At 59.6% G+C, this 56,495-nt stretch carries 53 protein-coding genes and 2 pseudogenes; 35 read left to right on the top strand and 20 right to left on the bottom strand.

All coding sequences use genetic code 11. From position 1 onward, the window contains the following. Window positions 1-135 precede the first annotated feature (135 nt). Complete coding sequence (locus tag PY649_RS00275; protein WP_285866076.1) at window positions 136-1,125, top strand: glutathione S-transferase family protein; 990 nt, start codon at window positions 136-138, stop codon at window positions 1,123-1,125. Window positions 1,126-1,136: 11 nt separating this feature from the next. On the opposite strand, the gene PY649_RS00270 is transcribed toward PY649_RS00275, so the two are convergent. After that, window positions 1,137-1,628, bottom strand: coding sequence for an NUDIX domain-containing protein (locus tag PY649_RS00270; protein ID WP_285866075.1), 492 nt, complete (start codon window positions 1,626-1,628; stop codon window positions 1,137-1,139). Window positions 1,629-1,708: 80 nt separating this feature from the next. On the opposite strand from PY649_RS00270, the gene PY649_RS00265 reads away from it, so the two are divergent. From PY649_RS00265 to PY649_RS00245, 5 genes are all read left to right on the top strand, one after another. Next, entirely contained in the window at window positions 1,709-2,617 is a 909-nt protein-coding gene (locus PY649_RS00265) for a metallophosphoesterase family protein (protein WP_285866551.1), read from the top strand. 111 nt (window positions 2,618-2,728) lie between these two features. Continuing rightward, complete coding sequence (locus tag PY649_RS00260) at window positions 2,729-3,277, top strand: hypothetical protein (RefSeq protein WP_432761313.1); 549 nt, start codon at window positions 2,729-2,731, stop codon at window positions 3,275-3,277. A 211-nt stretch (window positions 3,278-3,488) separates the two neighbouring features. Beyond that, window positions 3,489-4,004: an RNA polymerase sigma factor gene (locus PY649_RS00255; RefSeq protein WP_285866073.1), complete on the top strand. Its 516-nt coding sequence runs from the start codon at window positions 3,489-3,491 to the stop codon at window positions 4,002-4,004. A 21-nt stretch (window positions 4,005-4,025) separates the two neighbouring features. Further along, a complete protein-coding gene (locus PY649_RS00250) occupies window positions 4,026-4,856 on the top strand; it encodes an anti-sigma factor family protein (protein WP_285866072.1) in 831 nt (276 codons plus the stop codon). 205 nt (window positions 4,857-5,061) lie between these two features. Then, on the top strand, window positions 5,062-5,265 hold the full coding sequence (locus tag PY649_RS00245; protein WP_285866071.1) for a hypothetical protein: 204 nt from the start codon (window positions 5,062-5,064) through the stop codon (window positions 5,263-5,265). A 47-nt stretch (window positions 5,266-5,312) separates the two neighbouring features. Here the strand turns inward: PY649_RS00245 and PY649_RS00240 are convergent, their stop codons facing one another. Next, window positions 5,313-5,717, bottom strand: coding sequence for a hypothetical protein (locus PY649_RS00240; RefSeq protein ID WP_285866070.1), 405 nt, complete (start codon window positions 5,715-5,717; stop codon window positions 5,313-5,315). A gap of 357 nt (window positions 5,718-6,074) precedes the next feature. Here PY649_RS00240 and PY649_RS00235 point away from each other — a divergent pair, with 357 nt between their 5' ends. Both PY649_RS00235 and rpe read left to right on the top strand, forming a co-directional pair. After that, complete coding sequence (locus PY649_RS00235; protein ID WP_285866069.1) at window positions 6,075-7,955, top strand: ABC transporter ATP-binding protein; 1,881 nt, start codon at window positions 6,075-6,077, stop codon at window positions 7,953-7,955. Window positions 7,956-8,075: 120 nt separating this feature from the next. Then, complete coding sequence (gene rpe / locus PY649_RS00230; protein ID WP_285866068.1) at window positions 8,076-8,741, top strand: ribulose-phosphate 3-epimerase; 666 nt, start codon at window positions 8,076-8,078, stop codon at window positions 8,739-8,741. 167 nt (window positions 8,742-8,908) lie between these two features. Here the strand turns inward: rpe and leuA are convergent, their stop codons facing one another. Together leuA and PY649_RS00220 are read right to left on the bottom strand one after the other, a co-directional pair. Beyond that, window positions 8,909-10,621 (bottom strand): 2-isopropylmalate synthase, encoded by a 1,713-nt coding sequence (leuA, locus tag PY649_RS00225; protein ID WP_285866067.1) that lies wholly within the window; start codon window positions 10,619-10,621, stop codon window positions 8,909-8,911. 328 nt (window positions 10,622-10,949) lie between these two features. Then, entirely contained in the window at window positions 10,950-12,134 is a 1,185-nt protein-coding gene (locus tag PY649_RS00220; protein WP_285866066.1) for a benzoate/H(+) symporter BenE family transporter, read from the bottom strand. Between the two features lie 265 nt (window positions 12,135-12,399). Here PY649_RS00220 and PY649_RS00215 point away from each other — a divergent pair, with 265 nt between their 5' ends. Further along, a complete protein-coding gene (locus tag PY649_RS00215; protein ID WP_285866065.1) occupies window positions 12,400-12,783 on the top strand; it encodes a YciI family protein in 384 nt (127 codons plus the stop codon). A gap of 97 nt (window positions 12,784-12,880) precedes the next feature. On the opposite strand, the gene PY649_RS00210 is transcribed toward PY649_RS00215, so the two are convergent. Next, window positions 12,881-13,468, bottom strand: a complete 588-nt coding sequence (locus PY649_RS00210) for an ATP-dependent Clp protease proteolytic subunit (protein ID WP_285866064.1) — start codon at window positions 13,466-13,468, stop codon at window positions 12,881-12,883. 231 nt (window positions 13,469-13,699) lie between these two features. Between PY649_RS00210 and PY649_RS00205 the strand changes: the two genes are divergently transcribed. Continuing rightward, the gene (locus PY649_RS00205; RefSeq protein ID WP_285866063.1) at window positions 13,700-14,488 is read left to right on the top strand and encodes a DUF2076 domain-containing protein; all 789 of its coding nucleotides are present in this window, start codon (window positions 13,700-13,702) and stop codon (window positions 14,486-14,488) included. A 59-nt stretch (window positions 14,489-14,547) separates the two neighbouring features. Here PY649_RS00205 and queF read toward each other — a convergent pair whose 3' ends face one another. Further along, window positions 14,548-15,012 carry a preQ(1) synthase gene (gene queF / locus PY649_RS00200; RefSeq protein WP_285866062.1) on the bottom strand — a complete coding sequence of 155 codons (465 nt, stop codon included), beginning with the start codon at window positions 15,010-15,012 and terminating at the stop codon, window positions 14,548-14,550. A 1-nt stretch (window position 15,013) separates the two neighbouring features. Continuing rightward, on the bottom strand, window positions 15,014-15,928 hold the full coding sequence (locus PY649_RS00195; RefSeq protein WP_285866061.1) for a cation diffusion facilitator family transporter: 915 nt from the start codon (window positions 15,926-15,928) through the stop codon (window positions 15,014-15,016). 411 nt (window positions 15,929-16,339) lie between these two features. On the opposite strand from PY649_RS00195, the gene bluB reads away from it, so the two are divergent. Next, window positions 16,340-17,089 (top strand): 5,6-dimethylbenzimidazole synthase, encoded by a 750-nt coding sequence (gene bluB, locus PY649_RS00190; protein ID WP_285866060.1) that lies wholly within the window; start codon window positions 16,340-16,342, stop codon window positions 17,087-17,089. 57 nt (window positions 17,090-17,146) lie between these two features. Here the strand turns inward: bluB and PY649_RS00185 are convergent, their stop codons facing one another. From PY649_RS00185 to PY649_RS00175, 3 genes are all read right to left on the bottom strand, one after another. Further along, complete coding sequence (locus PY649_RS00185; RefSeq protein ID WP_285866059.1) at window positions 17,147-19,336, bottom strand: anthranilate synthase; 2,190 nt, start codon at window positions 19,334-19,336, stop codon at window positions 17,147-17,149. Between the two features lie 252 nt (window positions 19,337-19,588). After that, window positions 19,589-21,112, bottom strand: a complete 1,524-nt coding sequence (locus PY649_RS00180) for an ABC-F family ATP-binding cassette domain-containing protein (protein WP_285866058.1) — start codon at window positions 21,110-21,112, stop codon at window positions 19,589-19,591. Between the two features lie 440 nt (window positions 21,113-21,552). After that, window positions 21,553-23,775: a TonB-dependent hemoglobin/transferrin/lactoferrin family receptor gene (locus tag PY649_RS00175; RefSeq protein ID WP_285866057.1), complete on the bottom strand. Its 2,223-nt coding sequence runs from the start codon at window positions 23,773-23,775 to the stop codon at window positions 21,553-21,555. A 279-nt stretch (window positions 23,776-24,054) separates the two neighbouring features. Between PY649_RS00175 and PY649_RS00170 the strand changes: the two genes are divergently transcribed. The 6 genes from PY649_RS00170 (at window position 24,055) to PY649_RS00145 (ending at window position 28,901) form a co-directional block, all read left to right on the top strand. After that, window positions 24,055-24,858, top strand: a complete 804-nt coding sequence (locus tag PY649_RS00170) for an extensin-like domain-containing protein (RefSeq protein WP_285866056.1) — start codon at window positions 24,055-24,057, stop codon at window positions 24,856-24,858. A 173-nt stretch (window positions 24,859-25,031) separates the two neighbouring features. After that, window positions 25,032-26,600, top strand: coding sequence for an amino acid adenylation domain-containing protein (locus PY649_RS00165; RefSeq protein ID WP_285866055.1), 1,569 nt, complete (start codon window positions 25,032-25,034; stop codon window positions 26,598-26,600). Beyond that, entirely contained in the window at window positions 26,597-28,099 is a 1,503-nt protein-coding gene (locus PY649_RS00160) for a hypothetical protein (protein ID WP_285866054.1), read from the top strand. The genes PY649_RS00165 and PY649_RS00160 overlap by 4 nt, the downstream gene beginning before the upstream one ends. Further along, on the top strand, window positions 28,096-28,347 hold the full coding sequence (locus tag PY649_RS00155; protein ID WP_285866053.1) for an acyl carrier protein: 252 nt from the start codon (window positions 28,096-28,098) through the stop codon (window positions 28,345-28,347). The genes PY649_RS00160 and PY649_RS00155 overlap by 4 nt, the downstream gene beginning before the upstream one ends. Before the next feature lie 115 nt (window positions 28,348-28,462). Beyond that, window positions 28,463-28,708, top strand: coding sequence for a CopG family ribbon-helix-helix protein (locus PY649_RS00150; RefSeq protein WP_432761305.1), 246 nt, complete (start codon window positions 28,463-28,465; stop codon window positions 28,706-28,708). Next, window positions 28,635-28,901 (top strand): type II toxin-antitoxin system RelE/ParE family toxin, encoded by a 267-nt coding sequence (locus PY649_RS00145; protein WP_285866052.1) that lies wholly within the window; start codon window positions 28,635-28,637, stop codon window positions 28,899-28,901. The genes PY649_RS00150 and PY649_RS00145 overlap by 74 nt, the downstream gene beginning before the upstream one ends. A 36-nt stretch (window positions 28,902-28,937) precedes the next feature. On the opposite strand, the gene PY649_RS00140 is transcribed toward PY649_RS00145, so the two are convergent. Next, complete coding sequence (locus tag PY649_RS00140; protein WP_285866051.1) at window positions 28,938-30,617, bottom strand: formate--tetrahydrofolate ligase; 1,680 nt, start codon at window positions 30,615-30,617, stop codon at window positions 28,938-28,940. A 176-nt stretch (window positions 30,618-30,793) separates the two neighbouring features. Here PY649_RS00140 and PY649_RS00135 point away from each other — a divergent pair, with 176 nt between their 5' ends. Beyond that, a complete protein-coding gene (locus tag PY649_RS00135) occupies window positions 30,794-31,306 on the top strand; it encodes a TIGR00645 family protein (RefSeq protein ID WP_285866050.1) in 513 nt (170 codons plus the stop codon). Between the two features lie 15 nt (window positions 31,307-31,321). Here PY649_RS00135 and PY649_RS00130 read toward each other — a convergent pair whose 3' ends face one another. Next, complete coding sequence (locus PY649_RS00130; RefSeq protein ID WP_285866049.1) at window positions 31,322-32,299, bottom strand: COG3904 family protein; 978 nt, start codon at window positions 32,297-32,299, stop codon at window positions 31,322-31,324. An 86-nt stretch (window positions 32,300-32,385) separates the two neighbouring features. Further along, window positions 32,386-32,704: pseudogene (locus PY649_RS00125) on the bottom strand (aldehyde dehydrogenase family protein); the annotation flags it as partial. Here PY649_RS00125 and PY649_RS00120 point away from each other — a divergent pair. Together PY649_RS00120 and PY649_RS00115 are read left to right on the top strand one after the other, a co-directional pair. Next, window positions 32,693-32,776, top strand: a pseudogene (locus PY649_RS00120) (ArsR family transcriptional regulator); the annotation flags it as partial. The pseudogenes PY649_RS00125 and PY649_RS00120 overlap by 12 nt on opposite strands. 156 nt (window positions 32,777-32,932) lie before the next feature. Next, the gene (locus tag PY649_RS00115) at window positions 32,933-33,664 is read left to right on the top strand and encodes a helix-turn-helix transcriptional regulator (protein ID WP_285866048.1); all 732 of its coding nucleotides are present in this window, start codon (window positions 32,933-32,935) and stop codon (window positions 33,662-33,664) included. Window positions 33,665-33,762: 98 nt separating this feature from the next. Here the strand turns inward: PY649_RS00115 and PY649_RS00110 are convergent, their stop codons facing one another. The 4 genes from PY649_RS00110 to PY649_RS00095 form a co-directional block, all read right to left on the bottom strand. Further along, window positions 33,763-34,902, bottom strand: coding sequence for a DUF2333 family protein (locus tag PY649_RS00110; protein ID WP_285866047.1), 1,140 nt, complete (start codon window positions 34,900-34,902; stop codon window positions 33,763-33,765). Between the two features lie 195 nt (window positions 34,903-35,097). After that, complete coding sequence (locus tag PY649_RS00105) at window positions 35,098-36,120, bottom strand: hypothetical protein (protein ID WP_285866046.1); 1,023 nt, start codon at window positions 36,118-36,120, stop codon at window positions 35,098-35,100. Window positions 36,121-36,201: 81 nt separating this feature from the next. Continuing rightward, entirely contained in the window at window positions 36,202-36,588 is a 387-nt protein-coding gene (locus PY649_RS00100) for a c-type cytochrome (protein WP_285866045.1), read from the bottom strand. 91 nt (window positions 36,589-36,679) lie between these two features. After that, window positions 36,680-37,261 carry a thymidine kinase gene (locus PY649_RS00095; protein WP_285866044.1) on the bottom strand — a complete coding sequence of 194 codons (582 nt, stop codon included), beginning with the start codon at window positions 37,259-37,261 and terminating at the stop codon, window positions 36,680-36,682. A 232-nt stretch (window positions 37,262-37,493) separates the two neighbouring features. On the opposite strand from PY649_RS00095, the gene PY649_RS00090 reads away from it, so the two are divergent. From PY649_RS00090 to choV, 3 genes are all read left to right on the top strand, one after another. Beyond that, on the top strand, window positions 37,494-38,450 hold the full coding sequence (locus tag PY649_RS00090; RefSeq protein WP_285866043.1) for a choline ABC transporter substrate-binding protein: 957 nt from the start codon (window positions 37,494-37,496) through the stop codon (window positions 38,448-38,450). Window positions 38,451-38,622: 172 nt separating this feature from the next. Next, the gene (gene choW, locus PY649_RS00085; RefSeq protein ID WP_285866549.1) at window positions 38,623-39,480 is read left to right on the top strand and encodes a choline ABC transporter permease subunit; all 858 of its coding nucleotides are present in this window, start codon (window positions 38,623-38,625) and stop codon (window positions 39,478-39,480) included. Next, window positions 39,477-40,526 (top strand): choline ABC transporter ATP-binding protein, encoded by a 1,050-nt coding sequence (gene choV / locus PY649_RS00080; protein WP_285866042.1) that lies wholly within the window; start codon window positions 39,477-39,479, stop codon window positions 40,524-40,526. The genes choW and choV overlap by 4 nt, the downstream gene beginning before the upstream one ends. 51 nt (window positions 40,527-40,577) lie before the next feature. Here choV and PY649_RS00075 read toward each other — a convergent pair whose 3' ends face one another. Further along, window positions 40,578-40,970, bottom strand: coding sequence for a GFA family protein (locus PY649_RS00075; protein WP_285866041.1), 393 nt, complete (start codon window positions 40,968-40,970; stop codon window positions 40,578-40,580). A 160-nt stretch (window positions 40,971-41,130) separates the two neighbouring features. Here PY649_RS00075 and PY649_RS00070 point away from each other — a divergent pair, with 160 nt between their 5' ends. Together PY649_RS00070 and PY649_RS00065 are read left to right on the top strand one after the other, a co-directional pair. Continuing rightward, entirely contained in the window at window positions 41,131-41,880 is a 750-nt protein-coding gene (locus PY649_RS00070) for a HugZ family pyridoxamine 5'-phosphate oxidase (RefSeq protein ID WP_285866040.1), read from the top strand. Window positions 41,881-41,993: 113 nt separating this feature from the next. Then, window positions 41,994-42,311 (top strand): ArsR/SmtB family transcription factor, encoded by a 318-nt coding sequence (locus PY649_RS00065; protein WP_028751732.1) that lies wholly within the window; start codon window positions 41,994-41,996, stop codon window positions 42,309-42,311. A 66-nt stretch (window positions 42,312-42,377) separates the two neighbouring features. On the opposite strand, the gene PY649_RS00060 is transcribed toward PY649_RS00065, so the two are convergent. Continuing rightward, window positions 42,378-42,560 carry a hypothetical protein gene (locus tag PY649_RS00060; protein WP_285866039.1) on the bottom strand — a complete coding sequence of 61 codons (183 nt, stop codon included), beginning with the start codon at window positions 42,558-42,560 and terminating at the stop codon, window positions 42,378-42,380. A gap of 122 nt (window positions 42,561-42,682) precedes the next feature. Between PY649_RS00060 and aptA the strand changes: the two genes are divergently transcribed. Both aptA and ade read left to right on the top strand, forming a co-directional pair. Next, window positions 42,683-44,011 (top strand): omega-aminotransferase AptA, encoded by a 1,329-nt coding sequence (aptA, locus tag PY649_RS00055; protein WP_285866038.1) that lies wholly within the window; start codon window positions 42,683-42,685, stop codon window positions 44,009-44,011. Window positions 44,012-44,104: 93 nt separating this feature from the next. Further along, a complete protein-coding gene (gene ade / locus PY649_RS00050; protein WP_285866037.1) occupies window positions 44,105-45,802 on the top strand; it encodes an adenine deaminase in 1,698 nt (565 codons plus the stop codon). Here the strand turns inward: ade and bglA are convergent, their stop codons facing one another. After that, window positions 45,803-47,449 carry a beta-galactosidase BglA gene (bglA, locus tag PY649_RS00045; protein ID WP_285866036.1) on the bottom strand — a complete coding sequence of 549 codons (1,647 nt, stop codon included), beginning with the start codon at window positions 47,447-47,449 and terminating at the stop codon, window positions 45,803-45,805. A 296-nt stretch (window positions 47,450-47,745) separates the two neighbouring features. Here bglA and PY649_RS00040 point away from each other — a divergent pair, with 296 nt between their 5' ends. The 8 genes from PY649_RS00040 to PY649_RS00005 all read left to right on the top strand — a co-directional run bounded on the left by PY649_RS00040 (window position 47,746) and on the right by PY649_RS00005 (window position 56,274). Next, window positions 47,746-49,326: a peptide ABC transporter substrate-binding protein gene (locus PY649_RS00040; protein ID WP_285866035.1), complete on the top strand. Its 1,581-nt coding sequence runs from the start codon at window positions 47,746-47,748 to the stop codon at window positions 49,324-49,326. Between the two features lie 49 nt (window positions 49,327-49,375). Further along, window positions 49,376-50,299: an ABC transporter permease subunit gene (locus PY649_RS00035; RefSeq protein ID WP_285866034.1), complete on the top strand. Its 924-nt coding sequence runs from the start codon at window positions 49,376-49,378 to the stop codon at window positions 50,297-50,299. Next, the gene (locus tag PY649_RS00030; protein WP_285866032.1) at window positions 50,296-51,213 is read left to right on the top strand and encodes an ABC transporter permease subunit; all 918 of its coding nucleotides are present in this window, start codon (window positions 50,296-50,298) and stop codon (window positions 51,211-51,213) included. The genes PY649_RS00035 and PY649_RS00030 overlap by 4 nt, the downstream gene beginning before the upstream one ends. Before the next feature lies 1 nt (window position 51,214). Next, the gene (locus tag PY649_RS00025) at window positions 51,215-52,210 is read left to right on the top strand and encodes an ABC transporter ATP-binding protein (protein WP_285866031.1); all 996 of its coding nucleotides are present in this window, start codon (window positions 51,215-51,217) and stop codon (window positions 52,208-52,210) included. Further along, complete coding sequence (locus tag PY649_RS00020; protein ID WP_285866030.1) at window positions 52,203-53,189, top strand: ABC transporter ATP-binding protein; 987 nt, start codon at window positions 52,203-52,205, stop codon at window positions 53,187-53,189. Before PY649_RS00025 ends, PY649_RS00020 begins: the two co-directional genes overlap by 8 nt. 93 nt (window positions 53,190-53,282) lie before the next feature. Then, complete coding sequence (locus tag PY649_RS00015) at window positions 53,283-54,200, top strand: sugar kinase (protein ID WP_285866548.1); 918 nt, start codon at window positions 53,283-53,285, stop codon at window positions 54,198-54,200. Between the two features lie 123 nt (window positions 54,201-54,323). Then, a complete protein-coding gene (locus PY649_RS00010) occupies window positions 54,324-55,430 on the top strand; it encodes a glycosyltransferase family 4 protein (RefSeq protein ID WP_285866029.1) in 1,107 nt (368 codons plus the stop codon). A gap of 403 nt (window positions 55,431-55,833) precedes the next feature. Continuing rightward, window positions 55,834-56,274, top strand: a complete 441-nt coding sequence (locus PY649_RS00005) for a MarR family winged helix-turn-helix transcriptional regulator (RefSeq protein ID WP_285866028.1) — start codon at window positions 55,834-55,836, stop codon at window positions 56,272-56,274. Window positions 56,275-56,495: the final 221 nt, after the last annotated feature.

Genomic DNA, 56,495 nt, shown 5'->3' with positions numbered 1-56,495 from the left:
TCGCGCTTTTCGCCAGGCGGTCATTCGGTTCAAGGATCTGGGACACACTGTCCATCGTTTGACGTATCGAAATTCGACAGACATATCGTATTTTCAAGTCAAAGTTTATCGATGGGATTTCCGAAAGGATAGGCAATGGGTATGTTGGTTGACGGCGTCTGGCATGACATTTGGTATGACACCAAGGAAACCAAGGGCCATTTCAAGCGCGCGGCTTCGCAGTTTCGCAACTGGATCACCGCGGACGGCGCTCCCGGCCCGAGCGGTACGGGCGGTTTCAAGGCCGAGGCAGACCGTTATCATCTTTATGTCTCGCTGGCTTGCCCCTGGGCGCACCGCACCTTGATCTTCCGCAAGCTGAAGAAGCTTGAGAACCTGATCTCCGTTTCCATCGTCGATCCGCTGATGCTGGAAAATGGCTGGGAGTTCAAAGGCAAGGATAGGGGCACCGTCGACCATCTCTTCGGCGCAAAGGCGCTGTGGGAAGTCTACGTCAAGGCAGATCCGCATTATTCCGGCCGCGTCACCGTTCCTGTCCTTTGGGATAAGCAGACCGGCACTGTCGTCAACAACGAATCCGCCGAAATCATCCGCATGTTCAACAGCGCCTTTGATGGCCTCACGGGCTCGAAGTGCGATTTTTATCCCATGGACTTGCGTGGCGAAATCGATACTCTGAACGAGGTCGTCTACGATACGGTCAACAACGGCGTCTACAAATCCGGCTTCGCCACCACGCAGGAAGCCTACGAGCAAAATGTCCGCCGCGTGTTCGAAACCCTCGACACACTCGACAGTCGCCTGGAAAGAAGCCGCTACCTCTTTGGCGACCGGCTGACCGAGGCTGACTGGCGGCTATTCACTACCCTCGTCCGCTTCGACGCGGTCTATGTCGGCCATTTCAAATGCAACATCCGTCGCATCGAGGATTATCGCAACCTAGCCGGATATCTGCGGGATCTTTATCAAGTCTCGGGCATCGCCGAGACGACCAACCTCACGCATGTCAAGGCCCACTATTATCGCAGCCATAAGACGATCAACCCCACCGGCATCGTCCCCGTCGGTCCCGACCTCGATTTCGATCGACCGCATGCGCGGCAGCGACTGGCAAAGGCAGCTTGAGGCGACAAGCTCTACCAGTAATTCGAGGGCGGCGCGTCGCCCTCCAACTCCTTCAGCCGCCGATAGGTCGCGTGGGTCGTTCCGGGCGGCAAGGCATCGGTCGGAAAGAAACCACTTTCGACGATCTCGATATCTGGTCGGCGCGGTGCAGTCTGCTCGACCGCAACACGGTAGAAGACGACGTGATCGCGCTTGCTGATCCGATTGTTGAAATAAACATGGAAGAGCTGCGGCCGGCCCGATATCACCAGATTGCCCTCCTCCCGCAATTCCTTCGTAAGTGCCTGCTCCACCGTCTCATGGCGCTCGACGCCGCCACCCGGCATATGCCAGCCGGCGATATAGGAATGCCGCACCAGGAAAATCCGCCCCTGACTGTCGAAACAGGCCGCGCGCACACCCATGGTCATGCTGCGGGTGAGCACAAAATAGCTGTGTAGCATTCGGCCAAACAGTTTGGCCCGCCAACCGCGGCTTTCGTCGGAAGCAGTGCTGTCGTTCATGCCGCGGCTCCGCCGTTGCGATCAGCCATCGAAAAACCGATGTATTTGTTTTGACAATAGTTTGAGCTATGTCTCATCTCATGTTCAAGCTCGCGCATATTTCCGACGTTCACCTGGGCCCCCTGCCACGGCTTTCGATCAGAGAATTGGCCTCCAAACGCATTACCGGATTTGTGAACTGGCACCGGAACCGGCGCAAGCATCTTTTTGGCGGCACGCTCGACCTTCTGCTCGAAGATATCAAATCAAAACAGGCCGACCATCTTGCCGTGACCGGCGACCTCGTCAATCTCGCCAGCGGCATCGAGATCCGCACCGCCGCAGAATGGCTGAGGACGCTCGGCGATCCTGCCTTCACCTCCGTCGTACCCGGCAATCACGACGCTTATGTGCCCGGCTCCTACGAAAAGGCCATGCGCGCCTGGTATCCCTATGTCCAGGGCGACCATGCGCCGGCGGAGTGGGAGGAGGACCGGCGCATTTTCCCCTATTTGCGCATTCGCGACAAAGTCGCGCTGATCGGCTGCTCCACGGCGGTGGCGACGCCGCCCTTCGCGGCCAGCGGCTTCTACTCGGCAAGGCAGGCGCGCGAGACCGTGAATATGTTGCGTGCCGCTGGCGAGGCCGGCCTCTTCCGCGTGGTCATGATCCACCACCCGCCAATCCGGGGCGCCACCAGCTTCTATAAGCGCATGATCGGTATCCGCCGCTTCGCTGCCGTCATCTCGACTGGCGGTGCCGAACTGGTCCTGCACGGCCATACTCATCTCAATACACTGCATTGGCTGCGGGGGCAGACCGGTCCGGTGCCGGTCGTGGGCATTGCGTCGGCCTCGCAGGGTCCTGGCGGGCTGAAACCGCCTGCCGCCTACAATCTCTTTACCATCGCGGGGCGTCCCGGCGCTTGGGAACTCAACGCCGAGCGCTTCAGCCTCAATGCACGGGGCGACGACATACAGGATCAAAGCGTCGATATCCTGGCGTTATAATCTGTGGCATTTTGTGAATGCCTTCCCGTCGTTTCGGTAGCGTTTTCGAATATCCGGAGCTACAATTCCTCCACGTGATTTCTGGAGGACATCATGGGTTTTGACGCAGCGATGAAGCGTTCTGCCGTGACGGCGCTTGCCGTCGGATTTCTGTTTGGCGCCAGCCTGCCGGCCTTCGCCGCCGGCTCCGAGAGCGACGAGACAGCCCCGCCGCCGAAGACCAAAACCACAACCAAATGCACGGACGGCAAGGTCTGGGACAAGGACAAGAAAGAATGCGTGAAACCGCAGAAAAGTGGTTTCAACGACGATCAGCTTTTCCAGGCGGCGCGCGAGTTCGCCTATGCCGGCCAATATGACAACGCCATCACCGTCCTGAAGCTCGCCAAGAACCAGGATGATCCCCGCATTCTCAACTATCTCGGTTATTCCAACCGCAAGGCCGGACGCATGCGGCTCGGCATGACCTATTATCGCGAGGCCCTGCAGCGCGACGAGAACTACATCCTCGCACGCTCCTATATGGGCCAAGCGCTGCTTGAACAGGGCGATATCCAGGCGGCGCGCGTGCAGCTTGTCGAAATCCGCGACCGCGGCGGCGAAAACACCTGGGCCTATCGCTCGCTGCTGCAATCGCTGAATGGTCAAATCAGGTATTGAAGGAGGCGCCGACACCCCATTCCTCAAGATCGTGTGAGAAGTGGAGACGATGCGCACCACCGATTTTTGAAGGCTTGCGAAACGACACCAAAATGGTTCATACCAACACAGGACAATCCTTCGGCGCAGTTAGCTTTTTGCGAGAAAAAAGCCATCTTTTGCCGGAAGATGCCTGCAGATCGACAACCCCCAACGTCTCCTTGGAAAGACAATGCCCACGCCGGTAGCAGCCATCGACATCAGACGCGATCTGGTCGGCCTTCTTCCGAAGCTCCGGCGTTTCGCTGTAACGCTGACCGGCGATCTGGCTGAGGCGGACGAGCTCGTGCAGAGCGTCTGCCAGCGCGGCATTGCGAAATTTCACCTCTGGAACAATGACGGCCGGCTGGAAAGCTGGCTCTACACTATGGCCCGCCATCAATGGATCGATGAGGCCCGGCGCCACCGGCTGCGGCCCGTCACCAAGGGCAGCGCGCTCGAACAAGGCGAACCGGCAACACCGGGCGCGCATACGAATCCGGTCGAAGCAAACGAAGCGCACCAAATGGTCACATCTTTGCCCGAAGGACTTGCCAGTGTCTTCCTGCTCGTCGATGTCGAAGGGCACAGTTACAAGCAGACGGCCGATATTCTTGGCATCCCCTTGTCGACGGTGACGTCGCGGCTTTCCAGCGCTCGCCTTCGCCTTGCCACTCAAGGTCACAGCCGCTCGCCGCGAAGGTTTTAAGCATTGCAGGATATGAAGAAAATGCCGCTTGAAGCTCGTTTGTCCGCCTTTATGGACGGCGAGACAAGTCGCGAGGAGAAAGAGGAGCTGGAGCGGCTTATCGCCTCCGATCCGGAAGCCCGCCGGATTTTCAATGAGCTGAAGCACGGCTCCGATGTTGGCCGCAAGGCTTTCGACGAGGTGCTGAAGGAGCCGGTGCCACTGGCGCTGGTGCGCTCCATCAAAAGCGCGCAGGCGCCCAAGGCGCGCGAACCTGCCCCGCGCCTTTCACCGCCATCCCTTAAGCTTGCCCCGACCGGCCGCCAGGCACTTGCCGCCGCTCTTATCCTGTTCGTTGTCGGCGGTGGCATAGGCTATCTCTTCGGCATCCAGCCATCAAGCACACCGGTTGCCGCCCCCGCCTCACCGACTGTCGCGCCGGCGCCGAACCGCACATGGCTGGACGACATCGCCGCCTATCACCGCATCTATTCGCATCAACCGCACCATATCGTCGAAGTGCAGGCGACCGAGATTGACGAAATCAACAAATGGCTGACAGGCACTGTCGGCGTAAAATTCAATCTGCCGGATCTCGCCGCCGACGGTTTGGTCTTCCAAGGCGCGCGCATGTTCATCGCCGACAGCAAGCCGACCGGCCAGTTGATCTACAAGGACCTCGACGGCGATGTCATCGCCATCTGCTTCATGAAGGATGAAAGCGTCGCCGCCGACGGCAATTTTGACGAGACCATCAAGGACGACGTCAGCGTCGTATCCTGGCACCGCAACGGCACCGCCTATGCCGTCGTCGGCCCTTCTTCCGATGCGATGCTGGATGAGATCGCCAATCGGGTATCGACAGAAATTTGAGTTTGGCCGTTCGTTCATTTGAACATGCAAAGGTCGCTCTAGCCTTTTGAATCCAGAGCATCTTGTCCCGTTTCAGGTGATTCCACCTGAAAGCCGGATCTGGTCAAAGTCCCTGCTTGCGACTTCCGTTGAGCCGGGGATACTATTATCTCCAAATCGTACCCTGAGGCATCTTCCGACGGGACGCATTCCCTGGAGATCGACCATGTCCGACATTCTGCTGACCATCCCGGAGATTGACCAGCGCATCGCGGCAATAAGAGAAAATCTTCGCGAGTTGATCGAGCAAGCCGCCGCTTATTCGGGCGCGGCGGACGAGGAGCTGGCGTCTGAGCGCATCGCCGAACAGGAAGAGGAACTCGAACGTCTGTTGAAGCGGCGCGAGGAGCTTTCCCAGCAGAAATCGTGACCACAAGGACGGCGGTTGCTGATGCCCCGTCGTCCCTTGTCGCTGGATCAGCGAGAGGGCGCCGGCGAAACCGTCGTCGCGGCTTGCTCACTTGAAAAGATGATAAAGGCAAACAACAGAACGCCGATGAAGATCACGATCGACGCTGCTGCAACGATCGGCTCCATTGCCATATTGCCGAGAAGCATGAGATATAATGCCGGCACCAAAACTGCGACGCCGGCCGTGTAGATGTAATATTGAATCATCGCCAGCCGCCTTTGCGCCTTTTGCGGGTTCAGCGCATGGTAACCGCCAAAGAGCGCCATAGTTACCCAGCCGAGAAGATTGGCATGCGCATGGGCGCCGATGACACTGTGATCCTCGGTGATTGCCATTTTCAGGCCTATTCCAATTCCGATGATCAGAAAGATGATTGCTGTCTTGAAATACAGATTGGCAAGGCGTGGCATGATTCCCCCCATATTTTTGGCGATGATTTTTCAGAATATCATGCCGATCAGCCACTTTGGAATTCAGCTTAATGGTCAGTACTGAGGGATTGGCTTCCCAACTTTTGCCCCTGCCCCAAAACAGATCGCATGACCGAGGCTGACCATCACGCACACCGCCTTCGTCTTTAAAGATTGTCGGCCATTTCTGATGACATTAGTGCCATCATACGCTATAGAACCGGCCAAGCGACTTTAGAGGAGAGCGTTTGATGAGAGCTCACGGCACAGGAAACCACCGCTGAAAAGCAGTGCCGTGACGGGCTGCTTTATCGGCCCATCCATCAAATTGATATCTCTCGCCCCTGGAGGGCACTCATGTTTCGTCGCTTTGAAAAGCTCGTCGATCCATTCCAACATTATGACGATCTGAGCCCGCCGCCGGATACTTGGCGGTATCTCAAAAGCAACCTGCATCCGTTCCGCTTCGTCATGGCAATGAGCCTTGCACTGACCGTCGTCGGCGCTGCTATCGAAATCTGGCTCATCGGCTACACGAGCCAGCTCGTCGACATTCTAGCAGCCACGCGGCCAGACCAACTTTGGGCATCTCACGGCGCCGAATTGCTGGCCGCAGCAGCCCTTGTGCTGATAGGGCGGCCGCTTGCCGGCTATCTCAGGGAAAGCCTCGACGACATCGCGTTTCGACCGAACGCCGAGACACTGTTCCGCTGGCGGGCCCATCGCCATGTCCTGCGGCAATCCGTGGGCTGGTTCCGCCAGGACTTCTCCGGGCGTATCGCCAGCCAGGTGCGCGACATCGGCAATTCCGCGACCGGGGCGGCCTATGCAGTGCTGCACACTCTATCCTTCGTCACCATCTATGTCGCCGGTTCACTCTGGCTCATGGCATCGATTGATCTGCGTCTCATCTGGCCGCTGCTCGTCTGGGTCTGCTGCTATCTGGGTCTGATGGCGTTTGTCATCCCTCGGCTTCGCCGGGCATCCGAAGAATTTCAGGGCGCCTATGCCTCGCTGACGGGCATGCTGGTCGACACCTATGCCAATATCGACATCATCAAGCTCTTTGCCAATGCGGCAGAAGAAGACCGCGAAGGGCGGGAGCGCTTCGCGGCTGCCCGCAGGACATTCGTACGCGTGCAGAAGCTCGAAGTCATGGTCAATTCCAGCATGCTGTTCCTGGGCAGTTTTCTGATCGTAGGCCTGGTCGGCTATGCCGTGATACTCTGGCAAGCCGGCGGCGCGCCGCTCGGTCTGATCGCCGCCTCGCTCGCCCTGAGCTTCCGCATCACCGGCATGGCCGAATGGATGCTCGACGCCGTATCGTCGCTGTTCGGCCATCTCGGTGCGCTGCGGCAATCGCTGCTGACCGTGGCACAGTCACTCGCCCTTACGGACGAACCTGACGCCCGCCAGCTCGTCGTCAGTAGCGGCGCCATCACCTTCAAGTCCGTGGTGCATCATTACGGCAAGGGTAACGGCGGTTTGGGCGGCGTTTCGCTGCAGATTGCAGCGGGCGAAAAAGTTGGCCTTGTCGGCCGTTCCGGCACCGGCAAGTCGACGCTTGTCAATCTGCTGCTGCGATTCTTCGATCCGGAAGCGGGCTCCATCGAAATCGACGGACAGGATATCCGCAGGATCGCCCAGGAGAGCCTGCGACGGCAGATCGGCATGGTAACCCAGGATGCCGCCCTGCTCCATCGCTCGGTTCGCGACAACATCTCCCATGGCAACTCACGCCTTTCCGAAGGCGCGATCGCGGCGGCGGCGGACAAGGCGGCCGCAAGCGGATTTATCGCCACTCTCCGGGATCACGAAGGTCGCATCGGCTACGACGCCCATGTCGGCGAACGTGGGGTCCAGCTATCAGGCGGACAAAGGCAACGCATCGCGCTTGCCCGCGCTATCCTGAAGGATGCACCGATCCTCGTGCTTGACGAGGCTACGTCGGCGCTCGACTCGGAGGTCGAGGCCGCTATCCAGGATACGCTCTATGGTGTCATGGAGGGCAAAACGGTCATCGCGATCGCCCATCGCCTGTCGACCATCGCACACATGGATCGCATCGTCGTTCTTGACGAAGGACGGATCGTCGAGGACGGCACGCACGTCGAGTTGCTTGCGCAAAACGGCATCTATGCCGCTTTATGGGCACGCCAATCCGGCGGCTTCATCGGCGGCGACGATCCGGCATCTGGTGAATTAGAACAATCCCAAGAAAAGGTGCGGAAACGCTAGCAGATGCCGCCGCAAGGTGGCGATATTCATGGCAACTTTGCACCAGTACCCGTCGTTGCAGTTTTTCACGGAGCCCCTATGGTAACCACACCGCCCAATTTCTAAGCCATGGAATGCCTTATGAAAATCCCTGCCCGTATCGCTCCCTCGATACTCGCCTGTAACCTAGCCAGACTTTCTGAAGAATGCCACGCCGCCATAGACGCGGGAGGCGATTTCATTCACTTCGATGTCATGGACAACGCCTTTGTACCCAATCTGACGTTCGGCGCGCCCGTGCTGAAATCTCTGAGAGACGATGGTTTCTCAGGGTTCGTGGATGTGCATCTGATGACAACCGACGTAGATCGTCTGGTTGGAGACTGTGTAGCAGCTGGCGCGAACAGCATTACTATCCATTTCGAGGCAACGCACCATGTCCAAAGGGCACTTACTAAGATACGGGCGTCGGGATGCGAAGTTGGTCTGGCGGTCAACATTGCCACGCCACTGGACGCCATCGAATTCGTGTTGGATGACATCGACATGCTGCTTGTCATGACGATAAACCCTGGCTTCGGAGGGCAGTCGCTCATCCCCGCCGCTTTGCCAAAGATCGAGAGAGCGAAGCGGCTAATCGATAACCGAGGCCTCGATGTCCGCATCCAGGTTGATGGCGGTGTCAAGGTTTCAAACATTCGCGCAATTGCAGATGCGGGGGCTGATACGTTCGTTGTGGGCAGCGATTTTTTCTCCGCCCAGAGCTATAAAGAAAGGTGCGGTGAGTTCCGCGCGGAGCTCGCTTAATGCTAAAACATTAGGTCTGCGTTGGGCCGACGGCCGCCATTGGGGCACTACTACATACTACGCAGCGATTCAGCGTTTCCGCGGAAAGTTGAACCGCTCCAAAAACGAAAAATCCCCTCGATCGCATCGAAGGGATTTTGTCTTCGCGGGACCGTAACGGCTGAAATTCAGCCCTTCTTCGCCTGGATATCGAGCACGCGGTTCGCCGCCGAGACGATCGCTTCGAGAGAGGCGGCAACGATGTTGGTGTTGATCCCGGCACCGAAAAGCTTGCCGCCGGGATAGGAGGTCTCGACATAGGAGATTGCCGAGGCGTTGGAGCCATGCTGCAGCGAATGCTCGGAATAATCTTCGACCGACATCGGAATGCCGAGATAGATCGAGAGCGCATTGATGAAGCCGTCGATCGGGCCGTTGCCACGCCCTTCGATACGCTTCACCTCGCCATTATCGGTGATCTCTGCGGCCACGACCCGTTGCCCCTTATACTGGGGATCGGCAAAGGTGTGGTGGTCGACAAAGCGGATGCGAGCGCCGGTCTGGGTCACGTAACGCTCGATGAAATGCTCGTAGATCCGCCGCGACGGCAGTTCCTTGCCTTCTTCATCGGTGATGCGCTGGATCTCCTCGCGATACTCCACCTGGAGATTGCGCGGCAGGTTGAGCCCGTAATCCTGCTGCATGATATAGGCGATCCCGCCCTTGCCCGACTGCGAGTTGATGCGGATGATCGCCTCGTAGGTGCGGCCGACATCCTGCGGATCGATCGGCAGATACGGCACTTCCCAGACCGGATGATTGGCGACCTTCGCCGCTTTCATGCCCTTGTTGATCGCATCTTGATGCGAGCCGGAGAAGGCTGTGTAGACCAGTTCGCCGACGTAAGGATGGCGTTCGCCGATCGCCATCTGGTTGGAATATTCGAAGACTTCCTTCATCCGCTCGATGTTCGAGCAATCGAGCTCGGGATCGATGCCTTGGGTGAACATGTTCAGCGCCATGGTGACGACATCGACATTGCCGGTGCGCTCGCCGTTGCCGAACAACGTGCCTTCGACGCGGTCGGCGCCGGCCATCAGGGCCAGTTCGGCAGCGGCGATACCGGTGCCACGGTCATTGTGCGGATGCAATGAGATGATCAGGTTTTCCCTGTTGTCGAGGTTCCGGCACATCCATTCGATCTGGTCGGCATAAATGTTCGGCGTCGCCATTTCGACTGTCGACGGCAGGTTGATGATCAACTTGTTGTCCGGCGTCGGCTTCACCACTTCGATAACGGCGTTGCAGATTTCCAGCGCCACGTCCAGCTCGGTGCCGGTAAAGCTCTCCGGCGAATATTCGAAGCGATAGCCGCCGCCCGCCTTGGCCGCCATGTCGGTGATCATCTTGGCCGCGTCGACGGCGATCTCCTTGATGCCCTGCACATCCTTGGCGAACACCACGCGGCGCTGCAATTCACTGGTGGAATTGTAGAAATGCACGATCGGCTTGTTGGCGCCATCGAGTGCCTCGAAGGTGCGGGTGATCAGCTCCGGCCGGCACTGTACCAGCACCTGCAGCGACACATCGGCCGGCACATTGCCATGCTCGATACACCACCGGGCAAAATCGAAATCGGTCTGCGACGCGGAGGGGAAGCCGATCTCGATTTCCTTGAAACCCATGTCCAGCAACAGTTGGAACATACGCTCCTTGCGGTCGTGGCCCATCGGATCGACCAGAGCCTGATTGCCGTCACGCAAGTCGACGGAGCACCAGATCGGCGCCTTGGTGATGGTCTTCGAAGGCCAGGTTCGGTCGGGGATGTTGATCTGTGGGTAAGCCCGGTATTTCACCGAAGCTTCGGGCATGCCTTTGGGGGAATGGCTGTTCGCGTCCATGTTTCGTCTCTTCCTTTCCCGTCATTTGTCCCGCGTCTTAACCGATCGTGCGCGGCTTGGCGATGACAAATACGGACCCGCTAGGGGTATCCTGTCGATTTTGGGGATATGTCGCGAGGAGCGATGGCCGGGCGGGCTCTACGGCCGCCGAGCGCTCCTCAAAGGACCCGGCAACCGCGCGTAAGGCCGAGAAGAAGAAGCGAAGTAAGGGCGCGCGTATTGTCACGCAGGGCAACGCGCCCACGTGCAATCTGTTCGGAAATCTTTGCGCCAGTCGCCTTCATAGTGGCGCTTATAGCCGCGCGACAGAGAAGAAGCAACCCCTTGCTCATGCCTTCAGCCGTTGCACCCCATATGACAACGCCATCATCAACCCGCCGGCAATAAGGCCCCAGAATGCGCCGGAAATACCGGCGAAGGAAACGCCCGATGCCGTGACGAGGAAGGTGATCGCGGCTGCCTCGCGCGATTCTGCCTTTTGAAAAGCGTTCAAGGCCGAGTTGGAGAGTGCGCCGACCAGCGCAAGTCCGGCGACGGCTTCGATCAGGATCGGCGGCGCCAGGGCGACGAAAGCGGTGACTGCTCCGGCGAGCAGCCCAAGGATGACGTAAACGACACCGGCAATGATTGCCGCCCAATAGCGCCGCTTCGGATCGGAATGTGCATCCTGCCCCGCGCACATGGCGGCGGTGATCGCAGCAAGGTTGACCGCGTGGCCGCCGAACGGCGCACTCATCAATGAAAACAGCCCCGTGACGGCAAAGAGCGGGCCTGGTCTCGGATCGTAGTCATGCACCTTCAGCACCGCGATGCCCGGAATATTCTGCGACGCCATGGTGACGATGAATAGCGGCAGCGCGATGGAGACGAGGCCGGCAACGGTGAAGACCGGGTTGACCAGTTCGACCCTCGGCAGCAGCGAATGCCCGAGCGACGCCAGCGCTCCATCGGGCACCTTCACGCCGAGCGCCAGCACCAGCACAAAGGCGGCAAGCGCGGCCGGCACGGCCCAGAGCCGTTTGAACGCTCCGACCACGATCCAGGCGATGACGATGGGCAGGCCAAGTAACGGATTGAAGCCGATCGCCTTGACCGGCGCGAAACAAAGTCCAAGCAACACGCCGGCGAGCATCGCATTGGCAAGTGGCGCCGGGATCGCTGCAACCGCGCGTCCAAGCGGCCGGAACAGGCCGGCAATCACAATCAGCGCCGCACAGACGAGAAACGCGCCGACCGCCACCGGAAATCCACCCTCGACGGCGCCCGCACTGGCAAGCAATGCCGCCCCCGGCGTCGACCAGGCGATACTGACGGGCAGCTTCGTCGCGGTGCTGAGCACGATGGCGCAAAGCCCCATCGAAACCGACAGGACCGTCAGCGCGGATGCGGCCTGCGCATCCGTCGCACCGACCGCCTGCAGACCGTGCAGCACGACGGCAAAGGAACTGGCAAAGCCGACAAAGGCGGTGAGGCAGCCCATAAACAGGCTTTGAACGGAAAAATCTTTGAGCATGACGGCGGCTGGAAACTCGTGGGAGCGGCGGAACGCGCATGGAGCATCACAAGCGGCGGTCGTGCAAGTGCAGTTTCACGAAAGAACCGAGCCGTACTCTGATTGATTGTGGAAAGGATTGGACGGGGTTGCACAAAAGCCAACAAACATGTGTCATGTGCGTCCAATAGTTTTCTGAATTTCAGCCCATAGGCCTGGGCTCCTGGGTATGCCGAATGAAGCTCGGCCGGCTAAAACTGATAGATATATAAGGAAGGAACGTTCTATGTATTACGCCATCCTGGCCTATCACGAAGAGGAAGTGGTCGAATCCTGGACGAAAGAAGAGGATGCGGCATTGATGACTGAGCTTCTTGAGATCAATGACCGCCTTGTTCGGGAGAAGTCTTTGGGACCAGCCGCTCGGCTCGGCTCCACGCAACGCGCCGTGACGCTGCGAGGAAAGGGTGACGGCATGATCATCGACGGCCCCTTTGCTGAAACCAAGGAGCAGTTGCTGGGCTTCTATGTCGTGGATTTTCCAACGCTCGAAGGAGCGGTTGCGGCAGCGCGCGACCTCCGTCGCGCCAATCCGACGGCAGTCTACGAAATCAGGCCGATTTCGCTGTATGTCCCCGGCGCGCCTCTGACACCCCGCGACGAGGATTAAGAAGTCGCCCTGCAGCAGCAAGCTACCAAAATGCAAAAGCGCCCTCGCCCGCCTTTCCGGCAAACGAGGGCGCTTCGACTTATTAAACGCCGCTAAATCAGATTTCGGCCTGCGACCTTACGATCCGCGAGACTAGGCCGTAGGCCTTGGCTTCCTCGGCCGACAGCCAGTAGTCGCGGTCGGTATCCTTGGCGATGCGCTCGACCGGCTGGCCGGTGGCTTCCGAGAAAATCTTGTTCAGGCGCTCGTTCATCTTGATGATCTCGCGCGCCTGAATTTCGATGTCGGAGGCCATGCCGCGCGTGCCGCCGGACGGTTGGTGCAGCAGGAAGCGGGTGTTGGGCAAGCAGATGCGGCGCTCTTTCGGAGCGGCGACATAGATCAACGCGCCCGCGGACGCGACCCAGCCGGAGCCGATCATCCAGACCTTCGGCTTGATGAACTTGATCATGTCGTGAATGGAATCGCCGGATTCGACGTGGCCACCGGGCGAATTCACATAGATGCGAATGTCTTCATCGCTGGCCGCCGCGAGTGCCACGAGCTGCGAGCAGACCTTCTGCGCCAGTTCCTGCGTAATGCCGCCATAGATGAAGATCGAACGCGATTTGAAAAGATTCGCCTCCGCGTCCTTGCCCAAGGGCAGCTCTTTCGTCTTCTCTTCCTGTTCGTCTTCGTCGTTCATTCGCAAGTCTCCAGCAGATGTGTCTTACCGCACATAGTGCGACTCAATGCGTAAAACAATGCCGGAAAAAGGCAAGGCGCCAATAGCTCGGCATTGCATGGCGTTATGGTTGCGGATTACCGAAATGTAAGAGGAGGAGGCTTTGAAAAGCCGAAATTCCGTCTTACCTCAGTTAGGCGCGGTGCGAATCGCGCCCGGAATTTGCAGCAACAGATAGCCAAGGAGGCCATCATGTCGCCTGAAGAACGTCAAATGCTTGCGTCCCTCTTCGATCGCGTCCGCGCTACGGGCAGCACCCAGCGCGATACCGATGCCGAAGCCTTCATCACCCAGTCGGTTCGCGAGCAGCCCTACGCGCCCTATTTCCTCGCCCAAGCCGTGCTCATACAGGAACAAGGCATGAAGGCTGCGGCCGACCGCATCCAGCAGCTCGAAGCCCGCGTGCGCGAATTGGAACAGCAAGGCGCCGGCAATCAGCCGCAAGCCCAGAGCGGCGGCTTCCTCGGCGGTCTCGGCTCGCTCTTCGGCGGCCAGCAACAGCCGCAGCGTGGCCCGGCACCTCAAGCTGGCAACCCGCAGCAGCAGGGCCGTCTCTATGACGATTACGCCCGCAACGCCCCGCCGCAGCAAGGCCCGTGGGGCGGCCAGCAACAGCCGACGGGCCCCTGGAGCCAGCAGGCCGCGGCTCCCTCGGCGGGCGGCAGCTTTCTGCGGGGCGCCCTCGGCACGGCAGCCGGCGTTGCCGGCGGCGTAATGCTGGCAGAATCGCTCTCTAGTCTGTTCAGTCCCCATCTCGGCGGCACCGGCGGCGGTGGCCTTGGCGGCCTCTTCGGCGGTTCGGCCAACGCTGCCGAACAGCCTGTTCAGGAAACCATCATCAACAACAATTATTTCGGCAACGACGACAACAACGATCAGAACGATAATGATCAGGGCAATGTCGACTATGCCTCGGACGATCAGGACGACGACTACGATGATTCGTCCGACAATGGCGGCGACGACAGCTCGTTCGCCTAATACGGATCTTATCTGATTGCGAACAGCCGCCTCCCCGTGGGATGGCGGCTTTTTCAATTTTAGCCACGCCCGCGATAGGGCTGTACGCCCTGATCCGGCAGCCAAACGCCCTCGGGCGGCTTGCCCGTCTGCCAAAAGACATCGATCGGGATGCCGCCACGGGGATACCAGTAGGCGCCGATCCTGAGCCATTTCGGCTCCAGCAGTTCGACCAACCGCTTGGCGATGTAGATTGAGCAATCCTCATGGAAGGCGCCGTGGTTGCGGAAGGAATGCAGGAAGAGTTTCAGCGACTTCGATTCCACCAGCCATTCGTTCGGAACATAATCGATCACGATGTGGGCAAAGTCCGGCTGCCCGGTCATCGGGCAAAGCGAGGTGAACTCCGGCGCCGTGAAGCGCACGACATAATCCGTGCCGGCATGGCCGGACGGCACTTTTTCCAGAATGGCGGCCTCGGGGTTCGCCGCCGTTTCTGTCTGGCTGCCGAGCATCGACAGGCCGGAAACATCGGTTTTAGGCATCTTAATTCTCCTTGATCACCTTGACGCGGATGCCATGGGCCTTCTCGCCCTCGGGCTCCACGTGAATGGTTATTTCCGCGCCGGCATGGATCGCCCGTATGGCGTCTTCAAGGCGATCGCAGATGCGATGCGCCTCGCGAACCGCCATCGCCGCGGGCACGACGAGATGGAAATCGACGAAGGTGACGGCGCCCGCCCGGCGCGTCTTCAGATCGTGCACGCCGAGCGAACCCTCCGCATGCGTCGCGATCGCCTGCTTGATCACCACTTCCTCTTCCGGCAGGACGGCTTTGTCCATCAGCCCGTCGATGGAATTGGAGGTCACCTTCCAGCCTTGATAGAGGATGTTGATGGCGACGAGAATGGCAAGTACCGGGTCGAAGATCGGAAAGCCGGTGCCGATCGCCAGCAACAGGCCGATGAGCACGCCGACCGAGGTATAGACATCGGACATGATGTGCTGCCCATCCGCCGTCAGCGCCGGCGAGCGGTGTTCGCGCCCAGCGCGGATCAGCGTCAGCGCCCATAGGGCATTGAGGATGCCGGCAGCAAAGTTGATGGCGAGACCGAGAACGGGCGCCTGCATCGGCTGCGGATTGCTCAGGTGTCCTACCGCTTCCTGCACGATCATCAGCGCCGCAACGATGATCATCGCACCTTCGGTGACAGCCGAGAGATATTCAGCCTTATGGTGGCCGAAGGGATGATCGTGATCCGCCGGCTTCTGCGCATAGCGGATGGCGAAGAAGGCGATGAAGGCGGCCACGACATTGACGAGGGATTCGAGACCGTCCGACAACAGCGCGACCGAGCCTGTCACCCACCAGGCGAGCATCTTCAGCCCCATGACGCCGAGCGATATCGGAATGCCCCAAAGGGCCAGTCGCCTTATAGTCGGATTGCCCTGTCCGTTCATGCGTTTCTCCAATGCGGATGCGGCCACGCTTATGCGAGTGAATTGCAAAAACTGCGCCGTTCAAATGCAAAACCGCCCACGCGAAAATCGCGCAGGCGGCTCATTGGGGCTCATATGATGCAGAACGCGCCGTTTGTCAAAGGACGACCTGGATCTCGCGCATCACAATTTATCCGAAATATAGCCGTTAAACAAAGCAGAGAGACTGCCGGTGCAGCCTCGCGCAAAGATCGACATTGGCCTGGATAGATATTCGATGACGGTTGCGGACGAATCCCATGTTTGCCTGTGAAAATCATAACGGCACCTTCCCGCGCAACCGCGCACTAAGCTATACATCAACCCGCAACGGCCAGCGAACGGCATGCCGCCAATGAAACGTCGCCGCTCCCTCTAAATCCATGGTGGAACATGCCCTCACTTGATGATCCCGCTCATTCGCACAACGCCCCTTCGGTCGCCGACATATCGCCCAATGAGCCGGACCATCTGATAGCGGCATGTGCGTTTTCGGAAACGGAGCGCGCCGCGGTCTACCGTGCCATCGAAACGCGCCGCGACGTGCGCGATCAGTTCCGCTCCGATCCACTCCCCGAAGATCTTGTCAGGCGGCTGCTTGAGGCTGCCCATCACGCGCCGTCCGTGGGCTTCATGCAGCCATGGAACTTTATCCTCGTCAGGCAGGCCGAGACGCGGGACCGGGTATGGCAGGCGTTCAACCAGGCGAACGAAGAAGCCGCCCTGATGTTCGACGGAGGACGACGCGCGCAATATCAGCGGCTAAAGCTCGAAGGCATCCGCAAGGCGCCGCTCAGCATCTGCATTACCTGCGATACGCAGCGCGGCGGGCCTGTCGTGCTTGGGCGGACGCACAATCCCGCGACGGACGTCTATTCGACGGTCTGCGCCGTTCAAAATCTCTGGCTCGCAGCCCGCGCAGAGGGTGTCGGCGTCGGCTGGGTGAGCATTTTTCACGAGGATGCCATCAAGGCGATCCTGAACATACCGGAGCACGTCAAAATCGTCGCATGGCTATGCGTCGGTTATGTTGACGAACTCTATGACATGCCCGAACTTGCGGTGAAGGGATGGCGGGACCGCCTGCCGCTCGACGAACTGATTTTCCAGGAAGGCTGGCAGACGGACGGCAAGGAACGCTAGATCCCGCCAATTTGGCGACCCAGCGTTCCATGGATATCCATCAGCGAAGCGGCGCTGTCACGCAGCCTTGGTTTTCACCTTGCGCGCCAGATGCGCCACGACATTCTCGATCATCCGCATGCCAGCGTCGCCGCCAAGCGTCATGATCGATTCCGGGTGGAACTGAACGGCTGCGATAGGTTCCTTGACGTGCTCGATCCCCATGATCGTGCCGTCCTCGCTTTCCGCCGTGATCATGAAATCGCGCGGCAGGGTCGAGGGATCGGCGAAGATCGAGTGATAGCGGCCGACCGTGACTTCGCGGCCGAGGCCGGAGAAGACCAAGCCGGGCTCCAGCACGCGGATGCGCGAGGGCTTGCCGTGCATCGGCAGCGCCAGGTGACGAAGCTCGCCGCCATAGGCTTCGGCCAACGCCTGCAGACCGAGGCAGACGCCGAAGATCGGGAGGTCGCGAGCCCTCGCCTTCTTGATCGTCGCCTTGCAGTCGAAATCCTTGGGATTGCCAGGTCCGGGCGAAAGCACCACCAGATCCGGGTCTAGCCTATCGAAAACCTCTTCCGGTACGGGCGTGCGCACGGTCGAGACCGTCGCACCCGTCTGGCGGAAATAATTCGCCAGCGTATGCACGAAGCTGTCTTCATGGTCGACCAGCAGGATTTTTACGCCCTTGCCGACGGAGGCAACATCACGCTGCTGCTTGCCGGAATTCGCAGCCTTGGCATCACGGATAGCGGACAACATGGCGGAGGCCTTCAGTTCGGTTTCGGCTTCTTCATCCTCTGGGACCGAGTCGTTCAACAATGTAGCACCGGCCCGCACCTCGGCAATGCCGTCCTTGATACGCACGGTGCGTAGCGTCAGTCCGGTGTTCATGTCGCCGTTGAAGCCGACCATGCCGATCGCCCCGCCATACCAGGCGCGCGGGCTCTTCTCGTTGCTCTCGATGAAGCGCATCGCCCATAGCTTCGGCGCGCCGGTGACGGTGACGGCCCATGCATGGCTCAGGAAGCCGTCAAAGGCGTCCATGTCGTCGCGCAGGCGGCCCTCGATATGGTCGACTGTATGGATCAACCGCGAATACATTTCGATTTGCCGGCGGCCGATGACCTTCACCGAGCCCGGCTCGCAGACGCGGCTCTTGTCGTTACGGTCGACATCGGAACACATAGTCAGCTCCGACTCGTCCTTCTTGGAATTCAGCAATTTCAGGATCTGCTCGCTGTCGGCGATCGGATCGTCACCGCGCTTGATCGTTCCCGAAATCGGGCAGGTTTCGATGCGGCGGCCGGAAACGCGGACGAACATCTCCGGCGAAGCGCCGACCAGATATTCCTGGTTGCCGAGATTGATGAAGAAGGAATAGGGCGACGGATTGATCGCCTTCAGCCGCTTGGAAATATCGGACGGCCTGCTCTCGCAGCGCTCCATGAATTTTTGCCCGGGCACGACTTCGAAGAGGTCGCCCTTGCGGAAACTCTCTTTGGCCTTGACCACCAGTTCGGCATATTCGCCGGGGCGATGATCGCTTTTTGGCGGAATGGCATCGGTGTGGCGGAAGGGTTCGGCGGCGATATCGCCGGACTTGCCTTCGGTCGAGACGCCGCCCTTGGCGAAATCGTAACGATCGATCCAGGCCTTGGCGGAGTAGTTGTCGACCACCAGGATTTCATCCGGCAGATAAAGCACCATGTCGCGCTGATCAGCGGGACGCTCGAGCTTGAGATTGATGGCGTCGAACTGAAAGGCGAGATCGTAGCCGAAGGCACCATAGAAGCCGATGCTGGCATCGGCCTGCGAATAGAAGAGATCGGTCACGGCGCGCAAAACGGTGAACACGGTCGGCGTCTTCGATCGCTCTTCTTCGGTAAAGACCCGATCCGGCGTCTTCACCGTCAGGTCGAGCCGGCGGGCTGTCGATGCGGCAAGCGCCAAATCCGACACTGTCTTCAGTTTTTCGGTGATGAAGCCGAGAATAACCTCTCCGCGCTCGTTATAGGCTTCGATCCAGACATTACGCCCGAAGCAGGACAGACCAAGCGGCGGATCGACGATGGCGGTATCCCAGCGGGTATAGCGGCCGGGATATTCGTAGTTCGACGAAAACACCGCGCCGCGGCGCTCGTCGAGCTTGTCGATATAGGACGAAACCGCATCCGCATAAGGCGTCGGCCTGCGTTGTCGGGTCACGGTGATCCCGCCCCTCGTCTCGTAGATTTCCGCACCATCATCCCGAAGGATCGTTACCATTGTTCCTCACTCCGTTGTCGGGCCCGGATGACAGGCGGCCTTTATAACAAAAAAGCCGCCTCGAAATCTCGGGCGGCTCACTCGTCGTCTTTGAACACGATTGGTCGAGGCCGCCTCAGCGTGCCCACCACCAAACAGCAATGTTGTTCAAGGACATGTTCATGGAGCGAATTGTTAGCGTGAGATGCGGTGATGCGCAAGCCGCAATCTCGGGGGACGGGCAGAAACGACGTTCGCCTCTGCCCTCGCCTTTTAACTGTGCCGCCCAGCCGCCGCAAAAAACGCCTCCGGCCCGTCCACTTCGATCAGCCGCTTCTTCCCGATCAGCCAGAAGCGATTGCCGATGGCGCGGACGAAGCTGCGGTCGTGGGATACAAGCAAACAACTTGCCTCCCGCGCCAGGAGCTCCCCTTCCAGCGCCTCCTGCCCATCGATATCCAGATGATTGGTCGGCTCGTCCAGCAGGTAGAAGTTGGGGTTGGTCAATCGCAGCACCAGCATGGACAATCGCGCCTTCTGGCCTCCCGAAAGCTTGCCGATAGCGCGGCCCTGCATATCGATGCCCATGCCGGCGCCAGCAAGCAGCGTGCGCGCCCGTTGTTCGCCGAGTTCGAACAGCCGCGTGATGACGCCGCGAGGGGTATCGTCATGGCCGAGATGGGAGAGCGCCTGGTCGCTATAGCCGAGCGCCAGCGACGGTGTCGCCCTGATCGCCGCCACGTTCGCCTGATCGACAATGGCGTTGCGGATCATCTCGACCAGCCGGGTCTTGCCTGCACCGTTCTGGCCGAGCAGCACGATGCGGTCGCCCTGGCAGATCCAGCGCTTGCCGGTCTTGAACAGCAGCGCGCCATCCGGCGTCTCGACGGAAGCGTCCTCCAGCGTCACCAATATCTTGGCCTGAATGCCGCGAACGGCGAGCTTGATCGCGCCCGATGAACGCTCCTGGTAGCTCGGCCGGGCCGTATCCTCCAGCTTCTCGGCTCGAGCCTTGAGCTGCTTCGTCTTGACCGTCAACAAGTCGCTGCCGGAATTGATGCCGAGATTGTTGAGCTTGGCGGCCTGTTTGCGCAGTTGCTGCGCCGTCTTCATATCCTTCTGGTAGCGCCGCTCATCCGAAGCATCCGCCTCGTCCAGCGCCGCCCGCGCCCGGCTGTACGGCAGGGAATAGCTTTGCGATTGCTCCTGCCGCAGGAACAGTGTGCGGTTGGTGACGGCATCGAGAAAGGCGCGATCATGGCTGGATATCAGAACCGGCACATCGCGCGGCAGAGCGTTCAACCAATCTTCGAGCAGCGCAATCTTGGCGAGATCGAGATGGTTGGTCGGCTCGTCCAGCAACAGCATGTCGGGCTCTGTCACCCAGACACGCGCAAGCATGGCAAGTCGCTGCCAGCCGCCGCTGAGCTCAGCAAGCGCCCTCTCCCGCAGCGCCTGCGGCACGTCGAGCGAATCCAGCGTGACGTCCACCCGCCACCCCTCACTTTCGGCCTGTTCCGCCGGCAGAGCGCGCAGAACCGCATCGTAAAAGGATACATCCGCCAGATCGGCGGGCACATCCTGTTCGACGTAGCCGACCCGCAGCCCGCGCGAGCGGGTAATGTCTCCCATTGTCGGTTCCAGCCTGCCGGCGATGCAATTTAGAAGAGTGGATTTCCCACGACCATTTGCGGCAACGATGCCGATGCGATCGCCTGCGGCAACGGTGAAATTGAGATTGGAAATAAGCGGCACACCCAGGGTGATGCCGAAATTGCGGAGATTGATCAGAGTCATGGTCTTCTTCCGGTCTGACTCAAGCAAACACCGGCATCGATCGAAAGCGCCTTATCGCCACACGATGCGGATGTTACCGGCCGTATATCCGGCCGTTGCTCGGTAAATTGTCATGATGCAGCCGCGCGAACACAAAGGTTCGGCGCTGCATTACCCACAGGGGCAGACCAGAAAGACGGTGAGTGAGTGACAGCCTCTGATCAGCCCTGCAAACGCATTTGCAGGGCTTGGTTCGGGCCGAACTGGCGATTGCGCCAGACAAACGTGATCATCTTCGGCCCTCCTTTCTCATTAGGTTGCACCGCGTTGATAGCATTGAACGCTGAAGGAGACAATGTTTCGGGAAATGCGGGCTTACCTCGCTCTTGGCGCGATAGGACCACAAAGAAAAAAGGGCGATGCCGAAGCACCGCCCAGTTTGCTGCATGCAATAAGATTGCTCAGAATTTCTGCGTCAGCGTCAGTTTGAAGGTCCGGCCCGGCTCTGAATAGAATTCGTGCGGCTGGGTCAGACTGGTCGAGGCAACGTTGAGTGCGTCGTAATAGGTCTTGTTGAAGATGTTGTAGACCCCTGCCCGCAGCGACAAGCCTTTCACCTGCTCCGGCTCCCACCATGCCGTCAGATCGAAGATGCCGTAGCCCGGCGTGCGGAAGCTGTCGCCATCCTTCTTCGGCTCGCTCGTCGCGGTGATGAAGGTCAGATCCGTACCCCAGATTTCAGTGGCATAGCCGACCGTGAAGGCAGCCTTTGCCGGGGCGACGGAGTCGAGCCATTCGCCGGTGTCGGAGTCCTTGCCGTTGGCATAAGCGAGCGCGCCCTTGACGTGGATGCCGTTGTCGAACGTCTTGTGGGCATTAACCTCGAGGCCGAAGATGCGGACGTTGGCGCGATTGAAGTATTCCGTGATTCCGAGCGGATAAGTACCTGTCGGATCAACGGAATTCTCGCTGTCGATGAAGTTTTTGTATTTGTTGTAGAAGGCGCCGATATGACCGCCGAAATCGTCGTCGCCGAGGTTCGCGCCGATTTCCACGCCGTTGCTGGTTTCCGGCTTCAGGTCGGGATTGCCATAGCTGACATAGCCGCCGGGCACGCCGTAGTTCAGATAAAGTTCGCTGACATTAGGTGCGCGGAAGCCCATCGCCCATTGTGCATAGAACTCGACATTCTGCTGCGGCTCATAGGAGGCACGCAGCTTCGGCGAAAAGCGCGTGTCGGACTGGCCGGACGGCAGGCCGGTATAGTTGGCGCTGTCGCGATAGGCATCAGTATTCTTTGGCGAATAATCGTACCAGTCGAAGCGCAGCCCGGGCGTCAAGGCGAAGCCGCTGGAGCCGATCTCGATCTTGTCGTCGATGAAGGCGCCGACACGCTTGCCATCGACATCAGGCATATCAGACTGGTTGGTGTGCAGGAAGGCGCAAGTAGCGGCCCAGCGGGGAAGATTGCAGCTATCGCCGCCGGCCGAATATTGATGCGTCTTGGTAAAGGCGACGTCGAGGCCGAAGGTGACGTTGTGATGCAGGTTGCCGCTGTCGAAGGACTTCGACGCATTGCCGTTGAAGCCGATACTGCGATCCTCGACCTCGTTGCGGCGCCAATAGTCGCCGATGACCGAGGTATAGCGATAGCCCTCGGCGCCGTTTTCGCGCAGGAGGTTCTGCCAATAGAAGACCGCATTGGCGTTGTCGATCGGCGAGTCGGCGCTGTCGGCTTCGTATTTATAGTCGAGCGACAGGCGGTCGCGTTCGATACCATCGGTCTCATCGTAGTGGCCGGGGCGGAAATTGCCCGTCGGGCTCTGCTTGCTGCGCCAATCGGTATCCGTATCCTTGCTGAAATGCTCCGCCGTGACGCCGAAGGTGCCGACATCGGTGTATTGGCGGATCTTGAAGAGGCCGTTGCGCTGGTTGTAGTCGGCCGGATCGGCTTCGGTGCGCTTGGTGGAATAGCCGCCGACGTCGCCGTTGTTTTGCAGCTCATGTCCGTGCGTATATCCCGCTTCGAAAAGGACAGCGGTATTCTCGATGCGCTTGGCGACGGCGGCCGAGCCGCCGATGCTGCGGTCGTCGCCATTATAGCCGAGCTTGAAGACCCCGCCCCAGGTCGCATTGGGTCCGATCAGGTCTTCCGGCTCCAGCGTGCGCAGCACGAAGGCGCCGCCCAAAGCACCGGAGCCGGCCCGGCTGGAATCGGAGCCGCGCACGATATCGACTGTCGAAAGCGTGTTGAAGTCGAAGCTGTTGACGCCGCCGTCCGCATCGCGAGCGCCGTCGAGTATGAACGGGATCTGGATGCCGTCGATGGTCGTCAGCACGCGGTCGTCTTCGAGACCACGAATATTGACGCTGCCGCTGGTCCGGTCGAAGCCAACGCCGACTTCAGTGCTGCGGCCAAGGTCTTCGATGCGGGTGATCTGATTGTCGTCGATCTCCTTGGCCGTTGTCTCGGTGGTCGTCGGCGAGTCGGCAAGAATATCCTTCGATGCTTTTCCGCTGACGACGATCGGCTTCAGCTCCGTTACGCGGTCGCTTTTCGGCGCCGCTTTGTCTGCGGTCGCATCATTCTGATTTGCCGTCTGCGCGTAAGACGCCGTGCCAACCCCAAGGGCCAGAAACGCGGTGCACGCCAAGAGAACCGAGCGGGATCGCCGGACAACCATAACCATTCCTTTCGAATTGCTTCACCGGGCTGGCTGGTTGGTGCCTTCTGACGCACGCAAGGGGCTGGCTGGGTTCATTTCGTTGAACGAAGCGGAGCAATTTCCGCCTTCTTTCTGCCGCATAAAAAACATGACTATTATTGTCAATATATCCAGTCGATATAAACATGAATAAAATTATCATGTTTAAAGGCAGACCGATAAAGTTGCTGAATTGCAACGAAATCGCTGCATCGAGCGTTCTCCCGGCGTTGCCATTAGAAGTGGGTGAAATACTTGATGCTTTTCCGGATCATCTCCGTCACGACCGCTGTCGCCATGCTGACGGCAGCCTCCCTCCCTAAGACCGGCCCGATGCCACAACCCAAGCCAGATAGCGAGCAGACCCAGCCGGCCGCCGAACCGCCGATACCGACACCAAAACCAACAGCTCCGGAAGGGCAGCCAAAGGTTCCGGAGACCGAACCGCCTGTCGGGGAAATGCAGGGGCCGCCCAAGCCGCCGCTGACCATCGCAGCGGAATCGGACGAGGAGCATCAGGCCTGCATTGGTAAGCTGAGCGCCATGGGTGCGGTGTTCAAGGATATTCCCCGCATCGATGACGGCAATGGCTGCGGCATCGATAAACCGATTGCCCTCTCCGAACCATTGCCGGGCATCAAGATGAATCCTGAAGGCACGGTACGATGCGAGACCGCGCTGGCGCTTGCCCATTGGATGAAGGAAAGCGTTATCCCCGCTGCCGAAACGGCACTGAAGGAGAACGGTCAGATCACCGCGATCAACCAGGCTTCAACCTATGTCTGCCGCCTCCGCAACAACGCCACCACCGGCAAGATCTCGGAACATGCCCGCGGCAATGCCATCGACGTCGCCAGCTTCACCTTCGAAAACGGCAAGACTGTCGGCATCGAACCCCGCCGTGAAGACCCGACGCTAACGGGCGCATTCCAGCGCACGGCCAGCGCCTCCGCCTGTCTCTATTTCACAACTGTACTGGACCCGGAGAGCGACGCCGCGCACGAGACGCATTTCCATTTGGACGTGCTGAAACGGCACGGCGAGTTCAGATATTGCCACTGAACCGCAGGCTTTGGCGTCCTCATTTGAACCACTGACTCACAATTGCGTGAGCGTTAATTCTCTGCCCCTCCCATGGTAACCATGATGGCTGAAAAGCGTTGCATCGCAGGGCTTTTCGCGAAAACTGCGCGCATTGCGAATGTGGAGGTCCCCAGCGAGGGGCCGCGATTGCTATGACCGAAAATATTGCCTTGCCGCTTTACCGGCACAGTCTCGAAAGACCTGATGCTCTGGCGCTCTCCGTCAATGGAAGCGAGTTCAGCTATCGTGAACTTGCGGCCTTGTCAGGCCGCATCGCTGGCTGTCTGCAAACGGTGGCAAGAACTCGGCGAATCGGGGTTCTCGCATCTCGCAGCCTTGCCGCCTGCGCTGGAATTCTCGGCACCGCATGGTCCGGAGGCACCTATGTTCCTCTCAACCTGAAGCTTCCGCCAGCGCGGCTCATTCATCTCTTTTCGACGCTGGACCTCGATGCGCTAATCGCCGATGCGCGCGGCGCCGCACTTCTGACGCCGGAGGTATTGGCCGCGGCACCCCGCACCGTCCTTGTCGGCGATGATGTTCAGGGTGTTCCTTCAGCCCGCATCAAATCGTTCTCGACGCTGGATAACCTTGGCCCCGACAAACCCACCGATATCACCGGCGATCATCTCTCCTATATCGAATTCACCTCCGGAACGACCGGCATTCCCAAAGGCGTCATGGTGCCGTCCAGCGCGGTCAACCATTATCTCAAGGTCATGCAGGATTGGTTTGGCCTAACGCCGGAAGACCGGACGGCGGAAACCTGTGACATCACCTTCGACCTGTCCGTCCATAACATGTTCCTGACGTGGCATGCCGGCGCTTCCCTGCATGTGATGAACCCTCTGCAGATGGTTGCCCCCGCCCGCTTCATCCGCGATCGGGCGATCACAAGTTGGCTTTCGGTACCCTCGATCATCGCCATGATGCGGCAGAACCGGACGCTGGAAGCAGATACGCTGCCGAGCCTGCGCCTGTCCTTCTTCTGCGGCGAGGCGCTGCCGGCGGGCGCGGCCCGCGCCTGGGCGAAAGCCGCGCCGAACAGCCGGATAGAAAATATCTATGGGCCGACCGAGGCGACGATCGCCTGCCTGCGGCAACCCGTCATCGAACCCATCGCCATAACGGCGAACCGCGAGATCGTCGCGATAGGCAGGGCTTATCCCGGCATGGCGGCACGAATCATCGATCCGGCATTGCGGCCGCTGCCGCCAGGCAGTCCCGGCGAGGTTGCCCTTTCCGGCTCTCAGCTTGCCAAAGGCTATTTCGCTCAGCCGGAACTGACGGCAGAACGTTTTCCCCTCATCGACGGCGAACGCTGGTATCTGACCGGCGATCTCGGCGTTGAGGACGAGGACGGCACTTTCCATCACCTCGGGCGCCTGGACAACCAGGTCAAGGTCCTCGGCAATCGCGTCGAACTGGAAGAGATCGAAATGCATCTGCGCGCGGCATCCAGATCGGACCAAGTTGCCGCCATCGCCTGGCCGCTGTCGGATGGTTCCGCGAAAGGCATCGTCGGATTTGTATCGGACTCGGCACTCGATGCAGACACGATCAAGGACGATCTTCGCCAGCGGCTGCCCTCCTATATGGTTCCAAGCGCCATCCATCGCGTCGACGACCTCCCGCTGAACGGCAACGGCAAGGTGGATCGCAATGCGCTCGTGACACGCCTCGACGCAGGAACCGTTGCTGTCACGGAGAAGACTCTATGACCGACAGCACTCTTTCCGGTGCCATCATCCGCCCCTCTCTTCTCACCAGACTGCTCGACTGGCGTCGCGCATGGCTGCAGATGGACAAGAACCCGGACGTGATCCGTTTCGCCGGCACGGTTCGCGGTTCTGTGATTATCCACGCTGCCTTCTTCGCCGTCCTTCTTCTCGCCGGCCTGGACATCGGCTTTGGCACGGCCGCGATAGCGATCGCCGGGCTGATTGGCTGCGCCATCTTCCCCTCGAAGCGCGCTCTCGTCATCGCGGCCTCCACCCTGGTGTTCCTGGTCATCCGGCCATTTCACGCCTTTGAATTGGCTGAAATCCCCCCTGCGGTTATCGGGCGCCTTGGCCTGACCGGCACCAATCCGAAAATCCTGGCCTGGGGCGCGACTGCCTTGTTCATGATCACCGCATGGATCGCCCTTTACCTGCAAGGCCGCTACCGTGAGACGCTCGCGGCGAAGCGCCCACTGCTATCCATGGTCATCCTCTTCTGGTTCCTTGTGTTGATTGCCGTTTCCGGCCTACTGCCGGCGCTGCCGCTGGCGTTCCTCTGGACCTTCCTGGCCGCTTTCGCCTCCGGATTCTGGTTTTTGGCCTATGCCCTGGCAGATCAGAAAGCGAATGACCCGACCCGCAATGGTATTCGGCTCGGCCTGTTTCACCCCTTCTGGGAGGGCCCGCCGTTGCCGACGGGCAAAGGCGCGGCCTACCTGAAGAAATTCGAGGCCAAGGATGAAACCAGCCTTGCCGTCACGCGATTGAAGGCGCTCAAACTGGTTGTCTGGGGCGTGGTGCTCACCGGCCTCTACCTGGCGCTGACGAAGCTGATCAATGGCTATGCCGGCTTGCCGACCTTGCATCGCGCCATGGAACTCCATGCCGCCGGTACGCCGGTTCCAGTCTACGAGGCATGGGCGGCGCTGGCCGTCCATTATCTGCTCGATATCGCTTTCATTGCCGGCTGGAGCCATGTTGTCGTGGCGATCGTGCGCATGGCGGGCTATGCCATTCCGCGCAATACCGTCCGTCCCCTCTCCTCCCGGACGCTAGCCGAGTTCTGGAACCGCTATTACTTCTATTTCAAGGAACTGCTCGTCGATTTCTTCTTCTTTCCGGCGTTCCTGCGCTATTTCAAGAAGCGGCCGAAGCTACGCGTTGCCTTCGCCACGCTCTGTGCCGCATCCTTCGGCAATGTGCTTTTCCATTTTACCTGGAACCTCAATCTGACGCTCGACTATGGCCTGCTCGGCGCCATGCAGCATTTCGAAAGCTATGCGGTCTATTCGCTGTTGCTTGCCGGCGGACTGATCATGTCGCAGTTGCGAGGCCGCAAGCCAAATCCGGAAGACGGCTTCCTGCGCTACGAGGTCTTGCCGCGCATCGGCGTCGGCCTGTTCTTCTGCCTCATCGCCGTCTTCAACGAGACGCCGGAACTCTTCACGATGCACGATCGCATCGCCTTCTTTTTCAGCCTGTTTGGAGTGATGCGATGACCATCATGGTGATCGATAAGTTGCGCGCCACGGTCGGCGACCTGCTTGCCGCCCGCGGCGACCGCAACCCGTTTTCCGATACCGAACCGCTCTTCACAGCCGGCCGTCTCGATTCGCTGGCGGCCACAGAACTGATCGTCGCACTTGAACAGGATTACGGCCTCGATCTGGCGACCGCGGATTTCGACATTTCGATGCTCGATACGCTGCGCGATCTTTCAAAGCTGGTGGCGGCGGCTCATTCCTAAATGCGCATGAGCTATCGTGAATGAAAATCGTTCTCTTTCAAAATCTTACGATTCCGGCTTGAATCAGCTCACGGGACCTCTAGACTCAAGTATGAGCGACAGGTAGGATTCTCTGATGACGGTATTTAGCTTTCAAATGCAGGAATCGACGGCATCCCGTTTGGACCGGCTGGCCAAACGGCGTCGATTGTCATCCGGAGAAATGGCCGCCTTGGCCATCGAGGAATTCGTGGAGCGCGAAGAGTGGCAACTCGCGGAAATCGAAGCTGCCGTCTCCGAAGCTGATCGTGGGGATTTTGCGACTGAGGAGGAAGTCGCGGCCGTATTGTCCAAATACGCTGGTTCTCCCTCCTCAAAATGACGCTACGACCGGTTTGGAGCAGAAGAGCGCACTTTGCGATTTTCCGGCCCAAGGGAAGGTCGGGCGCATAGCCAGTACAAGGGAGCTGGTGCTCGTCGACTTCCCTTACGTTCTCGTCTACCGCGCGACGGAACAAACGCTCGAAGTCCTGACCGTCATGCACACATCTCAACGCTGGCCAGCAAGGTTCTGACCCGTGGCGCCAAGATGGCTGCACTGGAATCAGAACTTAAAACAATCCCTCGATGTATCCCTGATCATTCAGGAAAATCCGTTCTGCCGCTGGGGATTTCGGCAGGCCCGGCATGGTCATGATCTCGCCGGTAATGGCGACGACGAAGCCGGCGCCGGCGGAAAGGCGTACCTCGCGAACCGGCACTATGTGCCCTTCCGGCGCGCCACGAACGTTCGGATCCGTCGAGAAGGAATATTGCGTCTTCGCCATGCAGACCGGCAAATGGCCGTAGCCCTGATCCTCCCAGGAGCGCAATTGGTCGCGCACGGCCTTGTCAGCGGTCACTTCGCCGGCGTGATAGATCTTTGAGGCGACGATCTCGATCTTTTCGAGCAAGGAGAGATTGTCGGGATAAAGCGGCTGGAACTTCGCCTGGCCGGATTCGGCAAGCTCGACCACCTTATAGGCAAGTTCTTCGATCCCCGCGGAGCCCTCCGCCCAGTGGCGGCAGAGGATCGCCTCGGCGCCGAGCCGCGCCACATAATTCTTCAGCGCCTCGATCTCGGCATCCGTATCCGAGATGAAGTGATTGATGGCAACGACGACGGGCACGCCGAATTTGCGGACATTGGCGACATGCCGGCCGAGATTGGCGCAGCCCTTTACCAGGGCTGCGACATTTTCCTGGCCGAGATCGTCCTGCTTGACGCCGCCGTTCATTTTCAGCGCCCTTACCGTCGCGACGATAACGGCTGCATCCGGTGAGAGACCGGCCTTGCGGCACTTGATGTCAAAGAATTTTTCCGCCCCGAGATCGGCGCCGAAGCCAGCTTCGGTCACGACGTAGTCGCCAAGTTTCAGCGCCGTGCGTGTGGCGATCACCGAATTGCAGCCATGGGCGATGTTGGCGAAGGGGCCGCCATGCACCAAGGCCGGATTGTTCTCCAGAGTCTGTACCAGGTTCGGCTGCATCGCGTCCTTGAGCAGTACCGCCATGGCGCCGTCAGCCTTGAGATCGCGGGCATAAACCGGCGTGCGGTCGCGGCGATAGCCGATGATGATGTTGCCAAGCCGCTTTTCCAGGTCCTCCAGATCGGAGGCCAGGCAGAGGATCGCCATGACTTCGGACGCGACGGTGATGTCGAAGCCGCCCTCACGCGGAAAACCGTTGGCTACCCCGCCGAGCGAGGCGACGATATCGCGCAGTGCGCGGTCGTTCATGTCCATGGCGCGCCGCCAGGTGATGCGGCGGACATCAATATTCTGCTCGTTGCCCCAGTAGATGTGATTGTCGATCAGCGCCGCCAAAAGATTGTGCGCCGAGGTGACCGCGTGGAAATCGCCGGTGAAATGCAGGTTGATGTCTTCCATCGGAATGACCTGCGCATAGCCGCCACCCGCCGCTCCACCCTTGACACCAAAGCAGGGGCCGAGCGAAGCCTCGCGCACGCAGACAATCGCCCTCTTGCCGATCCGGTTCAGCCCATCGCCAAGGCCAACGGTCGTGGTCGTCTTCCCCTCGCCGGCCGGCGTCGGGTTGATGGCCGTGACGAGGATCAGCTTGCCGTCCTTCTTATCTTTCTGTGCCGCAATGAAATGAGCGCCGATTTTCGCCTTGTCATGCCCATAAGGCGCCAGATCTTCGGCCGGAATGCCGAGCTTTGCGCCGATCTCGACGATCGGCAATTTCTTCGCGGCCCGCGCGATTTCTATATCGGATTTCACCGCTGACATCAGACCCGTTCCCGCCCTGAACATGGAGGCATTCATCCTGCCGGGATAACCCAATAAATATCGACTGTGAATAGCTGCAGATTGCAGTTCTCCCTGAAACTGTCCGGTCTTGCCCCAGGGCGGACGCGCACTTATTTTCGCGGAGTGGCTGCAGGATGAACGAAAAAGGATGAGACATGAAGTCCCTGGAATTGCTGGTCGAGCGCATCATTCTCTCCAGCCGCTGGATTTTGGTCGTCTTCTATCTGGGCCTCGCGGCCGCACTCGCAATCTATGCCGTCTCGTTCGGCTACAAATTCCTGAAGGTCGTAGCGGGCGTCTTCCAATATGAGGAAGCGGACATGATTCTCGCGATCCTCGGCCTCATCGATGCGGCGCTGGTGGCTAGTCTCATCGTCATGGTGATGATTTCGGGTTACGAAAATTTCGTCAGCCGCTTCGACGAGGCCGATGACGAAGTCTCCTTTCTCGGCAAGCTCGATTCCGGCAGCCTGAAGATCAAGGTTGCCTCCTCGATCGTCGCCATTTCGTCGATCCACCTGCTGCAGGTGTTCCTCAACGCCACCCAATACGAGAACGCCAAGCTGATGTGGCTGACCATGATGCATCTGGCCTTCGTCGTCTCTGCGCTCCTGCTTGGCTTTCTGGAAAGGATCATCATGTCTAAAGCCAAAAGCAAGGACGCCTGAGGTCCGAAAGCGCAACTATTCGCCGACGATCGCCGGCGCATCGGAAGTCGGCGCGACAGAGGCTGGCTCCGCGGAGGCCGGCGGTGGCGCAGCGCACTCGGCAATCGGTTGTTTGTCCTTGCAGTTTCTCGCGGCAACGAGCTGGTCGGCTGCGGCAAGCTCCGTCGTCAAATTCAGCTTCAGCGCATCCATCTGCGCGATCAGATGGATAGAGGTCGGCTGAGTACCGAGCATCAGATCGACAAGGGATTTGTCGATGCCCATCTCCTTCAGGAAGGCGACAAGCCTCGCCTTCTGTTGCTTATCAAGCTTGGTCGTGTCGTGCTTACCAACGAATTTGCGCCCGACCTCACGCTTGGAAAGGATCTTTCGCCTGCCATTCACCGTTTCATATTCGGTGCGATACTGAACGCGCACTTCACTGTAGGTCGTGGTGATCTGATGCACGCCGAGGAGTGCGAAGGGGCTGGAAACGCGCTCGACGCCGCCGGCAAAAAACAGCGGACAGGCCGAAAAACAGATGGCGCCGAATGAATAGGTCTCGCCCTTGATGGAGCCATCCTTTGCGCGGGCAGCCGAACAGATCGGCTCGGCATAGGGACAATCGCGCGAGCGCGTCCTGCCGACCGCGATGGGAAGTTCCCGCTTGCGGATGGTATAGGCCATCTCGATTGCCGCCCGGACATCGCCGCCCGGCGAACTGACGATGATCGGCAATTTCCTGTCGCCGAGGCGTTTCAGCAGCTTTTGCAACTTCTTCGGCGAATCCGCCATGATCTGCCCTTCGGCTGAGATCCAGTCCGGACAGCTGTTGCCGGCGCGGCACCAAGCCATGTCACCATGCACCAACAGGAATTCCATGGGCTGACCGACATCAGAACCGGAAGCGTCAGCGGACGTGAAGGAAAGCAACAGAAGAAGAACTGTCGTCAGGAACCACAAGGTCCGTTGGCAACACCGCGCGGCACGCTGCGGAAAGATACGAAAGGTCATGCAATAAAGGCCTGCAAGCGATTGCTATGGTAAGACCGATAGCAATCACTTTTGACCTTCGCAAGGCGGGCTTTCACAGTCGCTCGTCAGTCGTCGCCCATGGCGATCAGGCTGGCATTGCCGCCGGCGGCCCGCCGTGTTCACCGAAATCACCTGCTCAAGTGCAAATCGCTGCAAATAGGCAGGTCCGCCGGCCTTAAAGCCTGTGCCGGAAAGCCCCGAGCCGCCGAAAGGCTGCGTTCCGACCAGAGCGCCGATTATATTGCGGTTGACATAAACGTTACCGGTATCGAGCGCTTCAGTGACGGTCTTGATCGTCGTTTCGATGCGACTATGGACGCCAAGCGTCAGACCGTAGCCGGAAGCGGCGATATCGGCTAGGACCCGAGGCAGCTCCTTCGCCTTCCCGGCGTGCGCGAGACGCATACATATGCCGTAATGGAGGAAGTCAAGGGAACAACATTTCTGCCCGTGTAAGTCACATTTCGGAAAAGTAATACAAATCAGAACTTTACCATATTAAAACATATGAAAATGGAATTATTTCTGATTGGTGTCGCAAATTTGTCTCTAGCATTCGCCCGCAAATCCGGTATTTGATAGCGGTAACACGCTGTGGGCGCTTATATCCAAATGTCCTATATTATCACCGCCGAGAGACAACTGCTGCTTTCCGCCGACTTGGCTACAGCCCGGACGCAAATGGCTTTCGCGCAGGCTTTGGAGCGTACGAGCTCCGCTTTCGGCTTCAGCCACGCGGCGCTCATGAGCGCACCAGTTTCCGAAGATTCCCTTCTGACGCCGCTGGTCATTGAAGGCTCGATACCCGCTCAGTTTCTGCGTGATTTCGACCGTCAGCAGCTGCTTCGCCGTTGCCCCATGCTGATGCGCGTGCGGGACTCGGTGATGCCGCGCCCGTGGCATCTGTTGGAAAAAAGTGCAGCCCATGACATAGAGCCGCCCCGCGAGCTGCGCACGCTCTTGATCAACCACAATTGCCCGATGGGCGTTGTCATTCCCGTCAATTCCTCGGACGGACAGCGTCTCGTCTTCTGGTTCATGGGTAACCGTAGCAGCCTGGGCCAGAGCGAGCTCAACGAGCTCACCATGATCATGCTGCAGGGCCTCGACACCTACAATTGCATCCGACGCAACGACGGTTCCGTACCGCATATGCTTTCAACTCGGGAGCTCGAGGTGGTTCGGTGGACGGCGCAAGGCAAGACCTCGGTTGAAATCGGCCAGATCCTTTCTCTCTCCGATCATACGGTCAACGCCTATATGACCAACGCAATCAGGAAGCTCGATTGCGTTAATCGGACACAGTTGGTCGCCAAAGCCATCCGTCTGAAACTGATCAGTTAATCGTTTTATCAAGCGCCTAATCGTCAGTTCGGTGGCCTTGTGTCGACCTTAAGCGGCCGCGCGTCGCGCGACTGATCTCCCCGCACGATCGCCCTGCCCTAACGGCCACCGAGAACAGTGCGCATTTCCACCAGATTCGAGCGTACGCGCAAAATATAGAAACCCATCGTTGCGAGATGGCTGGGCATGATCCAACCGTCTTCGCGCCCATTCGAGATGATGAAAGGCTGGATCCGCAAAGCGGCCTGCAACTGCCTCATGGTGCCAGTCCAGAGCGTGCCGAGATTGCGCTCGGCGATGACCTGTTGGAAATCGGCGCCGACGGCGCTCAGGATGCTGTAATAGCCGTAGAGCTGGCCATAGGCGAACCAGAAGCGGTCGTCGGCGCGCATGTCGAACCAGCCGTAATTGTGGTTCTCCGATCGCTCCGCCAGAATATCCGACGTGCTGCCGAGATCGTTGGCGACACGATCGATGAATTGCAGCAGGTTGTCCGCACGGCTGTCGAAAACCGCATTGCAGGCCCCGAGATCGGTGTTGAACTTGCGCAGGCTGCCGATTGCAGCGCGATAATAGCTGGGCGTCGGCGTCTTCGGACCAAAGGGGCGCAGGCCGAAATACCAGCTCGTTTCGTCGAATTGCAGATTGCCACGGGCGCTCTGCAGGTCGCTGTTGATGCCGGATGTGCCGCGCACGCGCCCGAGCGTATCGACCAATTCCACCGCCGTGCGCCGCACCGCCTGGTTCACGCCACGCTGAAAAGCCGCCTTGTTGTCGAGGAAGGGCGTGTCGTCCCAGCTGATGCCGAAGAATCCGAGCTTGAAGAGCAGCATCGAGGAGATCCAGGCATTCTGGTTGACGTTGAAATCGATAAGATCGGCGGTGACATCGACGATCCCTGAGGTCTGGCAGGTTTTCGGCGCACTCGCTGCCGCCTGCTGCCCATCCGTCGCCGGCAGCTCTTGCCCTGCCCCGACTTTGCGGCTCGCAAACTTATAGACATCGGGATAATTGGCGTCGAAGCCGCTCCAGGCCTGCGTCTGCCAGATAAAATAGACGTAGAGCGTTGCGATCAGTGCAAGGAAAGCGGCGATCGGCAGCTTGATCATCCAATTGCGTTGCCGGTACCAGCCGTGAGCGGCAAGAAAGGGCCAGACTATCCAAACGACGAGAAGCCCGAAGCCGCGCGCTATGGCACGGCCGATCCGCCTGAAGAACGCAGTGATCGAATCAAGCATGAACCTCTCCTTTGCTGCGCCGCACGTCCGTCTGACGAGCAAGGGGCGCAGTACACCTCGAATCCGCGTATAGTTCGAAAACCGATCCGGATTTTCGGACTATAGGCAGCGTACGGCTATTCTCGTTCCAGCAGATATGTGTTCCCTGTGGAGACAGCAACCGGTTGTTGTCCTTTTTCAATTTTTGGACAACGATCATGTCTCCGGCTCGGTCTCCGTCGGCGGCTCGATCATTGTCGCCGGCGCAGCCGGCGGACGCGGGTCCAACCGCCGCGTAAAGATATCGTCGGCACGGGCCTTGCGCGCTGCGAGATCATGGCCCGCCAGCACATTCGCCTCGAAGGTCGCAATCAGTGCGGCGACCGGCGCTGATCTTTCGGTGACGGGCAGAGCTGGCTCGGCTTCGGACATTACGGCCTTCAGCAAGGCAATCCGCTGCTCGATATCGACAGTGAGCTTGCCTGTCATCGTGTTGACCGCGGCGATTTTCGCGTTCTGGACGTCAGCCAGTTCCTCGTAGATATCGATGAGCCGCTGTAGCGCCGCTCTGCCTGGCTGCAAGGCTCGCTCCTGCCCACGGAGATCCTCCCGTTCGGCAAGCAGTCTGTGATATTCGGCCTCCAATTCGGATCGCGAGCCCGCGTCGTGAGCCGAAGGGATACTGCTGCGCCGGTCGGCAATTCTCGGAATTAAGGCATCGGCCTGGCGCTGCGCTTGCTCGATATCGAAATCAATATGACGCCGCCGCTCGATGATGCGCTCCAGATGCGTCTCACAATCGCGAAAGGATCGAACCAAGGCCGAACGGGCGCTCTTGAACTGCGCATCGAGGGAAGCCGATGCGGCCAGCGCCACCTCGATATCAGCCGCGATCGACGCCGGTTTGGCATGGCCCTGCCCGATCCTGCGCCCCAGCCCTCCCGATGCGTCGATCCCGGCCTTCTCGTCGAACAGCCGCCGGTGCTGTAAATCTGCAGTTGCGGTTACCAGATCGAGCTCTTTCACCAACGACAGGCTCAGGGCCTTCCAGTGGTCGAGCAACTCGATCGTCTCGCGCACCAGCGCCTCTTCTACCGGGAAATTGATAGCGTCGAGACGTCCGTCGCTCTTGGTGTGACGGCCGAGCCCAGCATTGGCCGCATCCATGCCCTTGATCGCATTGTCGAGCGTCACCCGCGCCTTGTCGATCTCGCCGTCGAAGGAGTGGACCTTTGCCATGAAAGCATCTCTCAGTTGCCGTCTTTGGCGAGACTAACCGCTTAAATGCGCAAAGAAAATGCCCGACCGTATAAACCTGCTTTACTTCGCGACAGCCGGGCTCTTGAGATAGGCGATCAGATTGTCGAGATCCTTGTCGCTCTTCAAACCAGGGAAAGTCATCTTCGTGCCCTTCACCAGGAATTGCGGACTGGGCAGGTACTTTCGCAGCAGCGCCTCGTCCCAGACTTTGCCGTCGGCGCCGAATGCTTTCATCGCCGGCGAATAATTGTAGTCCGGCACAGAGGCGACGGGGCGACCGACCACGCCCATCAGCGAAGGCCCCACATGGTTTTCATGCTCGGTCGCCGTGTGGCAGACGGCACATTTCTTGAAGACTGCCGCCCCGGTAGCTGCGTCTCCGTCGGCAAGCGCAGCGGAGGCCGGCAAAAGAACGGCGGCTGCGGCCGCCAGACAACCCAATTTCATAGTTCCTCCCGATCGGACATCTAGCGATCCCCTGCCGCAACCATAGAGAAGTTCGCCGCCGCCTGCCGGATGACGCAATGCCGCGGGCACCTCAATCGCCAGCCATCGCCTCCTCCCAGTGACGACGGCAGAGCGAAACATATTTGTCGCTGCCGCCGATCTCGATCTGCGCGCCCTCGTGCACCACCTTGCCCCGCCCATCCAGGCGCACCAGCATCGTCGCCTTGCGGCCGCAATGGCAGATCGTCCGGACTTCACGCATCTCGTCGGCAATCGTCAAAAGTTCCTGCGAGCCCGGAAACAGCTTGCCTTGAAAATCGGTGCGCAGGCCATAAGCCATGACCGGCACACTAAGGCGATCGACGATGTGGGCAAGCTGCCAAACCTGCTCGCGCGACAGAAACTGCGCCTCGTCGACAAAGACGCAGGCAAGCGGATCCCCCACATGCAGATTATCCACCATCGCAAACAGATCGTCCGACTCGTCGAAGGGTGAAGCGGCCATCTCTAGGCCGATGCGCGAAGCGATCTTGCCACGACCGGCGCGATCATCGAGCGCCGCGATGAAGGCAACCGTGCGCATGCCGCGTTCCTGATAGTTGTAAGCGGCCTGCAGCAGCATGGTCGACTTGCCGGCATTCATCGTCGAATAGTGGAAGTAGAGCTTGGCCATGATATTCTCCTTGAGCGCTTCATGGGTGCTCCGTTGCCGGAAGGAAAGACGCCGTGGACGAAAACCACAGGAATTGCGAGGGGCTGCCTGCGGGACAAGATCGACTGGCACATTCGGCCGGAAAATGCAGAAGTCGCAATCACCCCCTGCAAACCGGCGCAAATACACTGAGGTCGCTTGAAAATGTCAGTTATTGGTGGTTGCTTGGGAACGCTAGACTGGGAGTTACACAATGATAAAAATGACTTTTACAGCATTTGCTTTCGCTTCAGCTCTCTCCGCGCTGACGCTCGGTGCGACCACCGCTTCCGCCGCTGAAGCGGCAAGCTGTGGCACCGTGCATTTCGCCGATGTGGGCTGGACCGATATTACTTCGACCACGGCGACGGCCTCTATCCTTCTGAAGGCCCTCGGCTACGACACCGACATCAAGGTGCTCGCTGTACCGGTGACCTATCAATCGTTGAAGAACAAGGACATCGACGTCTTCCTCGGCAACTGGATGCCCTCCATGGCCGAGAACATCAAGCCGTTCGCGGCCGATAAGTCGGTCGAAACCGTTCGCGCCAACCTGGAAGGCGCCAAGTACACGCTGGCGACCAACGAAAAGGGAGCCGCGCTCGGCATCAAGGATTTCAAGGATATCGCCGCCCACAAGGACGATCTCGACGGCAAGATCTACGGCATCGAGCCGGGCAATGACGGCAACCGCCTGGTTATCGACATGGTCGACAAGAACACCTTCGGCCTGAAGGGCTTCGAAGTGGTCGAATCCTCCGAGCAGGGCATGCTCGCGCAGGTTTCGCGCGCCGACAAGGAAGGCAAGCCGATTATCTTCCTCGGCTGGGCCCCGCATCCCATGAACAACACCTACAAGATGACCTATCTCACCGGCGGTGACGACATCTTCGGACCGAATTTCGGCGGCGCGACCGTCTACACCAACGTCCGGGCCGGATACCTGCAGGAGTGCCCGAATGTCGGCGCCTTCGTCAAAAACCTCGTCTTCTCGCTGCCGATGGAAAACGACATCATGGGCAAGATCCTGAACGACGGCAAGGATCCTGAGGTGGCGGCCACGGAATGGCTCAAGGCCAACCCGGCGGCGATCACTCCCTGGCTCGCCGGCGTCACCACCAAGGACGGCAAAGATGGGCTCACGGCGGCCAAGTCCAAGCTCGGCCTGTAACATCCGCGGATTAGGGGCGGCTCAGCCGCCCCTTTCTCTTGCCTGAACGAGAGACTGCTTCCCTCCTATTGCGCCACAGATCGGGGCAGCTACCCGCGTGGCGCCTTAGGCCGTTATTCTCCGGCGGCCCTATCCGGGACCACATGAGACGTCCGGAATCGCCGCCCCAATGGTGGGCAAAGACGTGAACTGGTTAACCGATTATCGCATCCCCATCGGCCCATGGGCCAAGGCCGTCGTGGATTGGCTGACGAGCAATGTCACATGGTTTTTCGACGGACTTTCCTTCGTCGTCGCGCATGTGATCACCGCTCTGCTGTTTGTGCTGCAGGCACCGCATCCGTTGGTCGTCGTCGTCGTTTTCGCGGCGATTGCCTATTGGTTGCGCCGGAGTATTCCGGTTACGGCTCTGACTTTGTTCGGCCTGCTGATCACCATCAATCAGGGCTATTGGAAGGAAACGACGGAGACGCTGGCGCTGGTGCTGGCCTCGACCTTCGTCAGCATGCTCGTCGGCGTCCCCCTCGGCATCGCTGCGGCCCGCCGCCCTTGGCTCTATGCCTTTATGCGCCCGGTTCTCGATCTGATGCAGACCATCCCGACCTTCGTCTATCTGGTGCCGGCGATGATCCTGCTTGGCCTCGGCATGGTGCCGGGGCTGGTCGCTACCGTCGTCTTCGCCATCCCCGCACCGATCCGCATGACTCGTCTTGGCATCATCTCGACGCCGCCGTCTCTCGTCGAAGCCGCCGAGTCCTTCGGCGCAACGCAGCGGCAGGTGCTGCGCAAGGTCGAGCTCCCCTTCGCCACGCCGCAGATCATGGCCGGCCTGACGCAGACAATTATGCTTTCGCTCTCCATGGTGTCCATCGCCGCCCTTGTCGGCGCGCCTGGCCTCGGCGTGCCGGTGCTGCGCGCGTTGAATAGCGTCAACGTTGCCAAGAGCTTCGACTCCGGCGCCTGCATCGTCATCCTGGCGATCATTCTCGACCGCATGTTCCGTGCCCCCGGCGAAGGAGAACAATCATGACCACCGCCGTCGGCTTCAAGAATGTCAGCATCATTTTCGGGGACCGTCCCGATGCAGCGCTTAAACTCGTCGATGTGGGTAAGTCCCGCGATGAGATCAGCAAGGCGACCGGCCTGGTGCTCGGCGTCGCCAACGCCTCCCTCGAAATCGAGGAGGGCGAAATCCTGGTGCTCATGGGCTTGTCCGGTTCCGGCAAGTCGACGCTGCTTCGCGCCGTCAACGGCCTGGCGCCGGTCGTGCGCGGCGATGTCGTCGTCAACAGCAAGACCGGGCCGGTCAACCCCTATAGCTGCAACCCCAAGGCGCTGCGAAGCCTGCGTATGCACACCGTCTCCATGGTGTTCCAGCAGTTTGCACTGCTGCCCTGGCGCACCGTCGCCGATAATGTCGGCTTCGGATTGGAGCTTGCCGGCGTGGCGGAAGCCGAACGCAAGAAGCGCGTCGACGAACAACTGCAGCTTGTCAACCTGACCCAATGGGCCAACCGCAAGGTCAACGAACTCTCCGGCGGCATGCAGCAGCGCGTCGGCCTTGCCCGCGCTTTCGCGACCGGCGCACCGATCCTGCTCATGGACGAGCCGTTCTCGGCGCTCGATCCGCTGATTCGCACGCGCCTGCAGGACGAGCTTCTGGAATTCCAGCGTCGCCTCAAGCGGACGATCCTCTTCGTCAGCCACGATCTCGACGAGGCATTCCGCATCGGCAACCGCATCGCCATCATGGAGAGCGGACGCATCATCCAGTGCGGCACGCCGCAGGAAATCGTCAAGAATCCCGCCGATCAATATGTTGCAGACTTCGTACAGCACATGAACCCGATCAGCATGTTGACCGCCCGCGACGTCATGCAACAGGGCCTCGGCCATTCCGCAACAGGCGGCTCGGTGACAGCGACCGCAATGGCTACGACGCCGCTCGTCGATATTCTCGACGCGCTGACACGCCAGCCGGGCAATATCGGCGTCGTCGACAACGGCGCGATTATCGGCACGATTTCTGCCCAAGATGTCGTGGCAGGCCTCACCAGCCACCGGCGGAAAGAGTAGATTTTAAAGCCCCTCGGCCTTGAAGAGGGGCTTTACATGCTCCCATCCGACCTATTCCTCAAAGCGGCTCGTGGCGTCACGATCGCGGTCGTATCGTCTCGTGAACGGAAAGGGCGGCAACCAGGACTCGCGGCGGACGGTCCAGAGTTCGTAGGTTGGCATCGATTGGTCAGGGGCATCCAAGGATCCCAGACTCACTTCGATTTCGTCTGCGCTGCGTGCGAAAACGGACGAGCCGCAGCGGGGGCAGAAAGACCGCCCGGCATAGACGCTGGTTTCGCCCTCGATCGTCACCGCATCCTGAGGGAAGATCGCCGAAGCGTGAAAAAGGGCGCCATGATGCTTTCGGCAGTCGAGACAGTGACAAATACCGACCCGGTACGGGCGCCCCGACGTCATGATTCGAACGTTGCCGCAGAGGCAACCACCCGTAAAGCGGTCCATATTGCGCCTCCTCTAAGATCAAGCGGGCGGAAATAATCGGCCCTGTTATACAACCATCCTCCATACACGCCGCTTTGCATATCCTGCCCCTGCCGATAGGATAGCACGGCTCGAGGCTGCACCTGTCACCTTCCCCGAATGTCGAATGACGGAGATCACCATGAATGACAAGCCGTCTGTGCTGCGGGAAACCGATGACGAGGCACGCAGGCAGGCACGCATCCTGCTGCGCTCCGCCCGATACGCTGCACTTGCCGTCATCGATCCGGAGACCGGCTTTCCATCGGTCAGCCGTGTGCTAACCGGTACGGATATCGACGGTGTTCCGGTCATTCTGGTTTCCGGCCTTTCAGCTCATACCAAGGCGCTGTCGAAGGATCCACGCGCCTCGGCCCTCTTCGGCGAGCCCGGCAAGGGCGATCCGCTCGCCCATCCGCGCCTTAGCGTCCAGTGCAGCGCCGAGCGAATCGATCGCGGAAACCGTCTGCACGGACGCATTCGTGTACGATTTCTCGCCCGCCATCCCAAGGCGAAGCTCTATGTCGACTTTCCGGATTTCTGCTTTTTCCGCCTCGTACCCCTCACCGCCAGCCTGAACGGCGGCTTCGGCAAGGCCTATATTTTGCCCGGTGACGATCTCATGATTCTTTCGGCAGCCAACGAGGCGCTCGCCGAACAGGCGGATGCGACAGTGCGAGAATTACTAGCCCGCTACCCGGATATCGTCCCGACTATCGTAGGTAGGCTGAATGGTTCGGGCGGAAAAAATTGGCGGATTTGTGGCCTAGATATGGCAGGAATCGACCTAATTTGGGGAGATGAGACCCTAAGATGGGAATTCGACCCGCCTTTAGGGGACCTGTCGGACACTCATACATACATATCTAAAATAGCATACTCGATACCTTAAATTTAGGTATATACAATCTTTGGCCCATATTGGTATTGTTACTTATCGGATTAACTCGCCGATTAGAAATATCGCAATTTCTGATGTATGCTCCGCATTAGGAAGATTAGAAGATGAAGACAAGAAATTTGGCCGAACACTCCAATGTGGCGGCAGCATTATTATCTGCAATGGCGAACCCGAAGCGCCTTATGATTCTCTGCAGCCTGGTCAAGGGTGAAGTTCCGGTTGGTGTATTGGCCAACCAGGTGGGGCTCAGCCAATCTGCACTTTCCCAGCACCTTTCGAAGCTGCGTGCCCAGAAGCTGGTGAAGACCCGCCGTGATGCCCAAACGATTTACTACTCCAGCACTTCGGACTCGGTCATCCGCGTTCTGGAAACGCTGGAAGACATTTATTGCGAACCGGAAAAAAGTAGATCGGCTGCTTAATAGCCAAAACTGGCTCTAAGTATCCGAGGCAGTATCCTTAAGGAAAAGATAATTCCAACCTTAAGATCAGGCCACTTTCATCACCACATATATAGCTGATTTGGCTGGCAAATTTCCCAATTTGCCAGCCTTTTCGTGTTCGGCATCCATCCATGGATTAGCCCATACGGCGGGCTGGTGTCGCGCCGCAGGCAGCAGCACATCGGAAGAGACAGAACCAAAATGAAACCACCAAGGGCTGCCCTTCATCTTGGCGACCAGCTTTGTCTTGACGCCAAGAGGCCGGCTGATAATTTGACCGGGCAGTAAATAAATCGCGCGGCTCCACGCCGCGATCGGGAAATGGCCCCCGAATGGCCTTGGAGAACAGCATGTCCGACCGTTTGAATGCCACCCCCAACGATCTGCGCGCATTTTGGATGCCGTTTACCGCCAATCGCCAGTTCAAGAAGGAACCACGCCTCTTCGTCGGCGCCAAGGATATGTACTACACCACCCATGACGGGCGGCAGGTACTGGACGGAACGGCGGGCCTGTGGTGCGTGAATGCCGGCCACTGCCGGCCGAAGATCACCGAAGCCATTCGCCAGCAGGCGGGCGAACTCGACTATGCACCGGCCTTCCAGCTCGGCCATCCCAAGGCCTTCGAGCTGGCGAACCGGCTGGTGGATATCGCGCCCGAGGGCATGGACCACGTTCTCTATACCAATTCGGGTTCCGAATCGGTCGAGACCGCGCTCAAGGTGGCGCTGGCCTATCATCGCGTGAAGGGCAATGGCTCGCGTTTCCGCCTGATCGGCCGCGAGCGCGGCTATCACGGCGTCAATTTCGGCGGCATCTCCGTCGGCGGCATCGTCTCCAACCGCAAGATGTTCGGTACGCTGCTCACCGGCGTCGACCACATGCCGCACACGCATATTCCCGGCAAGAACGCCTTCACCCGCGGCGAGCCTGAGCATGGCGGCGATATCGCCAGCGAGCTTGAGCGTATCGTCACGCTGCATGACGCCTCGACCATCGCTGCGGTCATCGTCGAGCCCGTCGCCGGCTCGACCGGCGTGCTGATCCCGCCGAAGGGCTATCTGCAGAAGCTGCGCGACATCTGCACCAAGCACGGCATCCTGCTGATCTTCGACGAAGTCATCACCGGTTTCGGCCGCCTCGGCACCCCCTTCGCCGCGCAGTATTACGACGTCAAGCCGGACATGATCACGACCGCCAAGGGCCTGACCAACGGCGTCATCCCGATGGGCGCAGTCTTCGTCACCTCGGAAATCCACGATACCTTCATGCAAGGGCCCGAGCACATGATCGAGTTCTTCCATGGCTATACCTATTCCGGCAACCCGATCGCTTCTGCCGCAGCGCTCGCGACGCTCGATACCTATAAGGAAGAGGGCCTGCTGACACGTGCTGCGGAGCTTTCGGACTACTGGGCCGATGCGCTGCATTCCCTGAAGGACTGCCCGAACGTCATCGACATCAGAAACACAGGCCTGATCGGCGCCATCGAGCTCGACCCCATCGCCGGCGAACCCACCAAGCGCGCCTTCACCGCCTTCTTGAAGGCCTATGAAAAGGGCCTGCTGATCCGCACCACCGGCGACATCATCGCCCTCTCGCCGCCCCTGATCATCGAGAAGCACCACATCGACGAACTCTTCGGTAAGCTGCGGGAGATCTTGCAGAATAATATCTGAGGCATAAGCTCGAACTGATCTGCGCCCCTCACGCCGCCTTTTGCTTCCGCAAAAGAGCCGGCATGAGGGGCGATCCATATGCGAGGGACGAACATGACCACCAAACTCGAACGCTATATCGACCAGGGTGTTGGCCGGGAGCCGGCAGATATCGTGCTCAAGGGCGGGCAGTTTTTCGATCTGGTGACGGGCGAACTCGTTGCCTCGGACATTGCCATTTGCGGCGATCGCATCGTTGGAACCTGCGGCGATTATCAGGGCCGCGAGGAGATTGACATCTCCGGGCGGATTGTCGTGCCGGGCTTCATCGACACCCATCTGCATATCGAATCCTCGCTAGTGACACCGCATGAGTTCGACCGCTGCGTTCTGCCCTACGGCGTAACCACCGCCATTTGCGATCCGCATGAGATTGCCAATGTGCTTGGCGCGGAAGGTATTCAATATTTTCTGGATTCCGCGCTGGAAACCATCATGGACATCCGCGTCCAGCTTTCCTCATGCGTGCCGGCGACGCATCTGGAAACATCGGGTGCCGATCTGCCGATCGAGCGGCTCCTGCCCTTCCGCGATCATCCGAAAGTCATCGGCCTGGCGGAGTTCATGAATTTCCCGGGCGTCGTACACAAGGACCCCGTCTGCATGGCCAAGCTCGAGGCCTTCCAGGGCGGCCATATCGACGGCCATGCTCCGCTGCTGCGCGGCAACGATCTTAACGGCTATCTCGCGGCCGGCATCCGCACCGAACATGAATCGACGACCGCTGAGGAGGCTCTCGAAAAAATCCGCAAAGGCATGCATATCCTCGTGCGCGAAGGCTCGGTCTCCAAAGACCTGCACGCCCTGATGCCGATCCTGACCGAGCGCCTGTCGCCCTATCTGGCGCTCTGCACCGACGATCGCAATCCGCTCGACATCGCCGAACAGGGTCATCTCGATTACATGATCCGCACGGCCATCGTCCACGGCGTCGAGCCACTCGCGATCTATCGCGCAGCCTCGATCTCGGCTGCCCGCGCCTTCGGTCTGCGCGACCGCGGCCTGGTGGCACCCGGTTGGCGCGCCGATCTCGTCGTCATCGACAGCCTGGAGAATTGCAAAGCGGAAACCGTCTTCTCCGCGGGCCGGCGCGTCACCCCGGAACTCTTCGCTGGCCGTAAGCAGGTCGCTCCGGTCGGCCTCGATAGCGTCAAGGCGCGTCCGATCAACGCCGCCGATTTCGGTGTCCCCGTGACCGAGGGCGAAAGCTCGGTCATCGGCGTCACCCCCGGGAAAATCATCACGCAGCACCGCCGGTACCGCCTGCCCACCAAAGGCAACCAGACCGACATCGACCTCGGCAACGACGTCATCAAGGTCGCCGTCATCGAGCGGCACGGCAAAAACGGCAACCATGCCAATGGTTTCGTCCAGGGTTTCGGCCTGAAGAAGGGCGCGATCGCCTCGACCGTCGGCCACGACAGCCACAATATCTGCGTCGTCGGCGTCAACGAGGACGACATGGCCCGCGCCGCCAACCGCCTCAGCGAAATCGATGGCGGCTTCGTCGTCGTAGAGAACGGCGTCGTCACCGGCGAAATCGCCCTGCCCGTCGCCGGCCTGATGAGCCTCGAGCCCTATGAAAGCGTGCGCGACACGCTGCATCATTTGCGTCAGGCCGCTTACGCCCTCGGCGCGACGCTGGAAGAGCCGTTCCTGCAGCTCGCCTTTCTGCCGCTGCCGGTCATCCCGCATCTGAAGATCTCGGACCGGGGTCTGGTCGATGTCGACAAGTTTATGCTGATTGGGTGATCATCCCACCTGCCCGCAGAACACGTCCAACGCCGCAAGCGTGACCATGTCGCTGGCGCTAGCTGTGTCAAAGCCCGGCATCGGCACCGTCTTCGCCACCTCGATCCCCTTTGGCAGAGCAACTTTTGCGGGCTTGCGAGACAGGTTGAAGACGAAGAACAGAGTTTCACTGCCCTTCTTGCGCGTGAAGGCGAGGACATCTTCCTTGGTATCGAGGAATATCATGTCGCCGTCGACCAGCGCTGCATGCTGTTTTCTGAAGGCGAGCGTCTCGCGATAATGGTGAAGAACGGATTGTGGATCCGCCTCCTGCTTGTCGACGGCGAGTCCTGCGTGCTGATAAGGCACCGGCAGCCACGATTTTTCAGCCGTTGTGAAGCCGGCATGGACGCGGCTCGCCTCCCAAGGCATTGGCGTGCGGCATCCGTCGCGGCCCTTGAACGCCGGCCAGAAGCGGATGCCGTAGGGATCGCGCAGATCCTCGAAAGCGAGTTCCGCCTCGGGCAAGCCCAATTCTTCGCCCTGATAGAGGCAGATCGAACCGCGCAGGGTGGACAGCAAGGAAATCGCCAGCTTGGCGACACGCGGCTGCTCGGCCTCCGTTTCGGCAAAACGGCTGACATGACGGTTGACGTCGTGGTTGGAGAAGGCCCAGCAAACCCAGCCGTCGGTGACGTTCTCCTGGAAATCGGTGACGCAACGGCGGAAGTGTTCCGGTGTGAAATCCCGTCCCAAAAGATCGAAGGTATAGCACATATGCAGCTTGTCGCCGCCGCTGGTATAGGCGGCCACTGTCTGCAGCGACCGAGCACCGTCGCCGACTTCGCCGACGGTCGTACGTCCCTCATACTGATCGAGCAGCTTGCGGAAACGCTTCAGGAAGCCGATGTTTTCCGGCTGCGTCTTATCGTGGAGATGGTTCTGCATCCCATAGGGATTGCTTTCCGGTGCATCCAGTCCGCTAGTCGCAACCACGGCCGGCGGGTTGTCCCTCAGCTTCTTGTCGCAGAAATAATAGTTCACGGTGTCCAGTCGGAAGCCGTCGACACCGCGATCCAGCCAGAACTTGACCGCCGCAAGCACGGCATTCTGAACTTCGCCGTTGTGGAAATTCAAGTCCGGCTGCGAGGTCAGAAAATTGTGCTGGTAATATTGCCGGCGCACGCCGTCCCATTCCCAGCCCGGTCCGCCGAAGATCGACAGCCAGTTGTTCGGCGCCGTGCCGTCCGGCTTCGGATTGGCCCAGACATACCAGTCCGCCTTGGGATTGTCGCGGCTCGCCCGGCTCTCGACGAACCAGGGATGGCGATCCGACGTATGCGAGATCACCTGATCGATGATGACCTTGAGGCCGAGCGCGTGCGCGGCCGTCATCATCTCGTCGAAATCGGCGAGCGTGCCGAAGATCGGATCGACGTCGCAATAGTCGGCGACGTCGTAACCCATATCGGCCATGGGCGACGTGAAAAACGGAGCCAGCCAAATGGCGTCGACCCCGAGCGAGGCGATATGCGGCAGGCGCCGAGTGATGCCCTTGATATCACCGAGCCCGTTGGCATCGGTATCCTGAAAAGACCGCGGATAGACCTGATAGATCACCGCACCACGCCACCAATCGGCTCCCGCCGCTTTGTCCGTTGATTTCATGAGACAATCCGCCTTGATTTCCTATCGCTTTTCAGATCGCACACTAAGCCACGGGCGGCAAGCTGCAAACCGAGCGAAGCATGAAGCCTGGGATTGCGTAAGCAAAAATTTGTGAAGTGGTTTCGAAAAAGTGCCAAGGTCGATATTCACAACCATGAGCCACGGCTCGCTTTGGGACTTGAAAGCGACGTTGCTTCGGATAACTTGCGACATTGACCTGCACGTACAGGTCACCTGCGGGATCAAAAACAGCCTTGAAAAACAAGGCCCATAACACCAGAAAGGTGGGGAAAGATATGACACATTTCACCAAAAAATTCATCGCATCGGCCTTCTTAGGCACCCTGTTGAGCGTCTCCGCGCATGCCGCGACCCTCAATATCCACAACGGCGGCGACCCTACGTCGCTCGACCCGCAAAAAATTTCCGGCGACTGGGAAAACCGTATCGACGGCGATATTTTCGAAGGCCTAGTGACGGAAGACCCCAAGGACAACCCGATCCCCGGCCAGGCTGCAAGCTGGACCATTTCTCCCGACCAGAAGGTCTATACCTTCAAGCTGCGTGACGGCATCAAGTGGTCCGATGGCCAGCCGGTGACGGCTCAGGACTTCGTCTTCGCCTTCCAGCGCCTGATGGACCCGAAGACCGCCGCCCAATACGCCTATCTGCAATATACGATCCTGAACGCGGAAAAGATCAACAAGGGCGAAATCAAGGATCTCAGCCAGCTCGGCGTCAAGGCGATCGACGACAAGACGCTGGAAATCACGCTCGAGAACCCGACCCCCTACTTCCTTAACGCGCTGATGCACTACACGGCCTATCCGCTGCCGAAGCACGTCGTCGAAGCCAAGGGCGACGATTGGGTCAAGATCGGCAACATCGTCACCAACGGCCCCTACAAGCCCGTCGAATGGGTACCGGGCTCGCACGTCAGCAACGTCAAGAACGATCAATACTATGACGCCAAGGACGTGAAGATCGACAACGTCAACTTCTACACGCTGGAAGATCAGGCCGCCGCGCTGAAGCGCTACCGCGCCGGCGAATTCGATATCCTGACCTCTTTCCCCGCCGACCAGATTGAATGGATTCACAAGAACCTTCCTGATCAGGCGCATGTGGTTCCGTTCCTCGGTACCTATTATTACGTCCTGAACGCCACCAAACCGCCCTTCAACGACAAGCGCGTCCGCCAGGCCCTCTCCATGGCCGTCAACCGCGAAGTCATCGGGCCGAAGATCCTCGGCACCGGCGAACTGCCCATGTATTCCTGGGTGCCGCCGGGCACGGCCAACTATGGCGAACCGGCCTTTGTAAGCTGGAAGGACGAGCCCTACAGCCAGAAGGTCGAAGAAGCCAAGAAGCTGCTCAAGGAAGCAGGCTTCGGCCCCGATCACCCGCTGAAGGCGCAGCTCCGTTACAACACCAACGATAACCACAAGCGCATCGCTGTTGCCATCGCCGCCATGTGGAAGCCGCTCGGTGTCGATATCGAGCTCTACAACACCGAAACCAAGGTGCATTACGATGAAATGCAGCGCGGCCAGGTGGAAATCGGCCGTGCCGGCTGGCTCGCCGACTACAACGATCCCATCAACTTCCTGAACCTCCTGTCGACCGGCGTCGAAATGAACTATGGCCGCTGGAGCAACCCGCAATATGATGCGCTGATCAAAGAAGGTAACGAGCAAATTGACTTGAAGAAGCGGGCCGAAGCCTACAAGAAGGCTGAACAGCTTGCGCTCGACGACAGCGCCGCGATCCCGATCTATTACTACGTTTCCCAGAATATCGTAGCTCCTAAGGTCCAGGGCTTCGTGGATAATATTCAGGACATTCACCGCACCCGCTGGCTGTCCATCAAAGAATAAATAGGAAAAGGCCCCGCCCGCTCTTGCCGGGTGGGGCCCCAACGCACCCATGTTTCGCTACGCTCTCCGTCGCCTGCTGTCGACAATCCCTGTCCTGTGGATTGCCGTGACAGTGTGTTTTTTCATCCTGCGCCTCGCTCCCGGCGGCCCCTTCGATGGCGAAAGGCCATTGCCGCCGGAAGTCAAAGCCAACCTCGCGGCCCACTACAATCTGGATAAGCCGCTTGTCGAACAATATGTGATCTATGTCGGCGATGTGCTGAAGGGCGACCTCGGCCCCTCATTCGCCAACCAGGATTTCACCGTCACCCAACAGATCATGTCGGGTTTTCCTTACACTCTGACGATTGGTGGCGCCGCCTTCGTTCTAGCAACCATCATCGGCGTGTTCATCGGCTGTCTTGGGGCGCTCTACCAGAACCGGAGTGCCGACTATTGGCTGGGCGGAGGGCTGCTCATCGGCCTGGTGATGCCAAGCTTTCTGATCGCCCCGATTCTGCAGCTCGTCTTCGGAAATACGCTTGGCTGGTTGCCCGTCGGCGGCTGGGGCAACGGCTCGATCAGGTTCCTGATCCTTCCCGTCGTCGTTCTGACATTGCCGCATGCCGCCCGCATCTCACGCCTGATGCGCGGCTCCATGATCGAGGTGATGAACCAGAATTTCATCCGCACCGCCAAGGCCAAAGGCATCGGCCCGCGCCTGACCGTCATGCGTCACGCGCTGAAACCGGCAATGATGCCCGTCGTCTCCTATCTCGGACCGGCGGCAAGTTACCTCCTTACCGGTTCACTGGTGGTGGAAAGCATCTTCGGCCTTCCCGGCGTCGGTCGCTATTTCGTCGGTGCTGCGCTCAACCGTGATTACGGCATGGTGCTCGGCACGGTCATCTTCTACATGGTGCTGATCGTGTTCCTGAACCTGCTCGTCGACATCACCTATGCCTGGCTCGACCCGAAAGTGAGAATGCGATGATCCTCAACCCTGCAAAACGAGAATTGCTGGAAGCGGAGTTGCTGTCCGCCGAGGGGCTTGCGCCGAAGGGCCGTTCCCTGACCGGCGACGCGATGCGTCGACTCCTGCGCAACAAGGCAGCCGCGCTGTCCCTGATCGTGCTGGCGATGCTGATCCTCATCGCCATCTTTGGCCCGAGCTTCCTTCCCTTCAACTACGAGGATCCGGATTGGGCCTCTTTCCGTGGCCCGCCGGATTTCGCCGCTGGCCATTATTTCGGTACCGACGGCAATGGCCGTGATCTGCTGGCGCGCACGCTCTACGGCACGCGCGTTTCGCTGACCGTGGCGCTCGTCGCCACCCTGGTCTCGGTTATCATCGGTGTGCTTTACGGTGCCGTCTCGGGCTATTTCGGCGGCCGTATCGACGCAATCATGATGCGTTTCGTCGACATCATGTACGCGCTCCCCTACGTGCTCTTCGTCATCCTGCTGATGGTGATCTTCGGCCGTAACGTCTACCTGTTGTTTGCAGCAATCGGCGCACTGGAATGGCTGACCATGGCGCGTATCGTGCGTGGCCAGACGCTCTCGATCAAGCAGCGGGAATTCATCGAAGCGGCGCGGGCCTCCGGCCAGCGGTCGTTCAAGATCATCCTCAAGCACATCGTTCCGAACCTCGTCGGGCCGGTGGTCATCTATGCGACGCTCACCATTCCCGAGATCATCGCCACGGAAAGCTTCCTTTCCTACCTCGGCTTCGGCGTGCAGGAACCGCTGACCTCGCTTGGGACACTGATCGCCGATGGCGCGGCCGGCATGGAGACCACGCCCTGGCTCCTGTTCTTCCCTGCCGGCTTCCTTGTCGCCCTGCTGATGAGCTTGCTCTTCATCGGCGACGGCTTGCGCGACGCTTTCGATCCGAAGGATCGCTGACATGACAGAAACGCTTCTCGAACTCAAAGACTACTCCATCACGTTCCGCACACCGGAAGGCGAAGTCGCCGCCGTCTCGAAGATGAACCTGAAGATCGGCCGTGGCGAACGCGTCGCCATCGTCGGCGAATCCGGTTCCGGCAAGAGCCAGACCTTCCTCGGCCTGATGGGCCTGCTCGCCAAAAACGGCCGCACCAGCGGCCAGGCACTTTTGGACGGCAAGGACCTTCTAACGCTGAAGCCGCGCGAGCTCGACAATGTGCGCGGCAAGGACATGGCCATGGTCTTCCAGGACCCGATGACGGCCCTCAATCCCTCGCTGAGGATCTCGCGGCAGCTGACCGAGCAGCTCGAAGTTCATGGCGGGCTTTCGGCGCGCGCGGCATCCGCCGCAGCCCTCGACATGCTGAAGCGCGTCGGCATTCCCGACCCGACGCGGCGCTTCAATCTCTATCCGCACGAACTCTCCGGCGGTATGCGCCAGCGCGTCGTCATCGCCATGGCGTTGCTCACCAAGCCGAAGCTCCTGATCGCCGACGAGCCGACGACCGCGCTGGACGTAACCATCCAGGCGCAGATTCTCGACCTCTTCAACGAGCTGACGGCGGAAATGAATACGGCGCTGGTGATGATCACTCATGATCTCGGCGTCGTCGCCGGCCTCGCCGATCGCGTCGCCGTCATGTATGCCGGCCGCATCGTCGAGGAAGCGCCGGTCGAAGAGCTGTTCGAAAATCCGGCCCATCCTTATACGGCGGCGCTCCACGCCTCCATCCCGCGGCCCGACCAGGATGTCGACGATCTCGCCGTAATTCCGGGCCGGCCGCCGAACCTGATGCATCTGCCGCGCGGCTGCGCTTTTTCGCCCCGCTGCGCCCATGTGCAGGACGACTGTCTGAACGCGCCGCCGCCGCTCGATCAGCTTGCGCCGCGACGCTGCGCCGCCTGCTTCCATCCCCTTTCGGCTAATCAGGAACGGAGCCTCGTCCATGGTTGAGCAAACGCTTCTGAAGGTCGAACATCTGACCACGCAATTCGAACTGCCGTCGAAATCCTTCTTCAAACCGCCGCTGACCCTGACGGCGGTCAACGATGTCAGTTTCGAGCTGAAGACTGGGCGCACGCTCGGTATCGTCGGCGAATCCGGCTGCGGCAAGTCGACGCTCGGCCGTTCCATTCTGCGGCTGATCAAGGCGCAGAAGGGCCGCATCATGTGGCAAGGTGGCAACCTGCTGGATCTTTCCGAAGAGGAAATGCGTGCCGCCCGCCGCGACATGCAGATCATCTTCCAGGACCCGATCGCCTCGCTCGACCCGCGCATGACCGTCGGCGACATCATCGCCGAGCCGCTGACGGTGTTCGAACCGAAACTGACGAAGGCGCAGCGGCAGGAACGCGTGCGCGAGATCATGGCGGCGGTCGGGCTCGTGCCGGAAATGATCAATCGCTATCCGCACGAGTTTTCCGGCGGCCAGGCGCAGCGCATCGGCATTGCCCGCGCCGTAGTGACGCGCCCGAAGCTCATCGTCTGCGACGAGCCGGTCTCGGCCCTCGACGTCTCGATCCAGGGTCAGGTGATCACGCTGTTGCGCAAGCTGCGCAAGGAGTTCGGCCTGACGCTGATCTTCATCAGCCACGACCTCTCCGTCGTGCGCCTGATCTCGGACGACGTGCTGGTGCTTTACCTCGGCAAAGTGGTGGAAGCAGGCGACGCCGCCACGGTCTTCGACCATCCGGCGCACCCCTATACGCAGGCTTTGTTCTCCGCCGCGCCTATTCCCGATCCGAAACGGGCGCGCGGCCGCGAGCGTATTCGCCTGCAGGGCGATCCGCCCTCGCCGCTTAACCCGCCGGCCGGCTGCGTCTTCTCGCCGCGCTGTTGGAAGGCAACGGACATCTGCAAGACCAAGATGCCGCCGACCGAGCATGTTCGCCCCGGCCAGACCGCGGCGTGCTATCATATGGACAGGCCGTAAGGCCCGAGAGGTGGACGGCGCACCCCGCCGTCCACCTTGCTCAAGCAGCCGCATGCGCGTATGCAGCAGCAAAGCGAAACGCAGGAGGAAGTCTTGGGCGGGCATTTTCTATCGATCGGCGAATGCATGGTGGAGCTGTCACAGGCCGAGGACGGACATCTGCGTAAGGGCTTTGCCGGCGATACCTTCAACACCGCCTGGTATGCCCGCGCCTGCTTGCCTGACGACTGGTCCGTCGACTATTTCACTGCGCTCGGTGACGATGCGATGTCCGACGAAATGCTGGATTTCATGAACGCCCATGACATCGGCACTTCGAACATTCGCCGCCTCCGCGGCAAGACGCCCGGCCTCTACATGATCAACCTGAAGAACGGCGAGCGCTCCTTCAGCTATTGGCGCGACAATTCTGCCGCCCGCCAGCTGGCAGCCGACGGCGACAGGCTGCGTACCGCGATCGAAGCCTCCAACGTCCTCTATTTCTCCGGCATCACGCTGGCGATTCTGACGCATGAAGACGCCGAGACGCTGCTCGCCGAACTGCGCCGCGCCAAGGCCGTCGGCAAGCTGGTGGTCTTCGATCCCAACCTGCGCCCGCGCCTCTGGTCAAGCTTCGACGCCATGCATACCATGATCGGCGAAGGCGCCCGCGCCTCGACGCTGGTCATGCCGAGCTTCGACGACGAGGCCTCGCATTTTGGTGACGACTCGATTGCCAGCACCATCCGTCGCTACCGGCTGCACGGAGCCAATATGGTCGTCGTCAAGAATGGCGCCGAAGGTGCGACCGTCGGCACCGACGCTGGCGAAACGCTCGTTCCCGCCGCCAAGGCCGCCAAGGTCGTCGATACGACCAGCGCCGGCGACAGCTTCAATGGCGCGTTCCTTGCGCATTATTTGGAACATGACGATCCCGTCGCCGCCGCCCGTTTCGCCGCCAAGATCGCCGCGAAGGTCATCCAGGAACATGGCGCTCTGGTGCCACCAGAAAAGCTCCAAGCCGCGAAGTAGTCGCTGTAATATTTCCATCATGGACACCCCGCACAATAGAACAGGCGCGGGAATCATCTTTGCTGCACCGTATTTGGTTGTACCGACACTATGATGGTGCGGTGCGGATGGAACTTTTTGGACATGTTGCAACGCTTGTCGGATATCGATCACAGAGCATGGGCTGAAGCGGCACCACCGATCGCAACGCCGGAGCGCCTGCTCATCGTCAGCGATGCATGGCATCCGCAGGTGAACGGCGTCGTCCGCTCCATCGAAAATACCAACCGCGAACTGGCGCGCATCGGTGTCGATGTCGTCATGATCACGCCGGAAGGCTTTCGCAGCGTCCCCTGCCCGACCTACCCGGAAATCCGCCTGTCGATCGCAAGCTACCGCAAAGTTGCCGCCAGGATCGAAGCAGCCCGACCGACCTATGTGCATATCGCAACGGAAGGCCCACTTGGGCTGACGGCCCGGCGCTGGTGCGTGAAAAACGGCATGCCGTTCTCGACCAGCTATCACACACGCTTCCCCGAATATGTCGCGGCCAGGCTGCCGATCCCGCAAAGCTGGCTCTACGCCTTCGTCAGGTGGTTTCACAATGCCGGTTCCGGCTGCATGGTGGCAACGCCGAGCCTTGCCAATGAGCTCAAGCAGAAGGGTATCCACAATCTGCTTCCCTGGAGTCGCGGCATCGACGCGACGCTTTTTCATCCGCGCCCGCTGGAGGACAAGCCCTTCGGCCTACCCCGCCCGATTTTCATGACCGTCGGCCGGGTAGCGCTCGAAAAGAACCTGCCGGCCTTCCTCGATCTGGATCTGCCGGGCTCAAAGGTCGTCGTCGGCGACGGACCGGCACGCGCCGAGTTGCAGAAGCTTTATCCGAACGTGCACTTCCTCGGCTCGAAATTTGGCGAGGCGCTCGCGCACGCCTATTCGCAAGCCGACGTTTTCGTCTTCCCGTCGAAGACCGATACATTCGGCAATGCCATTCTGGAGGCATTGGCGAGCGGCGTTCCCGTCGCAGCTTATCCCGTCACCGGTCCCGCCGACATCCTTGGCGGCAACGATGCGGCCGGAGTCGTCAACGAAGATCTGGCCAAAGCCTGCCGGGTAGCACTCTCCTCTTCGCGCGAAGCGGCCCGCGCCCTGGCGCTCAACTACTCCTGGGAAGCTGCCACGGACCAATTTATCGGCAATGTCCGCCTCGCAAATCATCGGGGCCGGGTGTTGGCACGGGACCACTGAGCGCAGGCTGCCCCTTGTCCAGCTGCCATTGGCGTGCGCCATGCAGGTGCGTAGGAATTCAATATTGCCCTCAACCTCATAGGTGGTGAGGAACGCAGTGCCGGCCGCTGCGTTACCTATGAGCATGTGATCGCCACCACCTTATGCAATCGGCAACGTTGTCACCCGCCACGGCTGGAGACAGCTGAGCTCGGCATTGAATTCCGCTACATACCCCGCCACATATTTAAAAGCGGCGTAAGCCTGCTGGCGGGTCGTAGTTGGACCCCGGAGCAGGGTCCTTGCACCACCACGCACGACTGCTTTTCGATAAAATTGCGAAAAATGCATAGCCGTCATGCACTTTTATGTATACGATTATTTATCGCACGACTTAAGTACAGTGGCTTACGGAGCGTTAGAGATGACAGACGACCCTTTGAAACTGGACACTTTCATATGCTTCGCCCTCTATTCGGCGAACCATGCAATGAACCGGCTATACAAGCCCATGCTCGATGAGTTGAACCTCACCTATCCGCAATATCTCGTCATGGTGACATTGTGGGAGGAGGACAGCCAGACCGTCGGCAGTATCGGTGAGAAGCTCTTCCTGGAATCGAGCACGCTGACGCCGCTATTAAAACGCTTGGAAGCCGCCGGCTTCATTCAACGTACCCGCAGCAAGGAAGATGAGCGCCAGGTGCTGATCCGCCTGACGAGCGAAGGCGTGGCGCTGAAAAAGAAAGCTGCTTTCATTCCCGCCTGCATCCTCGATGCATCGGACTCCACGGTCGACCACCTGACCCGACTGAAGGCAGAGATCGTTGCGTTGCGCGAAGCGCTGAGCAAGAACGCGGCCTGATCCCTTGGAGCAATTGCAGGAAAAGTGCGAAGCGGTTTTCCGTCCCGAATGCGTAAAAACAAAGGGATAGAGCGGGAAAGCGATTCCGTGAAACGCTGAACCACTCCAGACCGTTATCGCTTCTGACCTTGCCCCCAAGTTTTATCCAGTTTTGAGTTCGCTCCAGCGGTTTTGGGTTGCTGTATTTGCGGCGGTAGCGGCGGGTTGCGGTGCGAAGCCAT

It is taken from the genome of Rhizobium mayense, from assembly GCF_030272705.1.
Lineage (GTDB): Bacteria > Pseudomonadota > Alphaproteobacteria > Rhizobiales > Rhizobiaceae > Rhizobium > Rhizobium mayense.
Note: the sequence above shows the minus strand (reverse complement) of the source record. Positions and strands in the feature narration are given on the sequence as shown.

What these genes read in the sequence shown, in the direction of transcription:
- PY649_RS00205 (WP_285866063.1), top strand. Translation starts at nt 13,700, where the DNA reads ATGTCGCCTGAAGAACGTCAAATGCTTGCGTCCCTCTTCGATCGCGTC.
- PY649_RS00235 (WP_285866069.1), top strand. Translation starts at nt 6,075, where the DNA reads ATGTTTCGTCGCTTTGAAAAGCTCGTCGATCCATTCCAACATTATGAC.
- bluB (WP_285866060.1), top strand. Translation starts at nt 16,340, where the DNA reads ATGCCCTCACTTGATGATCCCGCTCATTCGCACAACGCCCCTTCGGTC.
- PY649_RS00130 (WP_285866049.1), bottom strand. Translation starts at nt 32,299, where the DNA reads ATGACCTTTCGTATCTTTCCGCAGCGTGCCGCGCGGTGTTGCCAACGG.
- PY649_RS00010 (WP_285866029.1), top strand. Translation starts at nt 54,324, where the DNA reads ATGTTGCAACGCTTGTCGGATATCGATCACAGAGCATGGGCTGAAGCG.
- PY649_RS00180 (WP_285866058.1), bottom strand. Translation starts at nt 21,112, where the DNA reads ATGACTCTGATCAATCTCCGCAATTTCGGCATCACCCTGGGTGTGCCG.
- PY649_RS00060 (WP_285866039.1), bottom strand. Translation starts at nt 42,560, where the DNA reads ATGAAGGGCAGCCCTTGGTGGTTTCATTTTGGTTCTGTCTCTTCCGAT.
- queF (WP_285866062.1), bottom strand. Translation starts at nt 15,012, where the DNA reads ATGCCTAAAACCGATGTTTCCGGCCTGTCGATGCTCGGCAGCCAGACA.
- PY649_RS00100 (WP_285866045.1), bottom strand. Translation starts at nt 36,588, where the DNA reads ATGAAATTGGGTTGTCTGGCGGCCGCAGCCGCCGTTCTTTTGCCGGCC.
- PY649_RS00020 (WP_285866030.1), top strand. Translation starts at nt 52,203, where the DNA reads ATGGTTGAGCAAACGCTTCTGAAGGTCGAACATCTGACCACGCAATTC.
- PY649_RS00250 (WP_285866072.1), top strand. Translation starts at nt 4,026, where the DNA reads ATGCCGCTTGAAGCTCGTTTGTCCGCCTTTATGGACGGCGAGACAAGT.
- rpe (WP_285866068.1), top strand. Translation starts at nt 8,076, where the DNA reads ATGAAAATCCCTGCCCGTATCGCTCCCTCGATACTCGCCTGTAACCTA.
- ade (WP_285866037.1), top strand. Translation starts at nt 44,105, where the DNA reads ATGACCACCAAACTCGAACGCTATATCGACCAGGGTGTTGGCCGGGAG.
- PY649_RS00220 (WP_285866066.1), bottom strand. Translation starts at nt 12,134, where the DNA reads ATGCTCAAAGATTTTTCCGTTCAAAGCCTGTTTATGGGCTGCCTCACC.
- PY649_RS00140 (WP_285866051.1), bottom strand. Translation starts at nt 30,617, where the DNA reads ATGTCAGCGGTGAAATCCGATATAGAAATCGCGCGGGCCGCGAAGAAA.
- PY649_RS00065 (WP_028751732.1), top strand. Translation starts at nt 41,994, where the DNA reads ATGAAGACAAGAAATTTGGCCGAACACTCCAATGTGGCGGCAGCATTA.
- PY649_RS00135 (WP_285866050.1), top strand. Translation starts at nt 30,794, where the DNA reads ATGAAGTCCCTGGAATTGCTGGTCGAGCGCATCATTCTCTCCAGCCGC.
- PY649_RS00040 (WP_285866035.1), top strand. Translation starts at nt 47,746, where the DNA reads ATGACACATTTCACCAAAAAATTCATCGCATCGGCCTTCTTAGGCACC.
- PY649_RS00110 (WP_285866047.1), bottom strand. Translation starts at nt 34,902, where the DNA reads ATGCTTGATTCGATCACTGCGTTCTTCAGGCGGATCGGCCGTGCCATA.
- PY649_RS00275 (WP_285866076.1), top strand. Translation starts at nt 136, where the DNA reads ATGGGTATGTTGGTTGACGGCGTCTGGCATGACATTTGGTATGACACC.
- PY649_RS00160 (WP_285866054.1), top strand. Translation starts at nt 26,597, where the DNA reads ATGACCGACAGCACTCTTTCCGGTGCCATCATCCGCCCCTCTCTTCTC.
- PY649_RS00035 (WP_285866034.1), top strand. Translation starts at nt 49,376, where the DNA reads ATGTTTCGCTACGCTCTCCGTCGCCTGCTGTCGACAATCCCTGTCCTG.
- PY649_RS00195 (WP_285866061.1), bottom strand. Translation starts at nt 15,928, where the DNA reads ATGAACGGACAGGGCAATCCGACTATAAGGCGACTGGCCCTTTGGGGC.
- PY649_RS00070 (WP_285866040.1), top strand. Translation starts at nt 41,131, where the DNA reads ATGAATGACAAGCCGTCTGTGCTGCGGGAAACCGATGACGAGGCACGC.
- PY649_RS00165 (WP_285866055.1), top strand. Translation starts at nt 25,032, where the DNA reads ATGACCGAAAATATTGCCTTGCCGCTTTACCGGCACAGTCTCGAAAGA.
- PY649_RS00075 (WP_285866041.1), bottom strand. Translation starts at nt 40,970, where the DNA reads ATGGACCGCTTTACGGGTGGTTGCCTCTGCGGCAACGTTCGAATCATG.
- bglA (WP_285866036.1), bottom strand. Translation starts at nt 47,449, where the DNA reads ATGAAATCAACGGACAAAGCGGCGGGAGCCGATTGGTGGCGTGGTGCG.
- PY649_RS00270 (WP_285866075.1), bottom strand. Translation starts at nt 1,628, where the DNA reads ATGAACGACAGCACTGCTTCCGACGAAAGCCGCGGTTGGCGGGCCAAA.
- PY649_RS00150 (WP_432761305.1), top strand. Translation starts at nt 28,463, where the DNA reads ATGACGGTATTTAGCTTTCAAATGCAGGAATCGACGGCATCCCGTTTG.
- aptA (WP_285866038.1), top strand. Translation starts at nt 42,683, where the DNA reads ATGTCCGACCGTTTGAATGCCACCCCCAACGATCTGCGCGCATTTTGG.
- PY649_RS00155 (WP_285866053.1), top strand. Translation starts at nt 28,096, where the DNA reads ATGACCATCATGGTGATCGATAAGTTGCGCGCCACGGTCGGCGACCTG.
- PY649_RS00210 (WP_285866064.1), bottom strand. Translation starts at nt 13,468, where the DNA reads ATGAACGACGAAGACGAACAGGAAGAGAAGACGAAAGAGCTGCCCTTG.
- PY649_RS00255 (WP_285866073.1), top strand. Translation starts at nt 3,489, where the DNA reads ATGCCCACGCCGGTAGCAGCCATCGACATCAGACGCGATCTGGTCGGC.
- PY649_RS00105 (WP_285866046.1), bottom strand. Translation starts at nt 36,120, where the DNA reads ATGGCAAAGGTCCACTCCTTCGACGGCGAGATCGACAAGGCGCGGGTG.
- PY649_RS00260 (WP_432761313.1), top strand. Translation starts at nt 2,729, where the DNA reads ATGAAGCGTTCTGCCGTGACGGCGCTTGCCGTCGGATTTCTGTTTGGC.
- PY649_RS00175 (WP_285866057.1), bottom strand. Translation starts at nt 23,775, where the DNA reads ATGGTTGTCCGGCGATCCCGCTCGGTTCTCTTGGCGTGCACCGCGTTT.
- PY649_RS00265 (WP_285866551.1), top strand. Translation starts at nt 1,709, where the DNA reads ATGTTCAAGCTCGCGCATATTTCCGACGTTCACCTGGGCCCCCTGCCA.
- PY649_RS00170 (WP_285866056.1), top strand. Translation starts at nt 24,055, where the DNA reads ATGCTTTTCCGGATCATCTCCGTCACGACCGCTGTCGCCATGCTGACG.
- PY649_RS00095 (WP_285866044.1), bottom strand. Translation starts at nt 37,261, where the DNA reads ATGGCCAAGCTCTACTTCCACTATTCGACGATGAATGCCGGCAAGTCG.
- PY649_RS00025 (WP_285866031.1), top strand. Translation starts at nt 51,215, where the DNA reads ATGACAGAAACGCTTCTCGAACTCAAAGACTACTCCATCACGTTCCGC.
- PY649_RS00215 (WP_285866065.1), top strand. Translation starts at nt 12,400, where the DNA reads ATGTATTACGCCATCCTGGCCTATCACGAAGAGGAAGTGGTCGAATCC.
- PY649_RS00030 (WP_285866032.1), top strand. Translation starts at nt 50,296, where the DNA reads ATGATCCTCAACCCTGCAAAACGAGAATTGCTGGAAGCGGAGTTGCTG.
- PY649_RS00115 (WP_285866048.1), top strand. Translation starts at nt 32,933, where the DNA reads ATGTCCTATATTATCACCGCCGAGAGACAACTGCTGCTTTCCGCCGAC.
- PY649_RS00185 (WP_285866059.1), bottom strand. Translation starts at nt 19,336, where the DNA reads ATGGTAACGATCCTTCGGGATGATGGTGCGGAAATCTACGAGACGAGG.
- PY649_RS00005 (WP_285866028.1), top strand. Translation starts at nt 55,834, where the DNA reads ATGACAGACGACCCTTTGAAACTGGACACTTTCATATGCTTCGCCCTC.
- choV (WP_285866042.1), top strand. Translation starts at nt 39,477, where the DNA reads ATGACCACCGCCGTCGGCTTCAAGAATGTCAGCATCATTTTCGGGGAC.
- PY649_RS00240 (WP_285866070.1), bottom strand. Translation starts at nt 5,717, where the DNA reads ATGCCACGCCTTGCCAATCTGTATTTCAAGACAGCAATCATCTTTCTG.
- PY649_RS00245 (WP_285866071.1), top strand. Translation starts at nt 5,062, where the DNA reads ATGTCCGACATTCTGCTGACCATCCCGGAGATTGACCAGCGCATCGCG.
- PY649_RS00090 (WP_285866043.1), top strand. Translation starts at nt 37,494, where the DNA reads ATGATAAAAATGACTTTTACAGCATTTGCTTTCGCTTCAGCTCTCTCC.
- leuA (WP_285866067.1), bottom strand. Translation starts at nt 10,621, where the DNA reads ATGGACGCGAACAGCCATTCCCCCAAAGGCATGCCCGAAGCTTCGGTG.